The sequence below is a fragment of the Oribacterium asaccharolyticum ACB7 genome (genome assembly GCF_000238075.1).
GTDB lineage: Bacteria > Bacillota > Clostridia > Lachnospirales > Lachnospiraceae > Oribacterium > Oribacterium asaccharolyticum.
On record NZ_JH414506.1, the window covers coordinates 1 to 57,671 of the forward strand.

The 57,671-nt window shown below is 42.6% G+C and carries 54 protein-coding genes, 1 rRNA gene and 1 pseudogene (1 of these 56 running past the window's edge); 5 read left to right on the forward strand and 51 right to left on the reverse strand.

Annotation, left to right across the window (positions count from 1 at the left end):
• Nucleotides 1-374: ribosomal RNA gene (locus HMPREF9624_RS07855) — 16S ribosomal RNA — on the reverse strand; the annotation flags it as partial.
• Nucleotides 375-769: 395 nt separating this feature from the next.
• Nucleotides 770-979, reverse strand: a complete 210-nt coding sequence (locus HMPREF9624_RS07860; RefSeq protein ID WP_009537304.1) for a hypothetical protein — start codon at nt 977-979, stop codon at nt 770-772.
• A 314-nt stretch (nt 980-1,293) separates the two neighbouring features.
• Between HMPREF9624_RS07860 and msrA the strand changes: the two genes are divergently transcribed.
• On the forward strand, nt 1,294-2,235 hold the full coding sequence (msrA, locus tag HMPREF9624_RS07865) for a peptide-methionine (S)-S-oxide reductase MsrA (RefSeq protein ID WP_009537305.1): 942 nt from the start codon (nt 1,294-1,296) through the stop codon (nt 2,233-2,235).
• Between the two features lie 67 nt (nt 2,236-2,302).
• On the opposite strand, the gene HMPREF9624_RS07870 is transcribed toward msrA, so the two are convergent.
• The 21 genes from HMPREF9624_RS07870 to HMPREF9624_RS07970 all read right to left on the reverse strand — a co-directional run bounded on the left by HMPREF9624_RS07870 (nt 2,303) and on the right by HMPREF9624_RS07970 (nt 23,293).
• Complete coding sequence (locus HMPREF9624_RS07870) at nt 2,303-2,929, reverse strand: lactate utilization protein (RefSeq protein WP_009537306.1); 627 nt, start codon at nt 2,927-2,929, stop codon at nt 2,303-2,305.
• A gap of 31 nt (nt 2,930-2,960) precedes the next feature.
• Nucleotides 2,961-3,272, reverse strand: coding sequence for a hypothetical protein (locus HMPREF9624_RS07875; RefSeq protein ID WP_009537307.1), 312 nt, complete (start codon nt 3,270-3,272; stop codon nt 2,961-2,963).
• 183 nt (nt 3,273-3,455) lie between these two features.
• Nucleotides 3,456-4,421 (reverse strand): UbiA prenyltransferase family protein, encoded by a 966-nt coding sequence (locus HMPREF9624_RS07880; protein WP_009537308.1) that lies wholly within the window; start codon nt 4,419-4,421, stop codon nt 3,456-3,458.
• Complete coding sequence (locus HMPREF9624_RS07885; RefSeq protein ID WP_009537309.1) at nt 4,408-5,499, reverse strand: phosphatidylserine decarboxylase; 1,092 nt, start codon at nt 5,497-5,499, stop codon at nt 4,408-4,410. Before HMPREF9624_RS07885 ends, HMPREF9624_RS07880 begins: the two co-directional genes overlap by 14 nt.
• A gap of 12 nt (nt 5,500-5,511) precedes the next feature.
• Complete coding sequence (locus HMPREF9624_RS07890; RefSeq protein ID WP_009537310.1) at nt 5,512-6,114, reverse strand: CDP-alcohol phosphatidyltransferase family protein; 603 nt, start codon at nt 6,112-6,114, stop codon at nt 5,512-5,514.
• Nucleotides 6,111-6,701 (reverse strand): CDP-archaeol synthase, encoded by a 591-nt coding sequence (locus HMPREF9624_RS07895; RefSeq protein ID WP_009537311.1) that lies wholly within the window; start codon nt 6,699-6,701, stop codon nt 6,111-6,113. Before HMPREF9624_RS07895 ends, HMPREF9624_RS07890 begins: the two co-directional genes overlap by 4 nt.
• Nucleotides 6,702-6,837: 136 nt before the next feature.
• Nucleotides 6,838-7,197, reverse strand: coding sequence for a diacylglycerol kinase (locus HMPREF9624_RS07900; RefSeq protein WP_009537312.1), 360 nt, complete (start codon nt 7,195-7,197; stop codon nt 6,838-6,840).
• A 6-nt stretch (nt 7,198-7,203) separates the two neighbouring features.
• Nucleotides 7,204-8,286 carry a hypothetical protein gene (locus HMPREF9624_RS07905; RefSeq protein ID WP_009537313.1) on the reverse strand — a complete coding sequence of 361 codons (1,083 nt, stop codon included), beginning with the start codon at nt 8,284-8,286 and terminating at the stop codon, nt 7,204-7,206.
• 69 nt (nt 8,287-8,355) lie between these two features.
• Entirely contained in the window at nt 8,356-10,848 is a 2,493-nt protein-coding gene (locus tag HMPREF9624_RS07910; RefSeq protein WP_009537314.1) for a PEP/pyruvate-binding domain-containing protein, read from the reverse strand.
• A gap of 250 nt (nt 10,849-11,098) precedes the next feature.
• Nucleotides 11,099-11,557 (reverse strand): ribose 5-phosphate isomerase B, encoded by a 459-nt coding sequence (rpiB, locus tag HMPREF9624_RS07915; protein ID WP_009537315.1) that lies wholly within the window; start codon nt 11,555-11,557, stop codon nt 11,099-11,101.
• A gap of 79 nt (nt 11,558-11,636) precedes the next feature.
• Entirely contained in the window at nt 11,637-12,566 is a 930-nt protein-coding gene (gene alsK, locus HMPREF9624_RS07920; protein WP_009537316.1) for an allose kinase, read from the reverse strand.
• The gene (gene alsE, locus HMPREF9624_RS07925; RefSeq protein ID WP_009537317.1) at nt 12,559-13,275 is read right to left on the reverse strand and encodes a D-allulose 6-phosphate 3-epimerase; all 717 of its coding nucleotides are present in this window, start codon (nt 13,273-13,275) and stop codon (nt 12,559-12,561) included. Before alsE ends, alsK begins: the two co-directional genes overlap by 8 nt.
• 65 nt (nt 13,276-13,340) lie before the next feature.
• Nucleotides 13,341-14,303 (reverse strand): D-allose ABC transporter permease, encoded by a 963-nt coding sequence (gene alsC / locus HMPREF9624_RS07930; RefSeq protein ID WP_009537318.1) that lies wholly within the window; start codon nt 14,301-14,303, stop codon nt 13,341-13,343.
• A 4-nt stretch (nt 14,304-14,307) separates the two neighbouring features.
• Nucleotides 14,308-15,822: a sugar ABC transporter ATP-binding protein gene (locus HMPREF9624_RS07935; RefSeq protein WP_009537319.1), complete on the reverse strand. Its 1,515-nt coding sequence runs from the start codon at nt 15,820-15,822 to the stop codon at nt 14,308-14,310.
• A gap of 76 nt (nt 15,823-15,898) precedes the next feature.
• Nucleotides 15,899-16,957 (reverse strand): D-allose transporter substrate-binding protein, encoded by a 1,059-nt coding sequence (gene alsB, locus HMPREF9624_RS07940; RefSeq protein ID WP_009537320.1) that lies wholly within the window; start codon nt 16,955-16,957, stop codon nt 15,899-15,901.
• 285 nt (nt 16,958-17,242) lie between these two features.
• On the reverse strand, nt 17,243-18,247 hold the full coding sequence (locus tag HMPREF9624_RS07945; RefSeq protein WP_009537321.1) for a LacI family DNA-binding transcriptional regulator: 1,005 nt from the start codon (nt 18,245-18,247) through the stop codon (nt 17,243-17,245).
• Nucleotides 18,248-18,340: 93 nt separating this feature from the next.
• Nucleotides 18,341-19,087 carry a gamma-glutamyl-gamma-aminobutyrate hydrolase family protein gene (locus HMPREF9624_RS07950; RefSeq protein ID WP_009537322.1) on the reverse strand — a complete coding sequence of 249 codons (747 nt, stop codon included), beginning with the start codon at nt 19,085-19,087 and terminating at the stop codon, nt 18,341-18,343.
• A 137-nt stretch (nt 19,088-19,224) separates the two neighbouring features.
• Entirely contained in the window at nt 19,225-20,526 is a 1,302-nt protein-coding gene (locus tag HMPREF9624_RS07955) for a TRAP transporter large permease (protein ID WP_009537323.1), read from the reverse strand.
• Entirely contained in the window at nt 20,519-21,034 is a 516-nt protein-coding gene (locus HMPREF9624_RS07960) for a TRAP transporter small permease (protein ID WP_009537324.1), read from the reverse strand. The genes HMPREF9624_RS07955 and HMPREF9624_RS07960 overlap by 8 nt, the downstream gene beginning before the upstream one ends.
• A 43-nt stretch (nt 21,035-21,077) precedes the next feature.
• Nucleotides 21,078-22,193, reverse strand: coding sequence for a TRAP transporter substrate-binding protein (locus tag HMPREF9624_RS07965; protein ID WP_009537325.1), 1,116 nt, complete (start codon nt 22,191-22,193; stop codon nt 21,078-21,080).
• An 80-nt stretch (nt 22,194-22,273) separates the two neighbouring features.
• Nucleotides 22,274-23,293 carry a uroporphyrinogen decarboxylase family protein gene (locus HMPREF9624_RS07970; RefSeq protein WP_009537326.1) on the reverse strand — a complete coding sequence of 340 codons (1,020 nt, stop codon included), beginning with the start codon at nt 23,291-23,293 and terminating at the stop codon, nt 22,274-22,276.
• Between the two features lie 121 nt (nt 23,294-23,414).
• Between HMPREF9624_RS07970 and HMPREF9624_RS07975 the strand changes: the two genes are divergently transcribed.
• A complete protein-coding gene (locus HMPREF9624_RS07975; protein WP_009537327.1) occupies nt 23,415-24,146 on the forward strand; it encodes a GntR family transcriptional regulator in 732 nt (243 codons plus the stop codon).
• A 154-nt stretch (nt 24,147-24,300) separates the two neighbouring features.
• Here the strand turns inward: HMPREF9624_RS07975 and HMPREF9624_RS07980 are convergent, their stop codons facing one another.
• The 16 genes and pseudogenes from HMPREF9624_RS07980 to HMPREF9624_RS08055 form a co-directional block, all read right to left on the reverse strand.
• Nucleotides 24,301-25,605 (reverse strand): L-cysteine desulfidase family protein, encoded by a 1,305-nt coding sequence (locus HMPREF9624_RS07980; RefSeq protein ID WP_009537328.1) that lies wholly within the window; start codon nt 25,603-25,605, stop codon nt 24,301-24,303.
• 501 nt (nt 25,606-26,106) lie between these two features.
• Complete coding sequence (locus HMPREF9624_RS07985) at nt 26,107-27,987, reverse strand: PfkB family carbohydrate kinase (RefSeq protein ID WP_009429156.1); 1,881 nt, start codon at nt 27,985-27,987, stop codon at nt 26,107-26,109.
• Nucleotides 27,988-27,990: 3 nt separating this feature from the next.
• Nucleotides 27,991-28,998: a nucleoside hydrolase gene (locus HMPREF9624_RS07990; RefSeq protein ID WP_009429524.1), complete on the reverse strand. Its 1,008-nt coding sequence runs from the start codon at nt 28,996-28,998 to the stop codon at nt 27,991-27,993.
• Nucleotides 28,995-29,558, reverse strand: coding sequence for a YczE/YyaS/YitT family protein (locus HMPREF9624_RS07995; RefSeq protein WP_242822636.1), 564 nt, complete (start codon nt 29,556-29,558; stop codon nt 28,995-28,997). Before HMPREF9624_RS07995 ends, HMPREF9624_RS07990 begins: the two co-directional genes overlap by 4 nt.
• A 129-nt stretch (nt 29,559-29,687) precedes the next feature.
• The gene (locus HMPREF9624_RS08000; RefSeq protein ID WP_207635485.1) at nt 29,688-30,653 is read right to left on the reverse strand and encodes a nucleoside hydrolase; all 966 of its coding nucleotides are present in this window, start codon (nt 30,651-30,653) and stop codon (nt 29,688-29,690) included.
• 63 nt (nt 30,654-30,716) lie between these two features.
• Nucleotides 30,717-31,631, reverse strand: a complete 915-nt coding sequence (locus tag HMPREF9624_RS08005) for an ABC transporter permease (protein WP_009537331.1) — start codon at nt 31,629-31,631, stop codon at nt 30,717-30,719.
• The gene (locus tag HMPREF9624_RS08010) at nt 31,628-32,716 is read right to left on the reverse strand and encodes an ABC transporter permease (protein ID WP_009429181.1); all 1,089 of its coding nucleotides are present in this window, start codon (nt 32,714-32,716) and stop codon (nt 31,628-31,630) included. The genes HMPREF9624_RS08005 and HMPREF9624_RS08010 overlap by 4 nt, the downstream gene beginning before the upstream one ends.
• A complete protein-coding gene (locus tag HMPREF9624_RS08015; protein WP_009429848.1) occupies nt 32,707-34,269 on the reverse strand; it encodes an ABC transporter ATP-binding protein in 1,563 nt (520 codons plus the stop codon). Before HMPREF9624_RS08015 ends, HMPREF9624_RS08010 begins: the two co-directional genes overlap by 10 nt.
• Before the next feature lie 112 nt (nt 34,270-34,381).
• A complete protein-coding gene (locus HMPREF9624_RS08020) occupies nt 34,382-35,506 on the reverse strand; it encodes a BMP family lipoprotein (RefSeq protein ID WP_009537332.1) in 1,125 nt (374 codons plus the stop codon).
• Nucleotides 35,507-35,628: 122 nt separating this feature from the next.
• The gene (locus tag HMPREF9624_RS08025) at nt 35,629-36,558 is read right to left on the reverse strand and encodes a ribokinase (protein WP_009428780.1); all 930 of its coding nucleotides are present in this window, start codon (nt 36,556-36,558) and stop codon (nt 35,629-35,631) included.
• 230 nt (nt 36,559-36,788) lie between these two features.
• Nucleotides 36,789-37,158 (reverse strand): annotated as a pseudogene (locus HMPREF9624_RS08030) (IS256 family transposase); the annotation flags it as partial.
• Nucleotides 37,159-37,432: 274 nt separating this feature from the next.
• Nucleotides 37,433-38,068, reverse strand: a complete 636-nt coding sequence (gene pgmB / locus HMPREF9624_RS08035; RefSeq protein WP_009537334.1) for a beta-phosphoglucomutase — start codon at nt 38,066-38,068, stop codon at nt 37,433-37,435.
• Nucleotides 38,058-40,334, reverse strand: coding sequence for a glycoside hydrolase family 65 protein (locus HMPREF9624_RS08040; protein ID WP_009537335.1), 2,277 nt, complete (start codon nt 40,332-40,334; stop codon nt 38,058-38,060). Before HMPREF9624_RS08040 ends, pgmB begins: the two co-directional genes overlap by 11 nt.
• 64 nt (nt 40,335-40,398) lie before the next feature.
• Nucleotides 40,399-41,223 carry a carbohydrate ABC transporter permease gene (locus tag HMPREF9624_RS08045; RefSeq protein WP_009537336.1) on the reverse strand — a complete coding sequence of 275 codons (825 nt, stop codon included), beginning with the start codon at nt 41,221-41,223 and terminating at the stop codon, nt 40,399-40,401.
• Nucleotides 41,223-42,143, reverse strand: a complete 921-nt coding sequence (locus HMPREF9624_RS08050) for a carbohydrate ABC transporter permease (protein ID WP_009537337.1) — start codon at nt 42,141-42,143, stop codon at nt 41,223-41,225. The genes HMPREF9624_RS08045 and HMPREF9624_RS08050 overlap by 1 nt, the downstream gene beginning before the upstream one ends.
• A 43-nt stretch (nt 42,144-42,186) precedes the next feature.
• Nucleotides 42,187-43,410, reverse strand: a complete 1,224-nt coding sequence (locus HMPREF9624_RS08055) for an ABC transporter substrate-binding protein (protein WP_009537338.1) — start codon at nt 43,408-43,410, stop codon at nt 42,187-42,189.
• Between the two features lie 261 nt (nt 43,411-43,671).
• Here HMPREF9624_RS08055 and HMPREF9624_RS08060 point away from each other — a divergent pair, with 261 nt between their 5' ends.
• Complete coding sequence (locus HMPREF9624_RS08060; RefSeq protein WP_009537339.1) at nt 43,672-44,073, forward strand: ATP-binding protein; 402 nt, start codon at nt 43,672-43,674, stop codon at nt 44,071-44,073.
• 285 nt (nt 44,074-44,358) lie between these two features.
• On the opposite strand, the gene HMPREF9624_RS08065 is transcribed toward HMPREF9624_RS08060, so the two are convergent.
• The 5 genes from HMPREF9624_RS08065 to HMPREF9624_RS08080 all read right to left on the reverse strand — a co-directional run bounded on the left by HMPREF9624_RS08065 (nt 44,359) and on the right by HMPREF9624_RS08080 (nt 48,910).
• The gene (locus tag HMPREF9624_RS08065; protein WP_009537340.1) at nt 44,359-45,618 is read right to left on the reverse strand and encodes a hypothetical protein; all 1,260 of its coding nucleotides are present in this window, start codon (nt 45,616-45,618) and stop codon (nt 44,359-44,361) included.
• 721 nt (nt 45,619-46,339) lie between these two features.
• Nucleotides 46,340-46,480 (reverse strand): hypothetical protein, encoded by a 141-nt coding sequence (locus HMPREF9624_RS11865; protein WP_009429329.1) that lies wholly within the window; start codon nt 46,478-46,480, stop codon nt 46,340-46,342.
• Entirely contained in the window at nt 46,477-47,037 is a 561-nt protein-coding gene (locus tag HMPREF9624_RS08070) for a histidine phosphatase family protein (protein ID WP_036595029.1), read from the reverse strand. Before HMPREF9624_RS08070 ends, HMPREF9624_RS11865 begins: the two co-directional genes overlap by 4 nt.
• Nucleotides 47,038-47,129: 92 nt before the next feature.
• The gene (locus HMPREF9624_RS08075) at nt 47,130-48,173 is read right to left on the reverse strand and encodes a nucleotidyl transferase AbiEii/AbiGii toxin family protein (protein ID WP_009537341.1); all 1,044 of its coding nucleotides are present in this window, start codon (nt 48,171-48,173) and stop codon (nt 47,130-47,132) included.
• On the reverse strand, nt 48,170-48,910 hold the full coding sequence (locus tag HMPREF9624_RS08080; protein ID WP_009428265.1) for a DUF6577 family protein: 741 nt from the start codon (nt 48,908-48,910) through the stop codon (nt 48,170-48,172). The genes HMPREF9624_RS08075 and HMPREF9624_RS08080 overlap by 4 nt, the downstream gene beginning before the upstream one ends.
• Before the next feature lie 462 nt (nt 48,911-49,372).
• On the opposite strand from HMPREF9624_RS08080, the gene HMPREF9624_RS12390 reads away from it, so the two are divergent.
• Nucleotides 49,373-49,552 (forward strand): type I restriction endonuclease, encoded by a 180-nt coding sequence (locus HMPREF9624_RS12390; RefSeq protein ID WP_242822650.1) that lies wholly within the window; start codon nt 49,373-49,375, stop codon nt 49,550-49,552.
• Here HMPREF9624_RS12390 and HMPREF9624_RS08090 read toward each other — a convergent pair.
• The 7 genes from HMPREF9624_RS08090 to HMPREF9624_RS08120 form a co-directional block, all read right to left on the reverse strand.
• Nucleotides 49,534-50,736, reverse strand: coding sequence for an iron-containing alcohol dehydrogenase (locus HMPREF9624_RS08090; protein WP_009537343.1), 1,203 nt, complete (start codon nt 50,734-50,736; stop codon nt 49,534-49,536). The two genes, HMPREF9624_RS12390 and HMPREF9624_RS08090, sit on opposite strands and share 19 nt — an antisense overlap.
• Nucleotides 50,737-50,978: 242 nt before the next feature.
• Nucleotides 50,979-51,617, reverse strand: coding sequence for a GDSL-type esterase/lipase family protein (locus HMPREF9624_RS08095; RefSeq protein WP_009427991.1), 639 nt, complete (start codon nt 51,615-51,617; stop codon nt 50,979-50,981).
• A 214-nt stretch (nt 51,618-51,831) separates the two neighbouring features.
• On the reverse strand, nt 51,832-52,683 hold the full coding sequence (locus HMPREF9624_RS08100) for a PfkB family carbohydrate kinase (protein WP_009537344.1): 852 nt from the start codon (nt 52,681-52,683) through the stop codon (nt 51,832-51,834).
• 107 nt (nt 52,684-52,790) lie between these two features.
• Nucleotides 52,791-53,753: an SIS domain-containing protein gene (locus HMPREF9624_RS08105; protein ID WP_009429635.1), complete on the reverse strand. Its 963-nt coding sequence runs from the start codon at nt 53,751-53,753 to the stop codon at nt 52,791-52,793.
• A gap of 35 nt (nt 53,754-53,788) precedes the next feature.
• Complete coding sequence (locus tag HMPREF9624_RS08110; RefSeq protein ID WP_009537345.1) at nt 53,789-55,204, reverse strand: YfcC family protein; 1,416 nt, start codon at nt 55,202-55,204, stop codon at nt 53,789-53,791.
• Nucleotides 55,205-55,221: 17 nt separating this feature from the next.
• The gene (locus HMPREF9624_RS08115; protein WP_009537346.1) at nt 55,222-55,572 is read right to left on the reverse strand and encodes an apurinic/apyrimidinic endonuclease family protein; all 351 of its coding nucleotides are present in this window, start codon (nt 55,570-55,572) and stop codon (nt 55,222-55,224) included.
• A 33-nt stretch (nt 55,573-55,605) separates the two neighbouring features.
• Nucleotides 55,606-57,159 (reverse strand): amidohydrolase, encoded by a 1,554-nt coding sequence (locus HMPREF9624_RS08120; protein ID WP_009537347.1) that lies wholly within the window; start codon nt 57,157-57,159, stop codon nt 55,606-55,608.
• Between the two features lie 291 nt (nt 57,160-57,450).
• Here HMPREF9624_RS08120 and HMPREF9624_RS08125 point away from each other — a divergent pair, with 291 nt between their 5' ends.
• Nucleotides 57,451-57,671, forward strand: the 5' end (the start) of a protein-coding gene (locus HMPREF9624_RS08125; protein ID WP_009427862.1) for a GntR family transcriptional regulator. Its footprint extends 514 nt past the window's final position; only the first 221 of its 735 coding nucleotides appear in the window; its start codon is at nt 57,451-57,453; its stop codon lies beyond the right edge, outside the window.

Here is a 57,671-nt window from a genome sequence, read left to right on the forward strand (position 1 = left end):
CCCCACTGCTGCCTCCCGTAGGAGTTTGGGCCGTGTCTCAGTCCCAATGTGGCCGGTCATCCTCTCAGATCGGCTACTGATCGTTGCTTTGGTAGGCTTTTACCCTGCCAACTGGCTAATCAGACGCGGGTCCATCTTATGGCGATAAATCTTTTCACACTGTACCATGCGGTACTGTGTGCTTATGCGGTATTAGCAGTGATTTCTCTCTGTTATCCCCCTCCATAAGGCAGGTTACCCACGTGTTACTCACCCGTCCGCCACTAGATAACGCATCTTCCGGCCGAAGCTTTCCAATACGCATCTCGTTCGACTTGCATGTGTTAGGCACGCCGCCAGCGTTCATCCTGAGCCAGGATCGAACTCTCATAATAAGTTAAGAGATTGCTCTCTTTAAGTTCTTTCTCCGGTCAAAACTTAGCTTAGCTTCATTTTGTCCTTTTTTACTTTTGGTTTATTAAACCGTTCGTGTAAGTTTCGTTTGAAACATTACTGAAAATTCTTTAGAATCTTCAGGGTCTGTGTATTATTCGATCTTTGATTTTCAAGGTACTTGCCGCCTCTCGTTTGGAGCGACAGCTTGTGTATTCTAGCATTAGGAAAAATCTCTGTCAAGCAATTTTTTTCGTTTTTGTATGAATTTTTTTATATCTTCCGTTTCAGATAAGAATTCCATATTTTTTCTATATTATAATCTGAACTTATTTCTTCAACAAAATATTGATCAACGCATTTTCTGGATTTTAATACAAAAGTATAATGCCCTCTCTTAAAACCTCTGTCCCGTAATCATTGCATAGATAGAGAAAAAGAACAGGAGTATAAATACGATGATGCGAATCGGGTTGAATCGAAAAGCCCAACCGCGCTGTTTTGCAATATAAATCCAGCCAATCTGTCCTGCTACACACAAAAAAGATACCACACACATAATTTGCCATGGATACTGTCTAAAAAAATTTCCAAACTGTTCGCCCATATTTTCCTCCCATTAAGCCCGAATTGCTATAGCACGCTTTATTCTGCTATCACCTTATCGCAACCCTTGCAAGATAGCATTCCGGACAAGCCCTGTCAAGCGGATTTCCTTGGTTTTCACCCTCCTATTTCCTTGGCTTCCAGCTCTATTCCCTTGGCTTCCGGCTCTCCTATTTTTCCTTTACTCCGATCTCCCTCATTTCCTCTATAGACAGTCTTCCTGTTCCGTTTATAATAATGCAGTAGCGGAAGCAATTTATCGATATTCCGCTATGATTGGAAAATTATTCTATTTCCTATAGGAAAGGAGTTTTCATGTCTAAAATAATTTATCTTGCCGGAGGCTGCTTCTGGGGTGTAGAAGCCTATTTTCAAAGAATTCCCGGTGTGCTTTCTACAAAATGCGGCTATGCAAACGGAAATACGGAGCATCCTACCTATAAAGAGGTCTGTCAAAATAATACCGGGCACGCGGAAACTGTTGAGATTACTTATGACGAAGAGTGTTTACCCTTAAAAAATCTCCTGCGCTACTATCTTCGGATTATTGATCCGACAAGCCTCAATAAGCAGGGAAACGATAGAGGAACCCAGTATCGCACCGGCATTTATTATATTGAAGAAAAAGATAAAGCGACAATTGAAGCGGTCTTAAAAAAAGAGCAAGAGAAATATCAGGGGGCCATTGTCGTAGAAGTTCTTCCGTTAAAGCGCTTTGACTCCGCAGAAGAATATCATCAAAGCTACCTCAGCAAAAATCCGGACGGCTACTGTCATATTCCATTGGCTCTTGCGGATGAGCCTCTTCTTGACGAGGAGAAATATCAGGCTTTACCTGAGGAAGAATTACAAAAAAAGCTCACAAAGGAAGAGTATGAGGTACTGGTTCACTCCGCCACCGACCGCCCCTTCGAAAATGTATATTGGGACACAACGGAAAAAGGGCTCTATGTGGACAGAGCCACGGGAGAGCCCCTATTTTCCTCCAAAGATAAATTCCAGTCTGGTTGCGGATGGCCGAGCTTCTCGAAGCCTATTGCTCAAGAAGTGATTCGCTACCTGGATGACGACAGCCTCGGTCGCCACAGAGTGGAAGTTCGCTCACAGGGGGGCGATTACCACCTCGGACATGTCTTTACGGACGGCCCGAAGGAGCTTGGAGGACTGCGCTATTGTATCAACTCCTCTTCCGTACGCTTTATTCCCTATGAAGATATGGAAAAGGAAGGCTACGGAGAGTTAAAAAAGTATATTTAAAGAGATACTCTTAGCGTTCCTTTCAGAGAACGCTTGGTATTTCTTTCGTCTCTATTCCTTCCGCCCTTTATAATCCGAGACTTTCATTCACAAGAATCACATGAATACGATCCGTATGACGGGAATACCGTGTAATTAAGAACTGGCAACAAATCGTATCCGGAGATTTGCAATCGGAACATCTTCCTGTCAGCTTACAGGGGGTTTTGATATCAAATCTCTGGGCGTTTGCCGGTGCGGCTATATTTCTGGCACGTTTCATAGCACTATCCAAGTCTGAACAGATCTTGTTCATGCTCACAATAAAAATAACCTTCTTCGGTCCCTGTGCAATGCAGGAAACTCGATTGGAATTACCGTCTATATTGACAAGAATTCCGTCATCCGTCATCGCATTCGCGCTGGCAAGAAAAATATCCGCATCATATGCTGCGAGGAGTGCTTCTCTCGGCTCCATCTTACTTCTGTCAATAAAATGATAGTCGCTTTCCTTGAGGGCGGAAACAAGCCCGATTTCCTGCGCACTCATGCAACCTCCCATGGAAATGCTGCTGCCCTTCGGGATAAGTTCCAAGGCCGTCTTTAACGCTTCCTCTTTATTCTTTGCATAATAACCGCTCATATTACGGGACTGCAGCCCTTTTATGACATGCTCTGCCAATACTGCATTTCTTTTCTCCAAATGAATGTCCATAGCTCTCCTCTTTCTCAACTTTATTTCATCTTTACTTTATCTTATGCTTCTTCATCTTCTCTTCAAAGATATCTGTAATAATCTTTCGGAGCTCTTCTCTTTCCTTCTCCGGAAGCGCACCCTCCTGTTTTGCTACTGCATAGAGTTCCGGATATTCCTTGGCTATCCTTTCAATGGTCTTGGTAGTGGCATGGCCTCTTACAAAAAAGGGAATCCTTTTAATCCATTCTTCCGGCACCAAATCTAAAATTTTATTTCCCGCCTCCTTATCGCTGATGACCGCCTCCGATAAGCCTTGCTTTATTTGCTCCTGTTCCTTTTCCGTAAAATCCTGTAATTCCATAATTCCCCTCCTTTTTACTCTATAGCTTTTCTCTTTCCTGACTGTTTCTATTATACCCATAATTTAAAGAAAAGCTTTAAAAAAAGAAATCCCTTTCCGTAAAGAAAGAGATTCCTTTTCTAAAAGAAGCTTTGATACTTTATGGCAAAGAAGATAGGATAAAGCAAAAATGGAAAAATAGCTTTAAATTCTTCCGAAAATCAAAAATCCCACTATCGTTAAAATCATCAGGCTTTCCTGAATATAGGTGTATCTTTCCACTTTGGACACAATGCGATAACGCCCCGGACTTTTTGCATAGTCATAGAAGCAGTAGGAACACCATAGAGCATTTAAGAAAAGAGCCAAGACAGACAGTCTGTTCAGTCTCCACACCAGAATAAAGTTCGTGCAAATGTCTACCCAGGTCAAAATAAAGACAAAGCGGATACATTTTTTATAGCCGAAAAGCTTGGAATAGGTCACATACTCCGTTTCCTCCTCCGGTGCCCGAATCTTCCGGGAAATCTCCCAGATGAGAGCCGGAAAATACAAGGTCAGCACGGCCATAAAATTGGTAATATCAAAAACCGGCAATTTGTATTTCATAATGGTATAAGAAATCACGTAAAGATTTAAAAGAATCTGCACCGGATTATGGGTAACAAGAGCCAGAGGAAGGGACTTTGCAATCTTATGCTTTTGGAAAAACCACACCGCCATTAAGCTTCCATAGGTGTAAAGAATAAAGCAGAAGATAAAGTTCTTCATAAAAAGGAAGTTAATCAGCAGGGTAAAGGAAATGAGTATGGTGGCAAAAATTCGTAAATCCGTCTTTGTGACCCTTCCGGAGGGAAGAGGCCGAAAGGCAAAAAGCCGTTTGTCCAGCTCGTAGTCCTTAAAGTCATCCGCAATTCTCAGCCAAAGCAAGAAGCTAAAAACCGTAAAACTGCAAATCAGCATCCCCAAAATATCATGCTGCACAAAAAAGCTGTAAAATGCCGACTGCCCCTCCACCGGCTGAAACGAAAGAAGCGTCTCCTTTCCCACCCCATGATTTAAGAGCACAATAAAGTAGATTTCCAGAAAAATCATGCCCCCCAGTCCCAGTCTTGGCACGATGGGGTACATTTCCTTAAAGTAAATATTTAATCGTTTAAGCCTTTCCATAGCCTATCCTTTCTCCGATTTCCAGCTTGGTTTCCAAGCCTTTATTCGTACTCTCAAAAAGGTCCTCATCAATCATGATTTTATCATTGAGTAACTCCACAATAGTCGAGCCTCCCAGAGAAAAATAGCCCTTTTCCTCTCCTGCTTGAAAGCGAAAAGCTAAATGTTTTTTCCTACAAGGTTTATTTTCCTTTTCTCTAAGGCATCCTACCGCTTTATCGAAAGACGGTTTAAATCCCAAGTGGTTATGAATATGCCCTACCAGCATTGCCCCCACTTCCACATGGAGGATTTTTCCCATGCCTTCCAACTCCAAAAGACTGATTTCTCTTTTATTTTCGGAAAATGCTTTAAAGTGGGCGGCCTCTTTACGCACGCTATCCAGTCTTCCTTTGATTTTCTTTGTTCTTAAAAGTCTTCCCCTTGCCGGGAAAATGTAGCGATGATAATCCGGCAGGCTCAGGCGAAAAACCAATAATGTTCCCCCTTTCAAGAATTCCGGACAGGAGGCTTTCAAGATTTTTTCTATGGAATAGAAATTCCCCTTGATTTCCAAAGGGAGCAGATTGGATTCCCCATTGTTTTCACTGCCGAGGAAGATGATTTTTCCTTCTTGGTCTATTTTATAGGCCTGAAGCTTTCCGGAAGATGTGGCATAGAAAGGTCGCTTTCCTGCCTGTCCTTTTTCATGCCTTTTTTCCTGTATCTTACCTTTCCATGCCTCTCCATTTTCCTTTGTATTCTCTCTCCCGGCCTCCCGTAAATACACGGCTTCTTTTCTGGAAAAGAAAGCCCCAAAGCTCTGATAATTCTTCTTTAAAAGTTCTTTGGAAAGTCCGTATTTTTCCACAAAAGGCGCAATATCTTTTTTAGAAAGAAAGCTATTGTAATACAAGCCTCGAAGAAAAGAAAAATAGGGACGGGCAAAAATCATTTTGAGAAGAACTCTCCCAAGAAAATGATGGTACAAAAAATAAATGGCTTTCTGCCCATACTCCTCTTCTTGAATCAGCCTTCCTGTTTTTCGCTCGATAATGGAAGGGGCGTTTTGCTCTTTTTGTTTTTGCTCTTTACTCATAGTCCTCTCCTCCTAGAGCTTTCTCACCAGCAATATCACAAAGAGAATCGCCAAAAGTAAAAGACCGATTCGGATTTTCAAACTAGGCTTTTTCATCTTGAAGTTAAAGACGAAGAAAAAAGCCAGTAAAGCATACAAAAGCTCTCCCGGAAAAATTTTCTCTATGGAAAAATAGATGCTGAATAATCCATAAAGAGGAATAAAAAAGGAAGCGTAGGTCACCGCAAGGCCGGTAAAATAATCCTTCTTTTCTCCTCCACTGGCATTAAAATAGGCAAGTCTGGTCACTACGGAAAGAAGATATAGCACTGAAAGCAGAAAAGAAAAGACTCCGAACTTGGCAAAATACTGAAGGAAAATCTGCACCGGAAAAACACCAAAGGAAATGAGATCCGATAAAGAATCAATTTGCACCCCGAAGGCTTTTTCCAAATCATTTCTTTGAAACGCATTGGCCACCATACCGTCAAAGGTATCGCAAAGCCCTGCTAAAATCAGTAAAATCAAAGAAAAAGCCGGGCTTTTCGAAAAAAAGATTCCGTATAAAGAAAGGGAAAGCCCAAGATAGGTTAAAAGCACACTGGGATGATAGACCCCAAGAAAAATTTTTTTCATAGATATTTCCTCACCCTAAAAAGAATCAGTAGGCAGTTCACGAAAACATGGGTAAGTCCTCCCAGGAAAATCGCAAATACAGTTTGTGCCGGTGTCAGATGCGCCAGGATACCAAGACAAAGCATAATTCCGAACATGGAATCAATCTGATCCAAAATAAAGAAAAACAGCTTTAGCCCTATCCTTCTATCTCCCTGCTCCGCCGCAGAAACCGAAAGCCTCCTTTTGATAAAGCTATTGGGCAGTTCAAAGAGCATATACAAAAAGCCGAAAAGCATGCCAATCAGGAAATTAAAGACCGGAGTATTTTCAAAATACAGATACAAAAGACTCCAATTATTTTTTCCCAAGCCCTGCAAAAGAAAGCCCCAAAAAACTTCCAGTATACCCGCAAGAGCAGTCATTAAAAGAAATCCCAAAACACTTTTGCTGTCCCCGAAAATCCGTTTTCCGTCTGTCCAGTTTTTTCCGCCGTCAATAGGCCTGCAACGACTTTTCAAAAAAGGAATTTTCAGAAATAGCATGTTGAAAACGCCTGCCAGAATCACCGGAAACATGGTGATGTATAAAGACATAATCCACTGCAATATAGGCTATCCTCCTCTATGAAAAAGGCCTCGTTCTCTCCGTTTTTAAACTTTCTTTCCCCGGAATGCTTTCGTTATACTTAAATACACCTAAATATGCCCAAACATACCCAAATATACCAAAAGAACTTTTCTGCTAGCCACAAAAATATTTTCCGATGGCAATTCCTTGAATCAGAAAAAAAGCAATACCGAAGCAAAGTACCCCTGCTGCCGCCAAATCCTTGGTTGCCTTAATTTCCGGATGTTCCTCCTTCGTCGCAAAATCCGAAAGATGCTCCACCGCCGTATTGACACACTCCATACCGTAGACCCCGGCAGAGCTCAAAATCACGGCATACCAGGTAGACAAATCCACCTTCAAATAAAAGAAATCCAATAGAAAAAACACCAGGTTAATCCCCAGATAATATTTATAGTTTTTTTCCGTCTTTAATCCGAAATAAAGTCCCTTAATGGCGCATAGCACACTTTGTCGAAACGTGATGTTCTTCATCTAAGTTTATGAAAACTCCTTTGCTAACAATACATACTCTCTAGCGGAAACACATTTATCCTGAAAATAGCCTTCGCTGGCCTTCCCTTTTTGAATGAGTGCCGCAATGGACTTGGCCTTTTTTCTTTTCAGTACTTCGGTTGCCAGCTGGGAAAACGCCAGCCCCAGTCCCTCTGAACCTTTCTTCACTGCCAAATACAAAAGAATATAGCAGCTTGGCCTTCTTCTTTTGAAAAGGATTTGCAAAAGAAGAATCGGATTAAGAGGCTTTTGCAGAAGATTCCCATAGTCCGGAAGACAGAGGAAGAAACCCTTAAGCTCCTCCTTATCATAAGCCAAAAAGACCATTTCTTCATCTACAATATACTTTAAAGAGCTGTAAAGGCTTACAAAGTTTTCTCGGGAAATGTTTCGAAAGCCTTGAAAATCCTTATAACGCTCCATTAAAAGCGGATAAATTTCAGAAAGATATCGCTCAAAGTTCTCTTTTGTAGGGTGCAAAAATTGGTAGCCCTTTTCCTGAAAATGTTCCAAGCGTTTCTTGCCTTTTGCATTCTCATAGGACGGCTCCAAAGCATCATAAAAGTTGGAAACATAGCGATTACAAATCTGAAAACCCGCCTTTTCAAAAAGATAAGGATAATAAGCTTTGTTCGCAGGTTCCCCGGTATAGGGCGTTTTCTCTTCCAAAGCAAAGCGATACCTTCCGAAAAAAGAAAGATCAATGGGACCTTTCAAGCCTTTCTTCCCCGCTTTTTTGGCTTCCTCTTCACAAGCTTCTAAAAGTAAAAGAGCCACTTCCTCTTCCTCTATACTTTCATAGAAGCCTACAAAACCGTAGTCCTCATCTTCATACAGCGTTAAAGCAATCCGCCCTGCTACGCTTTCTTTTCCCTCAGAAACGCTTACGCAAAGAAAGGGCAGAAAACGAAGGTTTCCCTGCACTAAGATGTGCTTTCCCGCAAGTACCGCTTCCTCCATTTTCCTGTCCTGCATAAGCTGTGCCTTTTTATACAGCATAGCGGGAAGATTTAAAAACTGCTCCCTCTCTCCTTGACTCTTTACAGCTTTGATTTGATAATTCTTCATTTTCCCTTTCTATTTAATACAAGTGAGCGAATAAAGTCCCGGATTTCCTCCCTCACTTGTATTGCAATCCTATTTTTCCTTTTGCTTTATAACACTGCAAATGCCTAAATCCCCATCTATCTCCACAATGTCTCCGCTGTGCAGCCCCGCCATAATATTCGGAATATTGACCACTGCAGGCTTTTCCAGCTCTCTTGCGAGAATGGCACTGTGGGATAGCAGAGATCCTCTTTCTGTAATGAGTCCTCCTGCCATATTGAGATACGGAAACCAGCCCGGATCCGTAGAATAGCTTAAGAGGATTTTCCCCTTCGCATCCATTGCCCTTACCTCTTGTAAGCTGTTAATCTTTAAAATCTCTCCTCGGAAAATGCCCTTGGAAACACCTCTCCCAAAGAAAACCCTTGGGGTAGAGTCCATTTCTTCTCTTCCCGCTTTTCTATCGTGAGCTTCTCCTTCTTCTTTTCTTTCAAGATTCGTAGACTCCAAGGAGAAAATATCCTCTGACTTTCCACTTTTTTCTTCTCTACTGCCTTTTCCCTTAACAAATTTATAGTTTAAACCCCTAATCTCTCCTGCCAGAGGATCTCTGTCTACCTTTCCGAGAAGTTTAACCCGAGACAAAACCGGAAGCCTTTCATAGGCCTTCCGTAGTTCCTTTTCTCTCGCAATTTTCAAGGAGAAATCTTTGCCGGAAAATAGCAATTCCTTCAACTCATCAAGGCTCAAATAGTACACATCAAAGCCTATGATTTTCTCTCCGATTTTATCTACAATCCGCCGCATTAGACCAAAGCATCTTGTGCGATGAAGACGGGAAATCTCCCTATTGTTACAAGAGGACTCGGCAAGGCGATAGAGGAAGGACTTTCGCTGTTTTGGCCCGGAAGCCTTTTCCATACGGCTCGTCTCTTCGCAATCTTTCTCCGAGCAATCTATCTCTACGCTATCTGTCTCAAAACTGCCTTTCTTCCCATAAGCTTTTTGAATACTATGCTCCGCTTCCAAAAACTCCGGCCTTTCCGCATTTTCGGTCTCTAAAGAATCCAAAATCCACCGGTCCAGTAGTTCTTCATTGGTTCTGTAGGTTCTGGTTTCCAGCTTCAACTCTCCCTCTATTCGATCCCCATAGGTAGAAATATAGCTTTTCTTTTCCATGCGGTATTCTTCGCTGTCTAAGCCATTCTTTTCGGCTACCTCCTTTAATGCGGAAAGCGCTCTTACGGGCTTCATGGTTTCTAAGGAAAATGCCGTTTTCTTCCCATATAAATGAGTGCTGATAAAGGACACCATATCATTCATCAAAGTAATATCCCACTCCCGCAGTAGATCTTCCTTCATTTCTAAAAAAATCCGATAGAGTGCCTTAGCATCTTCCTCCGCATCCACCCTTTTGCCGTACTCGGCATAGCGCTCCTGGAAAAACTTGTCCAGCTCCTTCATTTTCCTTTGGGAAACAAAAAAATAATAGCAAAATAAAAAGGCGATTCTGCACTTTAAAAAGAAACCCGGCTTCTTCTTGGAAAAGGATATTTCTTCATTGGATACCCCCAGCATTCCCTGCCAAACCGGAATAATCTTTCCGGAAAAGGGAAGGAGGCGCAAAATATCATACCAGGAGGAGATTTCATAATACATTCTTCCGGAAAATCCTCCCACCATGCGTTGAAAAAGTGCCTCGTAGGAAGAGACTTTCTTTCCCAAAAAACGTCTTCCTAAAGAAGTAAAAATCCCGCTATACATTTCTCCGGCAAAGCTCTCCGTTAAAGGAAGGCAAACTCCAGGAAAGCTTTCGGAGATATTGCTGTTGTCTAAAATCCGAACGGGAAGATGCATGTCTAAGGTGGTGATTTCTCTGGCCTGTAAAATGTAAACTTTGTCCTTTTCTATGGCAAATTCTATATCCATGGGCTTTTGAAAAAGCTGCTCTATTTTTTCTCCAAGAGTAAACAAAGTTTTCAGCTCTTCCTCGTCCAAAGCTAGACCGGTACCCTGTCCCTCTTGGTACAGGCATTCCCCCGGAAAATAATGGTAGGTTAGTACATTTTCCTGATCCTCCACCACCTTATCCCCAAGACCTTGTCCCAAAACAACTACCATTTCGCTAAGGATACCCTTGGGGTTTTTCGTAAACAGAACACCGGATTTTTCCGGAAACAGCATTTCCTGAATGAGCACCGTTTCTACCAAGACTTCTGCTTTTTTCTGTTCTGTGCTCTCCTGCTTTTCTGCGTTCTCCTGCCGTCCTTCTTTACCCTGCTGTTTTAGAACCTGTTCCGCTTTCCCCCTATTCGCCTTTTCTTTATATTCCAAACTGCCGGCATAGGAGGCAAAGACCTCCTGCACCGCTTCCTGTACCTTCTCCCTTTTCACATTTAAGCGCGTCAAAAACTGACCGGCAAAGGAATGCCCCCCGCCATCTTCTGCAGAAAAATTGGAGCGAACGGCAAAGTATTCCTTCTCAGAAAAAGAAAGATCCACTTCTTCATTTTCCGAAACCAGGATAAACTTCGGAACCGAAAATCCTTTCTCTTGTAAAATTTCTAAATGCCTTGCCTTCATGTTCTCTCCCAATAATGATGCTATACCTTTATTTCATGCGTTTTCTTTGTTCTATGCCATATCCCTATCAGACTTTTTCTTTATTTCATACGTTTTCTTAAATTCATACTCATTCGTATATTTTCTATTTAATTTCACTATACAAAGCAAGGCAGTACAATGCAAGCCAAGCGTGCATAGTCTTACAAAAAACCGGATGCAGTTCCCGCATCCGGTTTTCCGATTCATCATTCAATTTCTTTTAGACAGACTAGCATTGTGTGATATCTTTTCCTTCTTCAATAGCGGCAATCATATCCACTCTGGTCTGATGTCTTCCACCCTCATACTCTGCAGAAAGCCACTCTTCCACAATCATCTTAGCCAAGTCCTCTCCTACGACACGCGCGCCGAAGGCAAGGATATTGCTGTTGTTGTGCATCTTGGAGAGCTTTGCGGTATAGGGCTCAGAGCATACACAGGCACGAATCCCCTTGATTTTATTTGCCGCGAGGGAAATTCCCACACCGGTTCCGCAAATCAAGATACCATAATCCACCTCTCCCGAGGCCACCATCTTTCCAACCTTGTAGCCGGAAATGGGATAGTTGAAACGCTCTTCCGAATCCGTCCCTACATTGATTACTTCGATTCCCTTTTCTTCCAAAAAAGCCATAATGCATTTTTTTAAAGCTACCGCTACATGGTCATTTCCAATCGCAATTTTCATTTTTTCTTCCTTCTTCATAGTAAGATGTCTCTCGTTTCAGACAGGACAGTCCTTATACGGCTTTTTCATGCAGAATCCTCTATAAGTATGAACTGTCTTCCAAACGCTTTTTCCCGTAAAGGCAGGCACCAAGAACACCATTCTTCTGATCCATCTTGGAATATACAATCTCCATATTTTGCTCGGGATAAGGCTTTCTGGTAAATTCATGCGCATACTTTTCCAGCCTCTCCTTCGGAAATCCGCTCATCATCGGAAGGCCGCCGCCAAGTAAAATATAGTCCGGATCGAAGAGATTTTCCTCCGTCGCAATGACCTTTGCCATGTTGCGTACGAATAAATCTACTTCCGGGTCGTCCTTTTCCTCTATAAATATATCATCTATCCGGATGTTTGGGAATTTTTCTTTTTGTAAAGCCTGTAAAGCGATGCCGGAAACAATTGTTTCCAGGCAGCCTACATTTCCACAGGAGCACTTCTTCTCATTTAAGAGTACCGGCAAATGTCCCAATTCGGAGGCGACGCCATTTTTCCCTAAAAGAATTCTCCCATTCAGGAAAACGGCATTTCCCACACCGGTACCGAAGTAAATTGCGGAAACACTGCTCTCCTCCGAGATTCCCAGTTGCTCCATATCGTAAAGCAAGAGGTTATTGACATCTCTGTTAATAAAGACGGGAAGGCCTATTTTCTCCTGCATCTGATCCGTAAAGGCAAAATTATCCGGGAAAAGCGGGATATTCGGTGTCTGTAAAATGACTTTTCGCCTGCGGTCTATGGTGGAAGGAAGTCCTACGGAGAGAGCCTGAATTTCTATTTCTTCACAGAACTCCTTCTTATAATTCTGAAAGAGTCCGGCAAAGACGGAGAAAATATCTTCTCCCGCTTTAAAGAATTCCTGCGTTCTTTCTTCCCGGTAATGACTTAATATTCCATTCTGATCCACAAAGCCGATACGAAAACGAGTGCCCCCAATATCCATTCCTAAAATCCCACTGCGTTTAGGCATGATTCGCACTCTCCCTTCCTTCTACCTTGCTTACAGCCTCTTGGAATTGTGCTTTACAGAGCTTACATGCTTCTCTTAAGTCCTCATGTAAGGAGAAGAGTCCCGAACCGCCCACAATAAAATCGTCCGCACCGGCTTCCAAGAGCATCTCATAGGTGTTTTTATTGCATGATCCGTCAATCAAAATCCGATAATGGTATCCCTTCTCTTCACGCAGAGCCTTCGCCTGTCGAATCTTATCCAACATTTCCGGAATGAATTTCTGTCCTGCGAAGCCGACATCTACCGTCATTATGGTCATAACATCGATTCGGTTCAGATAGTGCTCGATATAGGAAAGTGCGGTAGCAGGATTCAAGGTGATTCCCACCTTTTTCCCCGCTCCTGCAATATACTGCATGGTGCGATATGCATTTGTGTTGATGGTTTCCGCATGAGGACTAATCATATCCACACCTGCCTCAATACAGGGATCCAGCCAGTCACTCGGATTTGTAGTCATAAGATGTACGTCCATCGGCTTCTTCACTGCAGGACGAATTGCCTTGGCAAAGTCCGGGCTTAAGGTGATGTTCTTACAAAAATGGCCATCCATGATATCGATATGATAGCCGTCCATTTCCTCTTCCAAAATCTTCAACTGCTCCTTGATGTCCAGAAAATCCATACACATCAGGCTTACCAGGATATTATGCTTCTTTGTTTCCATTTTCTATCTCCTTATCACGCTTCGAAAGCATTACAGGCCCCCGAAGCTTTTCTATACAGCACTTCCTATTTACTTCTTCCGCCGAAGAAACGATCCAGAGTCACCGCTACAATCAGAAGAATTCCCATTGCAAGCTGCTGGTAAAAGCTGGAAACTCCCGCCATGTTCAGTCCGTTATTGATGGTGCCGATAATCAGACCGCCGATAATCACCTTCGGAATGATTCCTACTCCTCCGAAGAAAGATGCTCCTCCGATAATCACCGCCTCAATGGCATAGGTCTCATAGCCTGTACCCGCATTGGGTTCAGCCGCTGCAAGTCTTGCAATATTAACCATACCGGCAAGAGCCGCACAAAGACCGGACAGTGCAAAGGCAATTACGGTATGACGATTTACCGTGATTCCCGCATACCAAGCCGCCTGCGGATTACCGCCAATCGCATAAAGGTTACGACCGCACTGCGTTTTCCAGGTAAATAGGCTTAAAACCAGAGCCGTAAGTAGGGCTATCATGACCGGAACCGGGAAAAAAAGGAAATGTCCTCCAATGGTTGTTTGGAAAGAAGTCGGTAAACCGGAAACCGATCTTGCATTCGTCAGAATATACACTAAGGAACGAAGAATTGCCTGGGTACCCAGAGTAATGATAAAGGGTGGAAGTCCCGTTCCCGTCACAAGAATTCCGTTCAAAACGCCGATTCCGAGCCCGAATAATACCACTCCGACAAGAATGGCAAGCACCGGTGAAAAGCCGAAGTCAACCATCAGCTTCGCCGTTAAAGCACCGGATAAAGCCATAATGGAAGAAATACTTAAATCGATTCCCCCGAGTAAGATTGCAAAAAACTCTCCCAATCCAAGTAAGATGTAAATGGAACTTTGCTCAATAATCTTTACCAGGTTGGCAGGTGTTAAAAAGGACTTCGGTCTTAAAATACCGAATACCAAAATCATAATGCACAGGATGGACACCGTAGAATATCTGTCCCAAAACTGCGCAAACTTATTTGTTTTCCCCTGACTCATTGTTCTATCCTCCATTTCCGGTGGCCAGCATCGCCAGCTTTTCTTCGGTGGCTTCGGTAATGTCAAATTCTCCTCTGACCTTTCCCTCAGCCATTACCATGATACGATCACAGACTGCCAGAAGTTCCGGCATCTCACTGGAAACCACAATCACGATGATTCCGTTTTCTGCAAGTCTTCGCATCATCTTATAGATTTCACTCTTTGTTCCGACATCAATTCCCTTGGTAGGCTCATCAAATATAAGAACCTTTACTCCTGCCGAAATCCATTTTCCAAGAATCACCTTCTGCTGGTTTCCTCCGGAAAGATTCTTTGTCAACTGCGCATCGCCGGCCCATTTAATCTGCAAATCCAGCTTAGCCTTCTCGGCCATCTCTTTCTCATTTTTCTCCTGTATCAGACCGCAGACACCGCCAAACTTCGATTTTTTCAGTAAGCTCGCAATGGAGATATTTCGTTTATTGGAAAAGTTTTGGAAAAATCCGGTTTCTCTTCGATTCTCCGTAACCAAACCGATTCCGTTCTTTAAAGCATCATAGGGAGTATGAATCGTTAAGCGTTTCCCTTCCAGAAGAATTTCACCGGAAGTTTTGGGCACCGCTCCGAAAATCGCTTCCATCGCTTCCGAGCGTCCTGCACCGACAAGGCCGGAAAGGCCGACGATTTCGCCCTTTCTTACCTGCATATGGAAGTCCCTTACCTTCCCGTCCTTTCTACTTAAATTCTTAACCTCAAATACCACTTCTCCAAATGAACCATGGCCTTCCTGGTAGGATTTTTCCAACTCTCTTCCCACCATAAGGCGAACCATGTCTTCTTCTGATAAGTCGGAAACATTCCAGGTTCCGACGTAATTTCCATCCTTTAATATACTGATTCTATCCCCGATTTCTTTGATTTCCGAAAGCTTATGGGAGATAAAAACAATTCCGATTCCCTTACTTTTTAAATCGCGAATAATTTCAAAAAGCTTCTTTACTTCACTCTCCGTAAGAGAGGACGTCGGCTCATCCATTACAATGCATTTTGCATCAAAGGAGATGGCCTTCGCAATTTCCAGCATCTGCTTCTCACTGATGCTGAGCTCCGAGGCCATTTTGTTCGGTTCATACTTATCCAGATTAACCTGTTTCAATAATTTTTTGGTATCCTGATTTAATTTTGCGTAATCAATGGTGGATACGGGCCCCAATTTTTTACTCTGCATCCTGCCCATAAAGATATTTTCACGAATGTCCAGCCAATTTACAACACTCAGTTCCTGGTAGATAATACTGATTCCGCCCTCCCTGGATAGGCGAGGGTTCAGTTTACTGTGTTCGACCCCATTTAGGACAATACTGCCGCTGTCCGGGTGATAAACCCCCGATAACACTTTCATCAGCGTAGACTTGCCTGCTCCATTTTCCCCTAAAAGAACGTGTACTTCTCCTGGTTTTACGGAAAAAGAAATATTGGATAGTGCTTTTACACCGGGAAAGCTTTTATTAATATTTCTCATTTCTACAATATTCATTTCTTTTCCCTCTTTCTAGACAGGGTTATGAAGAAGCAAAACGTTTCCCCATAACCCTGTGATTGATTCGATACTATTAATTTAAGTAGGACTTTGCATTGTCTTTGTTAATCAGAATGGCTTCGATGCCGTAGGTCTTGAATTCCTTCCCTACTTCCGGCTTCTCACCGTTCTTAACAGCTTCTACGAGTAAGTCTAAGGACTTTGCGCCGATAGCCTTCGGATCCTGTGCAACGGTTGCAGTCATCTCGCCCTTATCTACAGCGGAAATGGCTTCCTTGTCTCCGTCTGTTCCGCAAACCAGGATGTCTTTTCCCGCCTTCTTTACCGCTTCCGCAATACCGAGTGCCATAGTATCGTTACAAGCATAGAAAGCCTTTAAATCCGGATGTGCATTCATCATGTTGGTTGCTACGTCAAATGCCTTTGTTCTGTCCCAGTCAGCAGGCTGGCTGTCAACCAACTTCATGCCTGCCTCTTCGAATGCGGCCTTGGCACCGTCTCTTCTCTGCTCACCGGAGATGGCTCCTGCCTTACCTTCGATGATGGCTACTTCACTGCCCTTTTCCAGCTGCTTTGTCAGCTCTTCACCGGCCATCTTTCCTACAGCCTGGTTATCTGTAGCTACATAAGCGGATAAAGCGCCGCCAAGCTTGCCAAGAGCATCCGCATTGATCTTCTCGTCAATATCCACTACTACGATTCCGGCCTTGGTTGCCTGTGCAATCGCGTTGTTCAGGTTTACATCGGAAATAGGAGCAACACCGATTGCCTTATACTTTCCGGAGGAAATGAAGTTCTCTAAAATGGTAACCTGTCCCTCAACATCATCCTCCGTATTTCCGGACTGAATGTCTACCGTAACGTTGAGCTTCTTTGCCTCATCCTCAATGCCGGCCTTCATGTCCTGCCAGAACTGGCTGGATTGTGTCTTCAAAACAATAGCATAAGCTTCGTCTCCGGATGCTGCTTCCCCAGCCTTCTCTGTCTCTCCGGCCTTCTCGCTTGCCTCTGCTGCTGCCTTTGTCTCTCCTGCAGCAGCTGTGGTCTCTGCAGTCTTCGCAGCACCGGCACCGCAAGCGCTCAGTGCCATAGCGGCAGCTGCAACTAAAGCTACAATTTTACCTTTTCTCATAAATATCCTCCTTTTTGAGAAATCGTTTACTCTACAACGTAAAAAAAATAATATGTAGTCGTTTCTCCACCTTTTTACGTAATACACTGTATAATCTTTTCTCCGAATGATGTCAATCCTGTACAAAGATTTTCTCTTTTATGTTGAGTAATCGTTTGCGCAATTTAGGCAAAATTACAAAAGCGGATAACGCCCGCCTTTGGAGCGATATCCGCTTTTCCATTTTTAACGAGAATGGCTCACTTTCATAATGAGTATCGCCCGTTGCGCGTACGGGTATCCTGTTTAGTCGGTTGATGCTCTGACCGACAAATATACGGGGAGATAAAAATGCGTACTCGATAGGGGCTCTCCCGTTAAGCGTCTGACCAGTGCGTCTACGGCAAGCTCCGCCATTTTCCCTACATCCTGGTGGACGCTGGTAAGCCCCGGGCCGGTAGTAAATGCCAAATCACAATCGTCGAAGCCTACAATCTTGACCTCTTCGGGAACCTTTATATTTCCCTCTCTCAAAGCAGTGTAGACTCCTGTTGCCAAAGTATCCGTAGTACAAAACAAACCGTCATAGAGAAAGCCGTTTCGCATCTCCTCTCGAATGCGGGAGTAAGCACTCTGAATCAAAGCATCTCCGATATCCAGCACATCGACCTTTTCTTCCGGAATGCCCGCTTCCGAAAGGGCCTTCAGAAAGCCTTCTTTACGGGAATCCTGGTTGCAATCATTGCTATTTGTTCTAATGATGGCCAGCCTTTTACAGGAAGCAATTCCGAGTTGCTTTCCGGCAAGATAGCCCCCTTTATAATTATCCGACTCTATCGTAATATCCTCTTTCTCTCCGCCCCTTGCCGGTCGATCCAAATAAACCGTCGGAAAACGGCGGAGGCTTTGATGATAACGCTTTGTTGAAATCATAATAAAGCCGCAGACATGCTGTGCTTTTAAAGAGTGCACATGCTCTTCTTCCAACGACAGGTTTTCATTGGTATTTCCTATTATGGAGGAATAACCGCGCTGAAACAGACTGGTTTGAATGTTTAAAACCAGCTTTGCAAAATGAGGATTGGTAATATCCGGCACAATGATTCCCACGGTTTCCAGATATTTCTTTCGGAGTCCTTTCGCCGTCTGATCTATCACATAGTTATTTTCTTCGATCAGTTTCTTGACGCGGCTCTCTGTCTCCTTGGAATAGCGCCCATTATGGTTTAGGATTCTTGAAACCGTCGCCGTAGAAACTCCGGCCATTTTTGCGATATCTTTCATTGTCAAGGGGCGTTTTACACCGTTCATCTTCTGCTTCCTTTTTTGTATTGGTGATTTCCATGTTCCTTTTTTGTTTTATCTTTTTTTCATTTCCCGGTATATGCCGCTTCTTTCCGTACTCTACTGCCTGTTCTTTCCGTATTCCCTTGCTGCATCTACCAATGCGCGGAAAAGCTTTTTCATATCTTCATCCTTCTCCTGAAGCATCTCCGGATGAAACTGTACTCCGATGCCGAAAGGATAATCCTTCAGCTCTATGGCTTCCACTACATCATCAAGGGCTCTCCCGGACACTTCCGCGGTATCGGGAATCCTTTTTAAGGCCTGATGATGGAAGCTGTTTACCTTGATTTCCTCTCTTCCGAGAATCCGGCTAAGCCTGGATTCCGGGGATAGCTTGACACTGTGTGTCGGAATACTCGGTCCATGTCCCTGAGAATGCTTCAGACTTTCCGTAGTTTTCTGAGACAAATCCTGATACAGGCTTCCTCCCTCTGCCACATTCATTAACTGGCAACCGCGGCAAATTCCCAGAACCGGAAGAGAACGCTCCTTCACCAGCCGATAAAGAGTAAAATCAAACTGATCTCTTTCCGGGCAAATTTCTTCGAGCTTGGCGTGGGGCTCCTCCTGATAACGGAATGGAGAAACATCATGTCCTCCGGAGAAGATTACGCCGTCTACCAAGTCCAGACTCTCCTTCAAATTTTCTTCCGAATCCTCCAAGGGAAGCATCAGCGGAACAGCCCCCGCTGCAATAACGGACTGAATATAATCCCGATTTACATAGATCCTTTCATATCCCGCAAAGTCTCCTTCCCGATCCACCATGATGCTGGTAGAAATTCCGATAACAGGTTTCTTCATTTTTTCTTTCCTTTCCATTGACCGGCCTTACCGACCACTCTACAACCAGAACATTATGCCATAGCGAAATGAATTTTAAAAGGAGCTTTGCACCGCAGAAAGTGATGCAAAGCTCCTTTGTTCCTGATTTTTCTTCCTTATGACGGGAACGCCATAGGCACAACCATTCTCGGAAGGAAGAGGAAAAGCTCCGGGAAAATGACACCGATTAAGATGATTCCCACCGTAAGACCTATGATGGGAAGAACGCTCTTAAACGCTGACGGAATGGAGATTTCTCCTATCTGTGAAGTAATCATCAGGCAAGATCCGTAAGGCGGGGTTACCATTCCCAAGGAAAGGGTAAGTACTACAACAAGTCCAAGATGGACATCATTTATATTGACCACTTTTCCAAGCTGCTGAATAATCGGCAGGAAAATAATGATAGCCGTAATCGGACTTAAGAAAGTACCGATGAAAAGCAGGAAGAGAATCAGCAATACATAAACTCCGATATAGGAGTTGGTAATGGACAAGATGGCATTCGCAATCATTTGCGGCGCATTCAAATACGCAATCAACCATCCCGTGATTCCCGCTGCGGAAACCGCAAACATACTTAAAGAGAAATCCAGCGCAGTCTTCACGAAGATATTCGGCAATTCCTTAACGCTGTAAGTTTTATATACACCAAACATTAAAATTAACGCATAGAAACAGGAAATCGCTGCCGATTCCGTTGCGGTAAAAAATCCGCTGCTGGTTCCTCCGAGGATGATTACCGGCAGTAAAATAACGGGGATACCGCCATAAAGTGCCTTTGCTCTCTGCTTCCAGGTATGCTTTGCTCCGCGGGGATAGTTGTACTTCACCGCTCTATAATAAGTATAAATACACTGTGCAATGGCAATCATAAAGCCGGGAACAAAACCGGCGATAAACAACGCACCGATGGAGGTTCCACTCATTGCACCATACACTACGAGCAGTACGCTCGGCGGGATGATTACGCCCAGTGTAGAGGAACAAGCTGTAATGGCAACGGAGAATCCCGGATCGTATCCGGCCTTCTTCATTGCGGGAATCAGCATGGATCCGATTCCTGCCGCATCCGCCTGTGCGGATCCGGAAAGGTGTCCGAAAAGCAAGCTGATTAAAACGTTTACATGACCCAGTCCTCCACGGATATGCCCCACGAAGGCATCGCAGATTTCAAAAAGCTTGTCCGTGATACCACCCTTGTCCATAAGCTGAGCAAGGAACATGAAGAGCGGTACCGCAAGAAGCGAGAAATTATTCACGGAACTGTACATGTTGTTAATCGCACTGGTTAAAGGAATTTTCAGCATTACCATGACAATCATGGAAGAAAGACCAAGAGCATAGGCAATGGGAATCTTGATCATTACCATAACCGTAAAGCTGAGCAAAAGGACGATCAGCAAGTTGTTATCCATGTATTGCCTCCTTCTTTCCGAAAAGACTCGACATATGGCGGAAGTCTTCCGCTAAATTCAAAATCGTATACCACATCATAAAACATCCTGAAAGAGGAATGCAGGCGAAAAAGTAAGCCTGTGGAATATTCATGGACGGAGAAAGTCTCACGAGTCCCATAATGGTGTACTGATACCCGTAACGAATTAAAATGTAGAAAAATATAACGCCGGAAATGTCTCCTACAATATCCAAAAAACAGTTTGTTTTCGCAAATTTCTCCGGAAGAAATTCCAAGACATAGTGTTTTCTATAACGAACCGCAATGGCACTTCCGAAAAATACAGCCCAGACAAAGAAAACCACGCTTAAATCATTTGCCCATACCATAGGTACTTTTAGGATATTTCTTCCTACAACCTGAAGGGAAATAATGACTACAAACACTGCTACAGACACTCCTCCGATGATTCTGGAAATCTTCTCCAGAAGGTCGGAGAACATCTTTATACCCTTAGATAGATTCATCCTTTTTCCTTTCCAGTAAGCTTCGATACTTCTAAAGCCACTATTACTTCTTCATTTCCTTCTGTACCAGCTCCAGTAAATCTTCACCCTTGCAGCCCTTTGCAATTTCAGGATAAAGCGGCTCTACCACTGCCTTAAACTCGCTTCTGTCCGGCTCACAAATCTTAACGCCGTTTTCCTTGGTAAGCTTATCGAGAAGAGTATCGTCAGCCTCATCGGCTACCTTTGTTCCCAGTTCTGCAGCTTCCTTGGAAACCTCAAAGAGAAGTGTCTGGTATTCAGCCGGAAGCTTGTTCCAGGTGATCTCACTGCAAGTAATATGAGACGGTGTGAACTGGTGCGCAGTCTTAACATGGTAAGGAGCAACCTCATAAAGTGCATTGGAGTTGTAAGCTGCGAGCGTACACTCGAAAGCATTTACCGTATTGGTCTGCACGCCGGAATAAATATCGTTGAAGCTCATGGATGTCGGAATGGTTCCCAGGGCGGACCATACCATAGACTCCGTAGCGGAGGAAGTAACCCTCATCTTCAAGTTCTTTAAGTCTGCGAGCTTGTTGATTTCCTTATTGGTGTGTAAATCTCTCTGTCCACCGTTGGAAAGGCCGAGAAGCTTTAAGCCCAAGCTGTCATACTTTCCCTGAACATACTTGAATACTTCACCGTCCTGAGCAAGAATGCTCTCAAACTGATCTCTACTGTCAAAAAGGTACGGCATAGCCAGAATCTGATACTGAGAAACGAACGGAGCAGCATTCTGTGTTCCTCCTATTACCATATCCAAGGTTCCCAGTCTCATATCATCGAACATAGCCTCATCATTTCCAAGCTGTGCACCGGGCGCCACGGAAACTTCGATTGCTCCGTTGGAACGGTCGTTTAATTCCTTCGCCATGAAGTCTGCCATCTTTACCCAAGCATGGTCACCGGATACTACAGTACCGATTTTTAACTGGTACTCACCCTTTGCATGAGCCTTGGTCTCTGCTGCCGCGGTGGTCTCTTCCTTCTTCTCGCCATCCTTCTCTTCTGCAGCCTTCGTCTCTGCGGACTTAGTCTCTGCGGCCTTAGTCTCCGCAGCTTTCTGCTGATTTCCGCAACCTGTAGCTGCAACCAGCATGCTTGCCGCCATTGTCACAAGTAAAGCTTTTCTAATCATCTTTTTCCCTCCTGAAAATGTTCTATCATTCAATGCCGCCACTATGGCAGGACACTAAATTTCTACTTGTTTTTTCGTTTTTAATCTTTCTCCACCGCAGCTCTTACTGCCTTTAAAAGTTCCTCGGGGGATCTTGGATCCGCTACACAACCGGGTGCCACAATCAGGCCCTTTCCTCCTGCCATCTCAATGGCCTCGTGAATATGCTTCTTGATATTCTCTACTGTCATCCCCTCTGTAGACATAATGCTGTCATACTGAAGCGCTGTTCCCACAATCGCAGGACCTTCCTTTAATCCACCCATGAATACCTTGTTTGTCTTCTCACGGGCAGTCTTGAAATCCGGCTCAGTCTGTCTGTCATGCCAGTTCAAAATAGGAAGCGGATACTTTTCAAGAGTATCAAACATGATGTTCTTCCCGTGAATATGTACAACATTGAACCAGGTTTCCTTGTTGTAGGAAGAAATCACACGTAAATCGTAGGGCTTACAGAACTCGGCATATAAGGTATCGCTCAGCATATCGTAGTTTGCCAGCTGTGTTGCAAAGAAGAATCCGCTGACACCGGCCTCAATATTTGCCTTGACAAAATTAATGGTCGTCTCGGTAATTACCTCCAAAGCATGGTGAACCTTGTCCGGGTGCTCCAGCATGTCGGAGAGCAGTCTTGCGCCGGCGAGCTTCTTTAAACTGGTTGCCGGGCTAAAAATCGTCTGCATATACGGTGTGTTCGGCTTGATCAACTTGGAAGTCCACTGCGCAATCTGTAAGGTTCTTCCCCAGCTTCCATGAGTCGGAGCCAATACTTCCAGCTTCTCATAGTCTTCCGGACAGGTAATCGCAGGCTCAATGATCTCAACCTCTTTGTAAGGGTCACAGAAAATCTTCAGCTTAGCTCCCCAGTCCGGTGTCATGTAAGCTCCGAACGGCATCATTTTAATGAAATCATAGTCATACTTTTCATTAAATGCCACCATAGCTTCAGCTAAAGATCTGGAATCCTGGTCATACTCGGACATGTGCATCCAAACGCTCACAGGGACTCTGTCCGGCTGCTTTCCTTCCAAAACTGCACGTATTCTTTCCTCTCTGTTCATACCTTTTTTCCTCCTACAATCTATTCTCTTCTGTGAAAAACTTGATATTTATAGCAAATGTGTATACAATATGTATATACATTTAGCTTGTAAATATATATTTAACTCGGGAGCATCCGACATGAAAAAACATCAAAACTTTAAACCGAACTATATGCAGATACAGGATTATATCCTCTATAAGATAGAGAGCGGGGAGTATCCCGTCGGCAGTAAAATTCCTTCCGAAGTAGAGCTTGCGGAGATGTTTTCCGTATCAAGAATCACCGCCAACAAAGCAATCAAGGAACTCTCCATAATGGGAATCTTGGAACGAACCAGAGGTCGCGGTACCTTCGTTAAAGATTTTTCCGAAGAAAAAAACAATTCCAAGGCTTTCGTATCTGCCGTCAAGTTGGAGTTGAATGCGAAAAGACAACACCAGCTTCTGCAGTTTAAACTCATCAGCCCCTATCCCGAGCTTAGAGAAAGCTTCGGTTCAGACCAGGGCGATTCCTTCTACGAAATTATCCTTGCCAACAAGAGTGCTTCCGGCATTGAGTCTATCGATTACAGCTACATCCCCTGTTCCCTTGTTCCGGATATCCTTCCCAACCTGGATTCACTCTGCAACCATTTTATATTTAATTTTTTAAAAGAACAACCCATCGAACCGCCGAAATATTTAAAAATATTTGTTAATATTCCGGAGTATAGTTTTTTGGAGAGCGCCAAATCCTTTCTCGGAACCGAGCAAAACATCAACATCTGGAAAACCAATGTTTATGACCAAAACATGAAGATTCAGTCCTGTATTTACACCGCCTGTCCGGATTCTTCCGCAGAAACACCGCTCTTTACCTTCTTACTTTAATTGCACAGTTTTCCCATTGAACCGAAGCAATTTCCATTGAATCGAAGCAATTTCCGCGAAAAGAAACTGCTTCGGTTTTTTCATCTTAACGAATATTGCTCGTGAAGTATGCAGTATGAGATTCCCCGCTTTTAAAAAATGGCAGCTCGGCTCTTTAATTGTCCAGCATGATTTTTAAGATTTCCTTATCCGTCTCGCGCATTCCTTCTCTTCCAAGTCTTCCTACGCTGGCAATCATGTTCTCAACACCTGTTTTGACAATACCGTCTCCGCCGACAAACTGCTGTCCTTGACAGTACATCTCATATCCCATGATTCCGTTTTCTACGGCAAGTCCGATTTTAGCCGCACAGGAAGCCTTCGCTCCGTCACAAATCACTCCGGAAGCAATTGCCAGGCTGTTTACAAGGGTGTGCTCAATCTCATCCAAACGGCCGCCCTTCAAGTAGGTAATTCCGCAACCTGCCCCAACACCGGCATTGACCACACCGCAGTAGGCGCTAAGTCTTCCGATAGGCGTCTTCTGATGGATAGCCAGTAAGTTGGAAAGCACCAAGGCTCTGTACATCTTTTCCTTATCTATACCCAACTCTCTTGCGTAAACCACAACCGGTACGGATGCCGTAATTCCCTGATTTCCACTTCCGGAATTGATAATAACCGGTAATTCACAGCCATTCATTCTCGCATCACTTCCCGCAGCCGCCATAGCCCTTGCTTTCAGCTTAATGGCCGCTTCTCCGCCCTGTTCCAAAACGGACTTGTTGGAAGCGAGAAGTACACTGCCGATATTTGCACCGTAACTGTTCTTCAGTCCCTCTTCCGCAATCGCCATATTGTACTCAATCTGACGGGAAATCAAATGCTCAATATCCGCAATTTCTACGGAATCCGCAAAGTCCAGAATCCCCTCAACACTCATGAAGGATCTATCCGTAATGTTATTTGCCTTATTGTCTTTACTAATTTCCTTGGAAAGAATGACATCCTCTCCCTTTTGAATCAAAACGATATTGGTATGATTGTCCACGATTCTGACTCTGGCAGAGTCATTTCCCTTATATACGGTAATGTCGATATCAAAAATCAAGCCGGAATCCGCAAGATCCACCTTGATTTCCGTCGTCTTCATGTATTCCTTAATCTTCTCAATCTCTTCCGGTGTAACGGAAGCAATGACCTCGAGCTGCTTATCCGCCTTTCCGGCAACAATTCCTGCTGCAACAGCTGCATAAATTCCTCTCATATGGCCGGTATTCGGCACTACAACACTCTTTACATTCTTAATAATATTGCCGCTTGCCGCAAGGAAAACTCTCTCCGGAACATCCCCCAGCACTTCTCTTGCTTTTGCAGCCGCATAAGCAATGGCAATCGGCTCCGTACACCCCATTGCAGGGAGCAATTCCTCTTCCAGAACGCTCACATATTTCTGATACACATCATCTGTCCGAACCATATCCTTCTCCTTTACATAAACAGCCTGAATCATTCAGCTTTTTTGTCACTTTTATTTGTATTAAATTATATATACATATTTATATTGTGTCAATCATTCACAAGAGACAGTGCCATGATTTTTCTGACTTGTTATTTTTACCAAAAAAAGCGTCAATAATCGATAAGCTGTTATCCTTTTTCTCTCCACAAAAATCGAAATAATCGCGAAAAGTTCAAAGGCAAACCAACTAAAGCCTTACAAATACTTTGCATATCTACTAAAGAAACTCCTCAAATATCCAAGAGAAAATATTCCTGAGGAAGAATTGAAAAAACGATGCCTTCGTCGGAGGTATTACCGGATAGCTGTAGGAAGATTAAAAGCAGATAAGAAAAACCTGCCAGTCTGAGAGCCGGCAGATTTCGTTGGACAGACAGGTTATTTACCATTTACAAAAAACAGGGTAAGTGAGTTTGATTTTCATAAAACTCCAACGCCCTGTTTTTTAGCGAAAATCATTTAAAGTAAATCAAAGATTTCCGGTTTAAACTTCATAATAAAATTTTCCAGCGTATCCTTATCTGCCAAAGATGAGGCTCCTTGTTGTGTTGAAGAATAGGCTCCTGCACAGTTCGCAATCTCCAGTGCAAAATCAAGACTATAGCCTTTTAAGAGATATGCCACAAAGGCACTAATAAATGCATCCCCTGCTCCCGTGCTGTCCACAGAAGATACTGAAATTCCTTGAATGCTTTTTTCTCTATCCTTATTTACAAAATAACAGCCCAGCATACCCAAGGTGACTATCACGTTTTTCACTCCCTTTTTCAGGAAATATTGAGCCGCCTCCTTATAGTCTTTTGCTTCAGGAACTAATTCCATAATTTCACTTTTATTCGGTACAAGACAGTCTAATAGTGGCAATACTTCATCTGGAAAAGAGGAGCAGGCACTAGGCTTTAAAATAGTCTGTATTTTCCTCTTTTTGCACAAAAGACAGGCTTCAAATAAAGCTTCCGTTGAGACCTCTGTTTGCATAAGACAGTACTGAGCCTCTGCAAACAAAGCCTTATTTTTCTGAATATAAGCAGCATCTAGCAAAGCATTTGCACCTGATGCCACAGAAATCATAGAATCTCCATCTTTCTGAACAAAGATATAGGCTCTTCCTGTCTGGACATTTTTATCTCTTTCAATTCCACTACAGTCAATATGTTCTTTATGCAGTGTGGAATAAATCAGGTTCGAATCCGCATCTTCGCCCACTATGCCGATTGGAAGAGGTGTAATCCCCAGTCTTTTTAACCCAATAGACTGATTCAAGCATTTTCCTCCGGGATACTGTGAAGAATATCTTGTCGTAACGGTCTTCCCGCTTTCCGGCAAAGACGGGAAAATAAGATAATGATCTACGTTGATACTGCCTACAAGAACTACTTTCTGCGAATCCTCATTTACAGGGGCACCCATAGTATCCTGTTTTAATATAGAAAAATCATAAGAAAACTTCTCCTTTACAGATTCTCCATTTTCCACTCTACTAATCAGCTTCTGCATACAATATGAAGAAAAACGACGATGCGGAATTATATAGGCCGAGAGGTACGGGTTACGGTTTTCTCCCTCCTCGTCCCCTCGCAGACTAAGGAGTGATATTCGCTCGGGAATAGAATAAGAATGCTCTTCGCAAATTTTTTGTACTTCTTCTCCTTTTTTTGCAGAAATAGAAACAATCCCCGTAAATGCTAAGTCCTGCAAGAATTGTTTTTCCATTTCTTCTTTTGTGAAAGAGGAAAATTCCGTTTTGATTTTTAGCTCATGTTCTACCAAGGCTCTACAATAGCCATTATGAAATTTATGTCCATTCCTGCTCTCTTCTGTATAGCAGGCGATATGCCGATGTCCCAAGCCAATCAGCTCATTTGTGATAAAGTAAGCCATTTTCTCATAATCGAGCGGTTTAATATCCTGGCTACTCTCGACTATAAAAAAAGGAATTTTACTCTCTTCCAAAAGCTTCTTACTATCTTCATTGAGTGGAAGAATTGGTTCCCATAAAATACCATCTAATTTTCTTGCAATCAGTAAATTGATTTGACGCCTTTCTTCCTCATACGAAGAAAAGGAGCTTAAGACAAGACTGTGGTAGCCTTGTCTTTCTCCTTCTTCCAAATAGCCGATGACTTGCATAGGGTGGTCAAAACTTCTGAGTAGTACTGCCACCTGCAGACTTCGGCTTTCCAGTTCATCGACTTGCAAGGGCAAAAATCCGCATTCTTTTGCTAAATTTAAAATTCTCTCTTTCGTGGCAGGATTGATATTCTCATCTTTATGATGCATGATTTTAGAAATGGTGGATGAAGACACCCCCGCCAAACGAGCGAAATCTTTAACTTTCAAGCTTTATTCTCCATTTATAATCGTACGTATAAAGAGATCCATAAATCTCTTTCCGTCTACTGTTTTCGCTATCCTTACATTTTTCATTTTTCGATCCGGATAGTCGTAAATCTGTACCCCATTAAAAGCAATGGTCTGGCCTCTTGTTAATCTTCCTTCCAGAGCGACTTCTACATGGCAGCGTTCACTATATGTGCAAAGCTTCTCCTCCACAGCAACTGCCGCCGTAATCACATCATCCATCGGAAATCCCACGAGATGAAAATAGCTTCTCCACACATCTATGTAAATCGGGAATTTCTTCAATATATAATCCGACACGGAAGACTTACCGTTACTTGTTATATCAAAAAGTGAGTCTCTTGTAAGCATGGAATCGGCAAAAAGATTATTTTCACAAATATCCAAAGGCACCAATGTCACGGGTACACCGCTTGTTAAAACAAGTTGAGCCGCCTCCGGATCCGCAAAAATATTGTATTCCGACACCGGCGTAATATTACCCGGAATATGGAAAGCTCCTCCCAGGACATATATTTCACCTAGAAGAGGTACGATGGATGGATCTTTTTGGATGGCCATGGCCAGATTCGTGGTTGGTCCAGTACACACCAGGGATAAGTTTTCTTTGTACTGATGCGCCATGCGGATGATAAAGTCTACCGCAGATTCTTTTTCTTCCACAAGCTTGGTTTCTTCGGACTTATTCATTTCCACTAAACGATCCCCGAATTTTTCTTCAAGAGAAGCAAAAAAATTCACCGGATCCCCTAGGAGATTCTTCTGTTCTTTCACCAGGGGACCTTCCGCTCCACGGTAGACCGGAATTTGTTTTCCTGTAACTTCTACCGTATGAAGTGCCACCCGAGTGGCCTGCTCAATACTCCCCGCAGCTCCACTCACTGTGCTAACAGCCAATAAATCAAAATCCGGATGGAGGGCCGCAAAGAAAAGTGCCAGTATATCATCTCCTACTGAATCAATATCTAAAATAATCTTTCGATTATTCATAGTGCCTCCTCTTTTCCTTTCAAAAAAATATCTAAAATCCTCTCAATACTGGGGCGAACAAGCTGTACTGTCGGCCCGGTCAGGAAGGCAGCCACCACGGTACCCACACCCACAGTGCCTCCAAGAATATAGCCAATTACCACAAAAGCGGTATCTCCTATAACTCTGACCAAACGATACTGTACCTTGGTTTTCCTGCTGATAATCTCAGAAATCAAATCAATTGCTCCAACCCCTAAATCCGCCTTAATATAGGTCGCAATTCCACAGGACATAATAAAGAGTCCTACAAGAATCAAAACCAGCTTTAGTAAAAGATGAATTTCTCCCTGTACAAGAATTGTTAAAATCTTCCGTACAAAATCTGCTGTATAGCCGATTCCGAAAATGGCAATAACAGAAGAAATATTAATGAAACTCTTGTCTATAAAAAATACGATAAGAAGAATAATCACGTTAATCAGTGCAGAGGATGTACCATAGGAAATACCAAATACTCTTCCTATTCCCAGCTCAAATACACTGGCTGGATCTACTCCCATGCCGGAATACAAAAACATAGCTACACCTATTCCACAAAGAATAAGTCCTACTAAGGATATTATAATTCTTTTCCACATTTGATTCTTCATTTTTCAACCCTTTATTCATTCTTCCGTTAAAATCTTTACTTTATTTCCAAATTTTCTTTAGCCAAGTCTTTTCATCGCTTCAAAAAAAGTTTTTACAAATTCTTCTCTGTGTACGCCTGTTAAAAACTTGGTATTCCGAACAACCTTCTTACCAAAAAGCTTCTTTTGGTAGTCTACCGTATCCACCACCGTCATTCCTCTTGTTAATTCTCCTGTGACTTCCACATCTACGTTACATTGTACACTCTCAAAAAGTTCAGGATGTACTAATGCTGCGATAGCACAAGGATCATGCAAGGTACAACCGGGAAATCCCTCTACTTCATAGTGGTATCGACTGAAATAATCAATCAGTTCTGCGACAAAAATAGACATTTCATTCCCCTGCGCACGCAATATTTCATTTTCTTCTCTCGTAATATATGCTTTCTGTGTCACATCAAGACCTGCCATAACGATAGGTAATTCACTGTTAAAAACCACCTTAGCCGCTTCCGGATCTGCAAAAATATTGTATTCCGCAGCCGGAGTCCAGTTTCCAATGGTTCCGCCACCCATGATATAGATTTCCTCAATTTTCTGCTTTAGTTCCGGTCTGGTAATAAGGAGCTGTGCAATATTGGTTAAGGGGCCTATTCCCACAAGTGTAATTTTCTCTTCGGATTCTTCCAGAATCTTTTCCATAAGCTTAAGTGCGGATATCTCTACCGGAGCAAATCCATTTTCCGGAAGTACCGGTCCTTCCAGACCGGATTCCCCGTGTACCAGCTCTCCGCCGATGACCAGTTTCCTGATAAGGGGCTCTTTAGCTCCCACGGCAACCGGAATATGCAGCTGTTTCGCTTTCGTTAGAACACGAATGGCATTATTTGTCACCTTTTCAATGGTCTGATTCCCCGCCACAGTGGTGACTGCCTTAATTTCCAAATTCGAAGAAGCCAATGCCCATAAAATCGCCATTGCGTCATCATGTCCCGGGTCACAATCTATTATGATTCCTCTTTTTCTATTCTCCTGCATCATAGTTTCCTTTCTCTGCTTTATTCCACTTTTTTCTACAGCGTTTATCCTGCGCTGATACATCACTTACTTTGCTTTATCTGCATTCCTTTTAATCGAGTACAAAATCAATCCTACTATCGTCGCCATATACGGAAGCATCTGTACGAGCTCCGGAGGGAACGTCGTTACCTGTAAGCCGTAAGAAAGCGCCTCCGCTACTGCAAATAAAAGAGAAGCCATGGTCGCACCGATGGGAGTAGAATTCCCCATAGCATCAGCCGCAAGAGCAATAAAACCTCTTCCTGCCGTCATGTTTTTCGAGAACCAGGTTACATATCCCATTGACATAAATGCTCCTGCTATACCTCCCAAAACGCCACTGATAGCCAAGGCGATGTAACGAGTTTTTAATAAACTGACTCCCACTGAAGATAAAGCCTTCGGATCTTTTCCCGCAGAACGAATACGTAAGCCTAGCGGTGTTTTATACAAGAGAATATAAACCACAAAAACCATAAAGAATGAAACATAGGAAAGAATATTGTGGTTCGACAATATTTTCCCAAGCACCGGTATTTCCTCAATAATAGGAATGGGGATACTGGGTAATTTTCCAGAGTCCAAAGCCAAGGTTGTTCCTTTATCCTTGACTACCGCATACATGAAATAAACGGTTCCCCCTACTGCCATAGTATTAAAAGCAATACAAGTCAGTACGCTGTCTGCTTTCAAGCTCATGGATACATATCCAATTAAGAGAGAACAAATTACTCCCACCAAAATAGCCACCAAAAGACCAACCCACGGTCCACCTAAAAAGGCACTGGCAAATACTCCCGCTAGAGCAGAAATGAGCATGATTCCTTCTATTCCAATATTGGTTATTCCAGCATTAGATGTAATCACTGCCCCCAGCGAAGCCAAAACGAGTGGTGTCGCCACACGAATTAAAGAGTAAAAAAACGAACTGGTAAAAATCACTTTCACTAAAGTTTTCATTCCTTTCCTCCTTTATCCCCTGCTGTCACACGTGTAATCACCTTATGATGATATTTCTCCAAAAAGGCATTGGCTGCCACAAGTACAATCACTAGAGCTTCAATAATGGCAACAATCTCCGAAGCCACATCCGACTTCTTATACATATAGTCTGCACCAATTCTTAAGTACGCTACCGCAAAGGCCGCAATCGGAATATAGGCAGGATTTTCTTTCGCTAAAATATTTAATACCACACCATCAAATCCATAACCCGGAAGAGCAGACCATTGGAAACGGGAGTACATTCCGAGCATCTCCGCACCACCACCTACCCCGGCAATAAAACCGCCAAGCAATTGAGACATCATAATAATCCCGGTTGTGCCAATTCCTACATATTTTCCAAATTTAAGATTCTCACCGACAATTCTTAACTTCATTCCCCACTTAGTCTTATAAATAAACTGCCAGGTGAAGACCACAAATACTGCAACTAAAAAGATACCATAATGCAACCTGGTCTTAGGAATAAGATTTCCTAAATTCACTCCCTCCCTAAACGGGAAAGAAGCACTGTATGCCGAACTTGGATCTTTTGCTACTTGGTTAAAAATAAAGGTACCAATATAGAGTGCTACATAATTCAGCATAAGCGAAAGCACTAATTCACTACTGTTCCACTTCACCTTGCATATACCAGGAATTCCGCAAACCAAAGAACCGACGATGCCTGCCAAAAACAAAGCAAGAATAATCGAAAGCACAGGGGGAAGAGGCATATAAATGGCAACAATCGCCGAAGTTAAAGCTCCCAGAAAAAAACCACCCTCCGATGCTAGATTAAACTGTCTTGCCTTAAACATAACACAAACAGACAGACCTGCAAAAGTCAGCGGAATCGCTGTTTCCAATACCGTACTGAAACGTCTTAATGTTGTGAACGGCCCAATAAAGAGATTTAATAGAGCAGAGAACGGATGCTCTGTAGAAAATGCCATAATCACAAAAGAAATAAAAAATGCGATAAAAACCGCTACCACAAATCGAATAATAGAAAAATAACGATTATAACGATCCACTTTTGCATTCATATTCATCGCCATATTTTTTCCACCTCCTCTTTGCTCTGGTTCTTTACGCCCAGCATGTAGTATCCCAACTCTTCTTCCGTGAGCTCCGCAGTATCTTCAAAGTACGCGTTTATTTTTCCATTCCACATCACTACACATTTATCACTCAGTTCAAAAACTTCATTCAAATCAGCAGAAATAAGTAAAACAGCTGCTCCAGCATCTCTAAACTCAATTAATTTTCTTCTAATCAATTCCGATGTGCCTGCATCAATTCCTCTGGTGGGTTGCTCCGCGATGATGATTTTAAAATCCTCCGTCAATTCTCTTGCTGCAACCACCTTCTGGATATTTCCACCCGAAAGCATATTCACCTTCTGCTTGGACGAAAAACAAAGTACCTGGAAATCTTCTATCCATTTTTTTGCATCCTTTTCCATCCTGCTTTCATCCAAAAAAACATTTTTTTTCAAATATTGATCAACCTTGCAAGCAAAAATATTATCCCGAATACTCATTCGTTCTGCAGATCCCACCGACATTCTGTCTTCCGGAATATAAACCACGCCCTTTTCTCGAAAGGCCTTGGGCGAATAGTCCTGCATTCTTTTATTTTCAATGAGAATTTCTCCCTCATTCTTTTCTTTCATACCAGACAGGATCTCTGCAAGCTCAGACTGCCCATTTCCTTCTACTCCGGCTACACTCACGATTTCTCCGGCATACAACTTAAAGGAAACATGATCCAACATCATTTTCCCAAGCTTATTGGTATAACACAGGTCTTTTGCCTCTAAACAAAGCTCTCCTTTTTTTGCCGGTAGCTTATCGATGTGAAGCACGACATCTCTTCCTACCATCTTACTAGAGATTTCTGCCGGGCTAGTGTCCTTAACTTCTTTTGTTTCTACTGTTACACCATGTCGCATAATGGTCACTCTATCGCAGATCTCCATGATTTCATTCAACTTATGAGAGATGAAAATAATAGTGTGCCCCTGCTTCTTTAAATTCCTCAACTCTTCAAATAAATTTTTTGTCTCCTGCGGTGTCAAAACTGCGGTAGGCTCATCCAAAATGAGAATTTTAGCTCCTCTTACTAGGGCTTTTAAAATTTCTGTTTCCTGCTTTACACCCACACTGACATTTTCAATTTTTTCCTCCACATTTATGGAAAAGTTATACTTTTCCGCCACTTCGGAAGAAATCTTCAACATCTCTCTTCTATCCAAAAAGAACCCATTTTTCTTAGGTTCTTTACCGAGGACAATATTCTCGGCAATGGTCAGAGATTCGACTAACATAAAATGCTGGTGAACCATCCCTATCCCTAAATTTATGGCTTTTTTCGGACTATCCAAGGTAACTTCCTGCCCATTCAGATAGATTTTCCCCTTTTCAGGTTGCTCCATACCGAAAAGAATCTTCATCAGGGTGGATTTTCCCGCACCGTTTTCACCTATTAAAGCATGGATTTCTCCGGCAACAATTTCCAGATTGACATCTTTATTGGCCACCACACCGTTGGGATAGACCTTTACGATTCCTTCTGCTTTTAAAACTACTTTGCTATTCATATCGCCCATGGTTTGAACCTCCAAACTAGGAACCCAAGAGTAAAGAAGAGCCGCGCGCTTACGCACGGCTCTTATCACAAACAAGCCACCCTACGTGATACACGCGGCACATTATCCTTTACTACGGTTTTACTGCATTTCTAATTTTATCCAATTCTTCTGTAGACATACCGATTGCGGAGCTAACCTTAATCTTACCATCTACTACTTCCTGCTGAATTTCTTCAATCTTTGCTTTTTGCTCGTCTGTGAAAGAGGCATTATAAATGTCATTCTTTGCAAGTCCCACGCCCTCTTCCGCGATACCAAGGCTTTCTGCAGCTCCCCATTTCAGCTCGCCCTTTAAGTCCTTATCAATAGCACGGAAAATTGCATCTCCGACATTCTTTATCATGGAGGTCACAATATGTTCTGCCGTCTTCTTATCCCCCTTATTTTCATAGGCGGTAGACTGGTCAGAATCCACACCGATAATCTTCTTATCCTGTTCTGTAGCAGCCTCAATGGAACCAAGCCCTGCAGGACCAGCAGCAGCAAAAACAACTCCCACTCCCTGATTAAACTGTACAATGGCATGCTCTTTTCCCTTTGCAGGATCATAGTAGTCACCAGTATAGGTGCTAATCACTTTCACGCCTGAATTTACACTCTGTGCTCCCTCAATGTATCCTACAAGGAAGTCATTGATTGGCGGAATGTCCATTCCGCCGATAAAGCCGATTGTTCCACCCTCCTCTACAGAAAGCCCTGCTGCAGCACCTGCAAGGAAAGATCCCTCGTTTTGCTTGAAGGTAGCACAATATACATTGGAAAGATTAGCAGCCTGGAAATCTACCACATTATCGATAAGGATGAACTTCTTCTCAGGATAATCCGGTGCCAACTTCTGCACCGGCTCTACCATAGAAGGAGAAACAGCGATAACATAGTCAACAGGCTCATCCGCAGCATCCGCCAGTGCAGGCTCCCACTTCGCCTCATCATCACCAGTTTCAACCACCTTAACATCCATACCAAGTTCATTTTTCAGTCTTTTCATCCCTCTGTTGGCAGAGTCAAAAAAGCCTAAATCTCCAAGATTACCGTTGATAACCAGAATAGCTTTCTTTCCAGAAGCCGCTTCATCTTTTACAGCATCCCCGGCAGCTTCTGTCTTGTTCGAATTGTCAGTCTGTACCTTAGCACCCCCACAAGCCACAATAGCCATGCTCATCAGAAGCATCGTTGCAATACTACGTTTTTTCATTTTTTCCTCCTCATAGAATATAATTCTCACACCTTTTCAGGCAACTTCTTGTAGCTTATACTCAGTATTTTTACTTTTAGTTCCTCTATGATTCATTCTACTATTTTTAATTTTTTATATTCTTACTTATGGTTTTCGACATGCAACATTGCTTCTTCCCAAAGGGGAATACTAGCCGCTGCTCCGGGCTTGGAAACAGAGATGGATGCCGCTGCACTAGCTAATTCTAAACAGTCTTTCACCAAAAGCCCCTTCGTAAGTCCTGCGAGGAAATATCCGCAAAAGGTATCTCCAGCCCCTGTAGTATCCACTACCTTAGTTGGAAAAATATCCTGTTCTACACGAGTATTCTCGTCAAAGTACACAGAACCCTTTTCACCTAATGTTATTACAAAAGCAGCTTTGGGAAAGGCTTTTCGCAGATCTTCTTCCCTAATTCCATGCTGGTCAACCCAGCTTTCCTCCTGCCCAATATTTAAATGCTCTCCTCTTAAAATTTCCACAGCTTCTATCTCATTCATAATGAATAAGTCGACATCTTTAAGAGGATACCCTAGTATCTTTTTATCTAAAGGAGAGGGATTGAAGGCAATCGTTAGCCCTCTCCTCTTAGCTTCCTCTATCGCAAATGCGACATTGCTTATCTCATTTTGTAACAGCAGAATATCTCCCTTAAGGAAATTCCCTAAAACTTTCTCGATAAACTGCTTGTCTAACTCCTCATTTGCACCGCCACTTATGATGATATTATTCTGCCCCGCCTCATCTATCTGAATAATGGCGTGCCCGCTGACTTGCTTTCCCTTTTCCAGGTAAGTCAAATTTACCCCCGAATCTTCTAAGGCCTTCCTGAGGATAGCACCATCCTCTCCCACCTTTCCGGCATGGTAAACTTCCGCACCAGCTCGGGATAGAGCAATGGACTGATTAAGTCCTTTTCCACCACAATACTCCCGATAGGACTTAGCCTTAATGGTTTCTCCGGGTCTCGCAAAATGTTCCACAGAATAAGTCTTATCAATATTGAGCGAGCCAAGATTTACAATTTTCACTCTTCACCTCTGTTCTTCACTTCCACTCACTTCAGAATACCGTGATATTGCCTCAGAAATTATTTCCGAAATATGTTTCCTTATACACTTTTACTATTTTTGAATCGTATTGTCAATAGAAATTCTATATTTTAACGAAAAAATCTTGCTATTCTTTTCATTTTTTAAAGAATGAGTTATAGAACAAAATGTGTTGATGGCTAATCCCAATTAGCAAATGTATTATCTATTCAATGAAGGTCGCTCCACACAATAGTATCATCCCAGATGTATAGGCTTTTTTCTAATTTTTGCTTCTCATTCACATTTTTATATAGTCTGGCAATACTTTTATCTGTAGGCATTACATTTAATATTTCAGACGAAGAAAGCGGCTCCGGAGAGTGCATATAGCATCCAGTAGACCGCTTTTATTCGTCTTTCTATAGATAAGCCTCTATGGTTTCTTAGCATTTCCATAAGTCGGGAGTTAATACCACCTTCTATTCGGTTATTCGTTGATGACGCGATAAAATCTGTAGATAATTCATTATAAGGTATGTTAAAAATATTTTCTTGTATAAGTCTTAGCAATGAGCACTCTGCCTTTAGTATTCTTTTTGCATGCTTTACAAAGCCAGCGGTGAGATCCTGCTTTGGTTTTCCCAATTTAACAGATTAATTTCCACAAACAGGACATTTTACTTGATTCATTTAATCTTCCTCCAATGAGTATAGTTTTTAGGGAATATCCCCCCACAACCCGTTATTACACAAGGAGTTACAGCATTTTCATCAACACGTTTTTTCCTATATGCCTTTGCATGCTCTCCCATTTTTCAATCCAAATTCTTCCCAAAAGAAAAATCCGCCAAAAAGAAGGCGGATTTTTCTGCTATACAATTTTCAGAATTTCCCCGAAGCACTTTACCTTATAGTCGGAAAGCCCCTCAGGTACAGCATCTCCTATCGCGATACTTTTCATTCCTCCCGCCCTTGCTGCTTCAATTCCGGACTTTGCATCCTCCATGACGATGCAGTCGGAAGGATTTAACCCCAACATTTCCGCAGCCTTTAAAAAGACTTCCGGATCCGGTTTGGTTCTTGTAATATTCGTCCCGTCGGAAATGGCGTCGAAATACTCCATTGCTTTAAGACGCTCTAAGATATGCTTTGCATTTCTACTGGAAGAGCCGATAGCAAGCTGATAGCCCCTTCTCCTAAGTTCCGACAGAGTATTTTTCACCTCTTCCTGAAAGTCCCCTTCCGTCATTTCTTCCAGATAAGAACGGTAGAGTTTGTTTTTTTGATCAAGGTAGCGCTCCGTTTCCTCGCTACTCAGCTTTCCGTCATATTTTTCCAGAATAATCTGAAAACTCTCGGCCCTGCTTACCCCTCTTAATCTTTGGTTGATGTTCTCATCAAAATAAATCCCCAGATCATCCGCTATCTTTTTCCACGCAAGATAATGAAACCGGTCCGTGCTGCAGATTACCCCGTCCAAATCAAAAATTACCGCTTTATACTTCATTTGCTTCCCGCTTTCTTATGGTATAGGAATTGTCCCCTTTAATCGTAATTTCCGTAGCTTCTCCTCTATGCATAATACTGAATTGCAATTCCTCCCATTCTTTGGGCATGTGAGGTTGTAAATGAAGCTCTCCGTTTTCATCAAGGGAGAGACCTGCAAAACCGAAAACCACGGTCTGCCAAACTCCACCGGTATTTGCCGCATGGATTCCTTCACGGGTATTTCCCTGAATATTCCATAGGTCCAGGAGTGCCGCCCGCCTTAAATAGCGATAAGCTTTAGAGGAGTCCCCTATTTTCAAGCCCATAATAGCATAAATGCTGGGGCTTAAGGAAGAGCCGTGCAAAGTCCGCTTCTCATAGTAATTGTAGTTTTCCCGAATTGTCTCTTCGTCAAATTCCTGTCCGAGCAAATGCATGAGCATAACCACATCCGCCTGCTTAATGAGCTGCGTTTCCGTCACACTCATTGTCTTTAAGATTTCGGGTCTGATTGGCCAGTCATTCTTGTCATACTTCTCTATCAGAACTTCGTAAAGGTCGAAATATCCCTCGAATTGCTCGAAAATCTTCGTGCCTTCTTTCTTCGGGATATAAATTTTATCACTGATTTCCTTCCAAGTTTCCGCTTCTTCCTCCATGAAATGAAGCTTCTCACAAAGGCTTCGATACTCCGCCTCCCGTGAATCTTTCATTTCCGTTATTAAGGAGCTTACAAATCGAAGACACCATTTCACCAGATAGTTTGTGTAAACATTGTTATTCACCGGTTCATGCCACTCATCCGGTCCGGTCACTTCACGGATTTCATACAGCTTTAGCGTCTCATTGTAAAGTACTCTGCTTGCCCAAAATCTTGCCGTCTCCACAAAGATTTCCGCTGCTTCCTTATAGAGGAAGTCCGTATCTCCGGTCGTTTCCGCATATTTGTACGCACCGTACATCACAGCAGCCGTAACATGGTGCTCATATTTAGCCACATAGCAACGGTAGCAGGAACCGTCCGGTTCAATCGTCCAGTCCGGACACTGCTCTGTTCCGTCATCAGCGGACTCCCAGGGATACTGTGCACCTTGATATCCGTTTTTCCGCGCATTTTTTCTCGCCGCATCAAGAAGTCTGTAACGATAGCATTCCAGTCTCTTTGCTTTTTCCGGGAAAACAAAGGAAAAGAAAGGAAGCATGAAGAGTTCCGTATCCCAGAAGGCATGACCCCCGTATTCCTCTCCGCTTAGAAGCTTTGCGCCGACATTGACTCTGTCATCATACTCACTTGCGGTACTCATCAGGTGGAAAATGTTGAAACGAACCGCGCGGTCCAGCTCAAAATCACCTTTAATTCGAACATTCGCGCGCTTCCACATCGTATCATAAACCTTTTTATGCGCTCTGTGCTCTTCCGTGAAGCCCCTATCTCGGAAACTCTCCAGTTCTTTAAAAACGGAGGGGCGAATTGCCGCTCTTTCACAGTCCTTCTCTGTAAATACGGAAACATATTTTAGAATTTCTACCGTCTTTCCCTCTTTCACCTTGCAATCCGCAAATTCCAAAGCTACTTCTCCGAAAGCGCTGCATCTGCGATTCCGAAGCACTTCTTCCCCGTTTTCATAGGCATGAAGACTCGCTCCCGTCCCGATATGAAGCAGGTCATCCCTTGTCTCCACCTCAAGATAAATATTGTCTTCCTTTGCACTGTTTTCCGTGACCACGCTATGCTTTACCTTAAACCTCGGTGCATCACAGAAGTTTAGGATAGATCCGTTAATGCTGCTTTCTATTTCCAAAATACCGTCATAATTTAAGGGGGTAAAATACACTTTCATGCCCATTCGATGAACATTTTCCCTGCTTAAGAAACGCACGGACTCAATCAGACTTTCTCTACCTGATTCATCTCTTAAAAGGACATGTTTGTAGAGCGTCGCCGTCTTTAAGTCCAGCGCTCTCCTATACTCCAGAATTTCACAGCGCTCTACAGAAAGCAATTGCTTCTCTACATAGAACTTTAATTCACTCCAGTTGGGTAAGGTGACGAGTTCCCGCATAAAGGTTTCCGACTTATCAAAGATTCCGTTTATATACACATAAGGAAGGGAGGGGTGATTCCCCTCCTCCTGTACACCTCGTATTCCCATATAGCCGTTCGATAAGGCAAAGAGGCTTTCAAACTGCAGATTCTTCTTTGCATCATATTGATCCTCGGAAATCAGCCAAGAATCCTCCGACATTGCCTCTCTCAATATTTTCGAAAAATTGTCTCTAATCATCGTTCCCCCTCATCTTGCATTTTTATGACTTAATGGCGCCCCTGATTCCTTTTGACGGCACATTTTATGACTTAATAGCACCGCCGGTTCCCTCCACGATATATTTCTGCGCAAGGATAAAAGCCAAAATTGGCGGAATAATCATAATCACAGTGATACACAGCATGGGAATAATCTTTGTTCCATGCACTCCTTTAAAGGCCGCCAGTCCCAGCGCCAAGGTGTATTTCGATCGATCCTGTAAGAATACCAAAGGACCGAGATAATCATTCCAAACGGAAATCATATTCAGTACCGCAACCAGAATGAGGGACGGCTTCAAAATCGGCATGAAAATCATCCAGTAAATCTGAAAGACATTGGCGCCGTCGAGTCTTGCCGCCTCTTCAAAATCTTTCGGCACGCCCAAGAGGAACTGTCTCATCAAAAAGATATAGTATGCCGAACCGAACCAAGCCGGAATAATGAGAGGTTTTAAGGTGTTGATCCAGCCAAAAATTTTAAACTCCATATACAAGGGAATCATCGTAACATCCCAGGGAATCATCATGGTGGAAAGCAGTACCATGAACAAGAAGTTTTTCCCCTTGAATTCGAATCTGGCAAAGCCGTAAGCCACCAAAGAGCAGGACACAAGCTGTCCCAAAGTGGTTAAGACGGTAACCAGAACCGTATTGAGAAGAAAGGTGTTGAAGGGCTGTGAATTCCAAGCCTCAATGTAATTGGAAAATCTCCACACCTCCGGGAAAAGCTTCGGAGGATAGGCAATGGCTTCCGTTTCCGTTTTCAAAGAGGAAAAGAACATATAGATAAACGGAGAAATAAAATAAATCGCAATAATTACCAGTAATATCTCTATTACAAGATTGGTTTTCTTATCGGTCTTCATTATTTTTTCCCTCCCTTCCCTTTTTTCTTTTCCGTTGTTTCACTTTGATAGAATACCCAAGCCGATGAAGAGCGGAATACCACTGCGGTCAAGAGTAAAATAATGATGAACATCACCCATGCATTGGCACTGGCATAGCCCAACTTATGATGCTTAAAGGCATTGTTATAGGTATACAGACCGTAAAAATAAGTGGATTTCAGAGGCCCGCCGCCTGTTAAGAGCATAACCAGGGTTACCTGCTGGAAAGATCCGATTATGGAAGTAATCAAGTTAAATAAAATGGTAGGGGAAATTAAGGGAAGGGTAATCGAGAAAAAGCTGCCCACCTTGCCTGCACCGTCTAAAGCTGCCGCCTCATAGAGATCCGTCGGGATTCCCTTGATATCGGTATAGAAAATCAGCATCATACTGCCCACACCGAAGGCGCTCGCAAGAATCACGGCAAAGAGCGCCCAGGCGGGGTCTACCAGCCATCTTGGCCCTTTAATGCCAAGGAGCGAGAGCAGGTAGTTTAAAACACCGTAGTCTCCGTTCAAAATCCAGCCCCAGATAATGGACACTGCAACACCGGAAATCACGGTCGGAATGTAAAAAAGAGTTCTGAAGAACTTCACCCCTCGAACATTCTGGGTAATCAGCATGGCAAGAAATAGGGCTATACAAATATTTAAAGGGACAAATATCGCCGCATACTTGATGCTGATCAAGAGAGATTTCCAAAATTGTGCATCTTTGGTAAACATCTCTTTGTAATTCCCGAACCCCTTGAAAACAGGGGTTCCGGCAAGAGACCAATCAAAGAAGCTCATCACCAAAGATAAAATCAAGGGCCCTATGGTGAAGACAAGAAATCCTATGATCCATGGCATAATAAAGAGGTAAGGTGTTAACCCTTTCAGTTTTTTCTTAAACTCCATTTTACCCGCTCCTTGAACAGCATAAGTTTAGAACATGAACGCATTAATTTAAAACGGATGCAATGGCTTCTTTTACATCCATGAGAGAACTCGGATTGTACATTTCTTCGAAAGCAAGCTCCAACTTCTCGGAAACCTCGGACCATTTATCCATGATAAAGCTTGCAGGAGTATACTCTCCACTCTGATCCAGCATCTCATAGAAGGGTGCGTATTCCGGCTTCTCCAGAATCTTCTCGCTTTCTACAACGGACATCAGAACGGGGAACTCTGTTCCGATACGAGTCTTGTTGCTTTCTTCACTTGTCCAAAACTTTACAAATTCCCAAGCCGCTTCCTTGTTTTTACTGCTCTTTGCAATGGCTACTCCGGAAGAACTTAAAATACTTGCCGACTTTTCCGAACCGAAAGAGGGAAGTTTAGCCAATCCGAAATTCACACCTTCTTCCGTATACTTCTTTACAGCCCATGCCCCGTAAACAAACATACCGGTCTGTCCCGCCTGAAATTCATCTCCTCCGGACTTCTCTGTAGCTACAGCATAGCCGTCTTTTTCCATATCCTGGAACATCTTATAGGTTTCGAGTGCCTTATCGGAATCCACATAGCCTTCCATCTTTCCGTCTTTGCCGCAATAAGCGGTTCCGTTGCTCCAAAGATACATTTCATAATCATAGGGATCCGGCTTCATGGAGAAAGAAAAGCCCTTTACCCCGGTCTTCTCATAAATCACCTTTGCCTTTTCCTTTAAATCTTCCCAAGTCCAATCACCCTTCGGAGCTTCCACTCCGGCCTGTTCAAACAAATCCTTGTTATAGTATACGCAGTGTGTCGTAAACCCTACCGGTAAACCGTAGATCTGTCCGTCATAAGAGTTGTAATTCCAGAGTGTACTATAGAAATTCTTCTTGTAGTCCTCTCCCTCTTTTTCAATATAGCTGTCAAGCGGTTCCAGCCCTTCATGATATGCAGGATAGTTCCACATATACATCACATCCGGTGCGTCTCCCGATCCCATGGATGCACTGATTTTTGTGTCAAAATCCGAACCATAGGCTTCCAACACAACCTGAATATCGGGATGCTCTTCATTAAACTTGTCAACGAGCTTCTGCTGTGCATCGACGTCATCCGCTGTATCCCAAGAAGCAAAACGGATTGTGGTCTTCCCTCCTTTAGACGTTGCTTCCTGCTTATTTCCGCAGGCAGTCAGCCCGAAAAGTACGGCTGTCATTCCAATCATAGCTAATTTGATTTTTTTCTTCATTTGAGAATCCTCCTTGTTTTAGTAATTTTATTTTAATTATTTACCTAGTAAAAGTAAAGAAATTTTTACTAATAAATTTTATTTATTCCATTCCCAAATAGACATTCTAGACAAAAAAAGACTCCCCATTTTCTTGAGGAGTCCCTTCGCAGGACTAAAGAAGACCGGACGATTATTTTCTCATCAATTCTTTCTTAGTTAAGTGATAAAAAATCATTGCATAGATCAAACAAACAAAAATGAAAAATTCTCATTGATATTATGAATCGGGAATTTGAGCAGAAATATAAATTTGATTTTGAAATTGAAGAAGATGCTTCAAATATTATCCTTAAGGTAAATGAAAGTCTATATCAAAGGGTTATAGAGAATATTATTAATAATTCCATCCATCATAATCCAAATGGTTGTAGTATTAAAATAAAGATCAGCAAATCTATTCACCGTTCACATAAGCTTACCATCGAATTTTCAGATGATGGTATTGGAGTGTCTGCAGAACAATTAAAAAAACTTAACACAGCTGTTTTAAACAACTTAGAAAATGCTCAAGAACACGGAATAGGTCTTAGGATCGTTAAACAAATTGCTCGTTATTATAAGTGGAGCGTTCAATTTAGTACTTCAGAAGCCGGTGGAATGAAGGTTGTTATAGAAGCATAAAAAGTAAGTTTAAGAGAGACAGCTACTTCGCAAGCAAGGCATAGGTGCTACCTATGCGTTTTTCTACCTAAAGAAATGATGGAACATGAAAAAACCTCGGAAACCATTGATTTTCCGAGGTTTTTTGAGTCTTCCAAGTCTCGATTAACGCTTGCTGAACTGTACGAGCGATGAGTAAGATGCCCTTTGGCATCTTACCGCGTAGAAGTCTGCATAATTAATACCCAAAAGAATCCCCTTATCCAGTACCTCCGGCTCACCCTTTTCTACTGTGAAAGGGACTTCCTAATCGTCTTTTACCTCTATCGTAATGACATGGAATGGATGTTCGCCCCCTGCCATAATAGAGATTTCATAGGTTTTACTTTCCTTGAATAGGCTCTTAGGAAGAGTCAGAATCTGCTTTTCCCGATCCAAGGAGTAGCTTGGTTCGTTCTCTTGATAAGACTTCGATAAAACCGGCTGAAAATTGACGGCAGCAAATTCGATGTTATCCATAATGTCCTTAGGCAGATAAAGCTTCACATCCTGATTAAGCTTGGCTTCTCCCACCAGCTTAATAACATTCTTTTCCTCCGGTGTCTCAGGACTTGGCTTCTCTTCAGGCTTTCCGCTTTCTCCGGTGCCGGGCTTCTCTTCTGTATTGCCATTTTCTCCGCTGCCCGGCTTTTCTTCAGACTTTCCCTCCTCTTCCTTTGAAAGATTAGAGGAAGAAGCCGGGGTTTCGGATTTCCCATTGTTCTCGGTATTTCCTTCATTCTCCGCTGTATTTCCGGTATTGCCCGTATTGTCTGTAGTGGTCCCGGTATTATTACCGGCGTTAGCAGCTGTGTTTTCTGAATTTCCGGTGGAGGTGCTTCCGCTTGTGGCGCTACCGGAACCGCTTCCGCTTGTGGATCCGCCGGAAGATCTACCTCCGGAACGACTTACTCCCGCTACCTGCCCTACATTTCCGGAGGGAATACTACGGCTTACACCTGCCACCTGTCGCTCTGATAAAGATGCACTGAGTCCCTTGCCGCTAATATACACCGGTTCCCCACCGGCCTCATTGAGCCAACGGCCATTGGCATCCACATAGTAGCCGTCCTTGGTTCTTCCACCGGTGAACAAAACACCGTAGTCTGCCTGATCCGCCTCTTCAAAATAATAGCAATCGCCATCAATCCATTGCCAACCTGTAAGCACATGCCCAAGGGTAGAGCCATTCTCCGTACTGAGAAAATAGGTCTTTCCCTGTAAATTTAACCAGCCGGTTTCCATGAGTTCCTCCACAGGACTTTGGTAATACCAATCCTTCTCATAGACCAGCCAGCCCTTCTCCGGAGTGCCATACTCTCTAAGAAATTGCCACTTCTCCCCTTGCTTCCGCCAAGTTCCCGGCGTGTTCACTCTATTGGTTTTCGCCAAAGATGTCATGGGGCTAGCCACGGTCAGTAAAACTGTTCCCAGCACAAGTGTTCGTCCAAAACTTCCCATTTTCTTTCCCTCTAGCTTCTTCATCCTACTCTCCTTTCCGAAATACCATTTATTTAACTTTTCCATACTACTCCTATTTCTCCGGCTTGAAAAGAAATTTTTCTTAAATTTCAAGAAATTTTGTATAAATATAAGAATATTGTCGAAGGATACTAAGCATAAGCTGCTCTCAAAAAAAATAGGGTATGTAAAAAATGCCCAAAAGAAAAACCAAAAGAAAAAGTAGCTCAAACCGAGCACTTTTAATCGGCAGCATCTTGACATACATTTGCTTCATCATGACAATCATCTATGATGCATCGGTAAAATTGGAATCAGATAAAACTTTTTGAATGTAACCTTTTTATTTTTTGAAAACATTTTTATTTTGACCTCGGAGCGGGTTCAAGCGATTGTAGTTGCTACTCCCACAGCAGTGAAACATAAAGAAGAAGGCTTTCGGCAGAACATCGAAATCTGCTGAAAGCCTTTGTTTTAAGCACTTTTCTACACTCCCGTGCGGTGGATATTATATCAAGATGCGATTTTACATATCCCTGCGCAATTCTTGATTCCAATTCTCCCACCCCGCCTCGCGGACATATTCATCCCAAAAGAGCAAATAATGGCATTCCGTGACATAGGGGTGCGCACCCTCACGAAGCTCCGACTCCGTGAGTACGGATACTTCAATTCCCTTCGCAGGCCCCTCCTCACTGAGTGCTCGTATCTCCTCTACAAAGTGAATGTGCTCGGCTTAGGTGAGGCACTCCGAAACCACCGCGAGCGCATCCACATCGGAGCGCTCCTAGCGAAAAGCATTCTGTGCCACCGAACCGTGGATATAGATGCTGATGAGCTTAGCTCCCAGAATGCATCTAAGTTTATGTTGAAACAGCTTCAAAAATTCGGTGAGTTTTTCATTCTGTTTCGAAATTTCACTGCTCATGCTTGTCCCTCTCTTGGCGTCGGAAGACACAGTGCGATTCCTTGCCCGTTTTGATAATACGCTCTACGCTGCTTTGTTTTGAACCCCGCTTTTTGAAACTCTTTTACCAAGGTATGCATATAAAATCCATGCGTGACAAGAATGCAGTCTTCACCCGCGGCGCATACTTTTCCGACCAGTTTTCTCGCTCGGCGCTCTGTAAGACGCCTGGACTCTGCTTGCCTCGGATGATTCAAAAACCACTGGATTCTCCCCGTCAGATTCCAAAACCAGAGGGGCAGCCGTAATTCCGTATCAAAACTTGATCTAAGAGGAACCTCATCCAATAGCTCCGTCTGTTTGAGTGCCGCTTTGCCATAGAAGCAAAGCGCGGTGCTTTTGCTTCGCTCTAAGCGACTGATGTAAACCACGCCCTCCGCCGTCTGATCTACAGACAGCTCTGCGGCTTCAATCGGAGCCCTGTCGTACTCTCGACACGCCCGATCAAATTCTTCCGAGCTGTAGAAGCTGCGCCAGTCATATTTTACTTTGCAATGTCTGATGAGAATAACTTTTATATTGCACCTCCTTGCCTTCCGTCACTCTTTTCTCGGAAGCGAACAAGCTTTCGCGCTGCCGCGCCATAGACGCAAATACCGTAGAGCTTCTTTTAAACGCCTTCGAGCATCCTTGTGGCCTCCACAAGATAGCCATAAGCTTCAAGATTTCTTTTCCGGATATACGCGAGGCGCTTATACTGGTCGCCTGCAAGGCGTTCCTTCGCATATCCCGCTGCATCGGCAACCTTTGGATAATCGGTCTGCGTTAAAGCACCGGCGGCAAGGCACATCACTGAGCATGCTTTCTCGGCTGCGATCTCCGGCGTGAATTTATTCCCCAGAATATGATCCGTCAAGGAGCGGACACCCTTCAGATATTCTACATAGTCCTCTTTGTCATATTCGCCCCGGCTGATAATACTGATGCAGGCCCGGATGGTATCCTTCAGAACTTCTTCTTTTCTCAATTCCAATCCGCGGAAAGCCAGCTCTTCTACAACGGCTCTGTCGTAGGTCGCACGGAACTGCTTATGATCCTGCATCCGCTCTGCCAGGGTGGCTACATCAAACATCTGCTTGGCGATCTCCAGTTCCTTGTTCTTTGCTAGCGGAACGCCGGTTGTATGCGGAGCAAAAGCAGTCAGCTTGTCACCCAGAATGCATTCCAGCGTCGGCATGGTTACAACAAGGTCTTCCGGAGCAGTGACAAGCAGATCATTACGGATGGGCTTTGTCACTATCTGATCATACGGAGATTCCATGAAAACAATATCCAGCAATATGTAAAACTCTTTCTGCCGGACAGGGGAATAGTAGATAAATTTGAAATGGCGTTTTTCTATATTGTTCCGCCCCTTACGGATATCCTCTTCCTTTCGCAAAAAGGGAAAGATGGTTCCCGCCTGCTCAATATAACTCTCCACATCTGTCCCCGGATCAACAATGATATCAATGTCTGTGGACAGCCTGATCGGATGATCCAGCAAGAGCATCAGGCTTGTGCCGCCCTTAAAGGTAAACTTCATCCCCACCTTAACGAGTGCCTCAAGAAGGCCAAATGCGTAAAGCACCCTCTCCAGCAGGCCCGGATCCGTCTTATATCTCGCTTGCAATTCACGAATATAGTCAAGGTCATAGACTTTCTTATCAATCATGTCCATTCCTCCGATCTCAGCTCTATATTTGTTTCATCCTCAATAAACTTTCGGATGTCGGATTTAAGATGACGCCTTCCGGCATAGCGGAAGAGTGCCAATTCATTGATCGTATATTTGCCAAAAGCATCTTCATAGATCTGTCGATACTCAGCCCGCTCGATCAGCTGACCTGTCAGCTTCCGGCTGAAAATGTCCACCAGCATCTTTTCAAGGGAAGCCTGTTTCGTTCCCGGCTGTGGTGCCGGGGCTCCTGATACCAGTTTCTGGACGATAATCATATCGTCCGCACGATACCGGTAATACTCCTCCATGCCAGGATTCAGCAGCACCCGAGGATATATTTCCAGCAACATATCAAAGACCGTTGTCTCCAGCCCGTTTTCAACTTCGATAAAGAAAGCATTATGCGCCAGCTGATGGTTTACGAACTCATTCCACTGATAAAGCTCCCAGGTCTGGTATGTGATCAGCGGGTACTCTTGATCAATCATGCCAACCAGCTCATCCATCAGGGCGGATGCTTTGAAATGATAAGGCGCTTTCATGGAAGCTTTTAAATAATGCCCACGTCCAACCTTCATGATCTGCCCGCCATCCTGAAGATCCTGCAGCATACGGTATGCTTTCCGATCCGAATAAACCGTCCCAGATTCTTTGACCATCCCGACAAAATCCTTTGTGGTGAAAGACGGGTTTTCTTTCAGAAAGTTTGTGATTCGATTTTGTTCAATCATCTCCGCCACCTCCTTCAGCACATTGCAGTTTTGTCACTTTTCTCAAAAAATGACGTAACTGTATCTATACTATACAGCATGGCATGTCCAGTTTCAAGTGCAGTTTTGTCACTTTTGAGTTATTGTGACAAAACTGTACAGTGAAGCAGCATTATCTTGCATCCCTATTGGAGCTACAACTCATACACATGGGAGGAGTATCCATTATGGCATCGAATTTGACTCTTAAACAGGTAAAAAATATGCTTGCAAAGGCAGGACTGAGTATTTCAGAGGAAAAACGCACGGGAAATAATCTCGGCACAACGTTGAAATTAACCAACGGCTGTATTGTAAACTGCTGGGATAAGGGAACCGCAAACTGTCAAGGTAAGAACAAAGAGGTGGCTGAGAGCATATTGACTGATGTAAAGCTTGCTAATAATCAGAATCTTAAAGAAGTGTTTGTGGTTTATGGTCACGATGGTAACGCCCGGACACAGCACTTTCTATGTGGTGAACCAATTCACGTTTCTGGAGAACAGAAACAACCGCCGCCCGGACATTATCCTGTTCATCAACGGCCTGCCGCTGGTGTTAATGAAACTGAAAAGCCTCTTCTCTCCTAAAGCCTTCTTATTATACTACCTTGCCGCCATATAGATATTGTACATATCATTATAGTCAAGTGATTTGAAACTTCCCATACTTCTTGATTTATTATAAGAACAGTTTATTGCCAAGTCTTCACAATCTTTTTCGCTTACCTCTCTGTTAAGAAGTTCATGTAAGCTTACAGGCATACCGACAGATTTGAAATATTCTACGGTTCTTTCAATCCCTATATCCGCCGCCTTTTTATCATCAGCTTCGGCCACTCCATATACCTTTCTTGCAAATCCGGCAAATCTTGATATATTCTCATCTTTTACATAGTTTGCCCAAGATGCCCAAATCGCACTGAGGGTTGCACCATGTGTGGAGTCAAAAAGCGATGAAAGAGCCATTCCAAGCTGATGACATGACCAGTCACCGTCTCTTGGAGTATCACCTTTTGATCCAAGACCTGTAAGTCCTACATGTGATACACTTCCGCACCACATAACTTCACTCATAGCTTCATAGTCGGTCGGATTTTTGACAGCCTTCGGTCCAAATTTTATAATATCTCTAAAAAGCCCCTCAGCCAACTCATCAGTCAAATGATTGCCTAAAATATTTGTAAAATATCTCTCAGATGTATGCATAAAGATATCAGCTGCACCTGCACCTATCTGATACTTAGGTAAAGAATATGTAAGCTCGGGATCCATTATCGCAAACCTGCATCTGTTAAAGTCTGTGTTAATTCCTTTCTTTATACAGCTTCCGGTTACATCATCTGTAAGAACTGCTGAGTCGCTTGTTTCAGATCCTGCCGCAGCAATAGTCAAAATCGAACCTGTCGGAAGAGATCTTTCCACCTTCTTTCTTTGAAAGAAAAACTCTTCTATATCCGTATCAGGATTTGCCACACCTATTGCAACAAACTTCGCGGTATCTATTACACTTCCGCCGCCTACCGCAAGTACAAACTCAGCACCGAACTTGACGGACTCCTTTGTCATCTCCTTTGCCTTACTTAAAAGTGGATTCGGCACCACTCCTCCAAGTAAGAGTACATCTATACCCTCAGACTTTAAATTCTCTTCCACCAAATCAAGCAGACCGCTTTTCTTTGCACTGCTTCCACCGAAAATAACGGCAACCTTCTTTACTCCGAACTCTTTGATTAAACTTCCAATATCATTCCTTGTTCCTGCACCGAAAACAATCCTTGTAGGCGAATAATAATTAAACTTTTGCATATACTACCTCACTTTTTATTTATTTTATCAAATGTCACCTTTGAATGGCACCATAAACTTGACCATATTCCAAGGCCACAGGCTCCGCCCCAAGCATCCTCACCATATCATTGTGCGGCGGGATAATCCTTCGGATGTTTCTCGGCATAGGTAAAGACATACTCTGCAGACATGTTCTTTCTTACACATGATGTATTGAGTATAACCAAACATACCACAACAATAAGTAAAATATATTGAACCTACCTGTGTCTTTCGTTATTCCTAATTATAAACGCTACTGCTTCCGCAAGTTTTCTATGTCCCGCTTCCGTAAAATGGATTCCGTCACACCCAATACACTCTGCCCCAAGCACCTCTCGTGCGCTCAGAAATTCTGCATGATGAAGTGCGGCAATACTCCTATATTCTTCTGTCAGCCCGCCTGCCTTTTGTGCAGACTCTGCTGCAAATTCTATCCAGTCTTTTTTAGGATATAAATTTGCTGGTGCGATAACTATTTTTTCAGGAGTTTGACATTTCCGTCTGCATGTTTCCTCTATCTTCAGCAGTACTTCATCCAATCCATATCCAATCTCTACTGTATTCACTCCATAGCGTGTCTTTGTATCATTTGTTCCTAACATAACAATGATATAATCCAAAGGAAATTGTGAAATCAGACATGGATACAGATAATCCAGGGCAGATGTTCCAGGTTCAATTTTATCTGTAAATGCAGTTGTCCTTCCATTCATTCCTTCTTCAATCACTTCATAGTTTTCCCCAAGTATCTGTGCAAGCTTTCCCGCCCAGCGCACATTTTTTTCATATCGTTCCCCACTTCCTGGTATATATCCCCAGGTATTTGAATCTCCAATACAAAGTATTCTTTTTCCCATTCCGATCATTCCTTCTTCGATAACCCAAATATTTTAATATCATTCTTTCTATCATGCATTTCATCACCACCGGTAAACACACAGTCTTCCCATTCTTAAACTCTATGTATCTGCATGGTTCGGATAAAGATTAAAAAACTGCGAAACTCACGTCTGAATCAATCATTTATAACGCTTTGTGTTCCGCAGTTTCTTTTTCATATCTCTTTATTGTTTATTCATATTTTTTGCCATATCCAAAAGCACCATTCATTCCACATACTTTGGAAGCAAATTCAGCTGCTGCTGCCAGACTTTCTCTGATGGCAGTTTCTCCCATAATTCCCTTTTTCAGGTAATCTGTATAAGCAACCATAAACGATGTGATCAGAGAATCTCCTGCACCCATGGTGTCAACAACTTCCTTGATCGGTACCGCTTTCTGCACATAGTATTCCTGTCCATCATATAAAATACAGCCATCTGCACCTCTGGATGCAACAGCAAGCTTTGGTCCATAGGAAACAATCTTTTTCAAATGTTCTCTGGCTTCTTCATCTGTTCCGTCAAAAGAGCAGAATGCATAATCAACCGTAGGTGCTACTTCTGCATAATAGTAATCCTCTGAGTCATCTGAAAAATCAAATGAAATCGGCACGCCCGCTTCATGGATTTTTGGAAGTTCTTTCTCCATGAAACAATAATTTCCAGAATGTACAAAATCAAACTGTCTGATATACTCAAGATCAAATCGATCTAATACATATGGTGTTTTTCCGCGGATACCACCTTCATTAGATCCTAAGAACACTCTGTCTCCATCCACTAAAGTTGCACGCGCACAACCATTTTCTCCTTCTAACTGTTTGCACTTTACTGTCTCAATCTCAATATCATCTAACGCATACATAACATGTTCTGCTTCAGCATCATTGCCAAAGTATCCCATATATGCACTTCTTTTTGCACCAAACATTTTAGCATATACCGCAAAGTTTACACAGTTTCCACCAGGATACATTGTTTTAATATGCTCATATTTATCTACAACATTATCACCAAAACCTAATACACTTACATCATACATTTTCTCATTCTCCTTTTTGCCTACCCATAAATTTCAGGTCATTGCGAAATTCCCATTTTCCGATCTCTTATTGCATTTTAGAATTCCGCAATGATCTATCTCTGTGATTAATATTCAACAACACCCATGTATCTTCTCATGTCTGTCGGATGACATCTCTTATCCTGAAGAGCGTTTCTGTATGCAACACTCATTGCATAAAAGACCATTGCATTAAAGTACTCTACGCAGCTGTCGTCAATTGCGTCAAGTCCAAGGTCATTTGCATCGATCACTTCATATTTCTTTGCATATTTGTTCAGGAATACTTCTGCTCTTTCGTCCATAACGCGGTTTCTTCCGCGGCTCTTTAATAAAATATAGAGATGATCTTCATCTGTTACTTCAAATGGTCCATGGAAGTATTCTGCTGAATTTAAGTAGCAGCAATCGATCCACTGCATCTCCTGAAGTGAGCAGATAGCAAATCCATATACAGCTGCATAAGCAGCTCCGGAACCCATGATATATAAGAACGGTTCTTTTGCATATTTTTCAGCAAAAAGCCATGTTCTGTTTTTTACGCTCTTGACAGCAGCTCTTACGATACCATCTGCTTTTTCAAGTCCGTCTGCCACTGCATCGTATAATTTATAGTCTGGCTCCTGAGCTTTCATTAACTCATTCAAAATGTTTAATACAATACCCTGTGGTTTATCCTTTTCATTTGTATCATCTTCCCAGGAATATACAATTGGATTTAATGAACTGTCATCACAGGCTGATCCAGGTGTATGTGTCATTGCTACAACTGCTGCGCCAAGATCTTTTGCTAAATGTGCTGCTTCTACGGTCTCTTTTGTATTTCCACCATGAGAGCAGATAAATACAAGACTTGTTTTTCCAAGGTGTGCCGGAGGTGTTACAACAAATTCTTTACTTGTGATCCAGTCAGCATGCATTGTCCTGGATTCGGTACGTACGAAATAATATCCTGGATAAAGATCTACTAAAGATCCTCCGCATGCCACAAAATATACATCTTCGATTTTTTCTCTCCCGTTTAAAATTTGGGTTACTAATTCTTTCATTGTCTTATTCTCCTTCTATTATAAAAGTTTTATGTTTAAAGCATTGCTGAAATCGTACAGAATACCAATGCCATTGCTGTTACTAAAATAAAGAACTTCCAAATTGTCTTCCACCACTGACCAAAGCTAATCTTACATACAGCAAGTCCTGCAACGGTCATACCTGCTGTCGGGCTTAACATATTGGTCAACTGATTTGCAAATTGAAGTACTGTTACACTTGCTTCCGGATTCACACCCTGTAAATCACATAATGGAGCCATAATTGGCATTGTCAGAGATGCCAGTGCAGAAGATGACGGAACAAGAAGTGTCAACAATGACTGAACCAGATACATTACTGCAACAAATGCTACACTTCCTACACCTGCAAGTGCTCTTGATAAATAATTCAGGATCGTATCAATGATCATTCCGCTTTCTGCAACAACCAGAATGCCTCGGCATACACCAATTACAACTGCTGCAAACGCAAGATCTTTTACACCGATCACGAACTGTTCTGCAATCTCTTTCTCAGAAAGTCCGCCAACAATACCCATTAAAATACCCATTAAAAGGAATACACCAGAAATCTCATCCATATACCATCCATGTGAAAGAATACCATACACGATAATTCCCATTCCTACTGCAAATACAAGTAATACCAATTTATCTCTTAAAGTAAATCCTGTATCCTTTTCATCCATCATAAATTCCTGTTTTTTCAGAAGGTCATCCTGATAAGTGATGGATCCTGTTGGATTTTTCTTTACTTTCATTGCATATCGCATAACATAAACGATGGTAACAGTCATCATAATTGCCCACCAGATATATCTATATACAAGCTGTGGGTTACCATGGATTCCGGCAACGCCCTGTGCGATCAGAACGTTGAACGGGTTCGTTGTAGATGCTGCATAACCAATCTGTGGTCCTAAGAATACGATCATGAAGGTCGTCATGGAGTCATATCCCATTGCGAAGAAAATAGGGATCAGCATAACATAGAATGGAATAACCTCCTCCGACATACCAAATGTCGTTCCACCAATTCCTAACAGAATCATCAGAATCGGTATCAGTAAAACTTCTTTTCCTTTTAACTTTAAAATAACCTTCCGAATTCCGCGATTCATTGCATTTGTCTTTGTTAAAATCTGGAAGGTACCGCCGATCAGCAAAACGAATGCAACAACATCTGCAGCTGCCTGAATGCCTCTTGTAGGTGCCATTAAAATCTCATGCAGCCCCTGTCTCAAATCTCCGGATTCACTCACTTTATCTACCATATGATAGGTTCCAGCCACAGCAACTTCACGTTCACCTGCTGCAGTATCAACTAATTGTCTGTCAAACTGTCCACTTGGCAAAATCCATGTCAAGATTGCAAATACTATAATCAATATAAATGCCAGCGTATATACATGCGGCAATTGAAGTTTAAATTTTTTCTTATTTTCCATTTTCAAATCCCCCGTAATCAGCCTATTAAGTAAGGCTTATAAGCTTCCATATTCCGTTTGTCATGTGATGCCGGATCTTCAAAATAAGCAAAATCTGTAATTTCCTGACCGAAGTATCCTTTGTATCCTCGTCTGACAACCGTATCAATCCATTCTCCAAGTGGATGATTGCCATCTCCCCAGATCAGATGTCCGTATGGATTTCCATCTATGAAATGCATATGAATAATCTCATCGCCAAATGTATCAAACCATTCGTCAATCGTCTTCACACCCAGCTTCTGCTGTGTATCCAGAAAATACGGGAGTGAATAATATAAATAATGAATGTTCATTCCTGCAATTCTGTCTGTGTTAATCTGTGCCATGTTTCTTCCCCTTTCTATCATCATAATTTTTTATTATTCTTTTATATATACCGGTTTTCCATTTACCATTGTCATAGAAACTTTTACATCTCTCATCTCGCTCATCGGTACTTCAAAGACATTCCGATCAAGAACTGCTATATCCGCCAGTTTTCCTGCTTCTAACGTTCCTAGCTTATCTTCCATTCCTATGTTATAAGCTCCACCATACGTCCATGCCTTTAACATTTCAGCGATTGTAATCGTGTTCTGTACATTGTACTGTTCTTTTCCATCTGGGAAATATCCACCACAACCATGGAAAATTGCTTCCGGAATGTCTGTGATCATCAGTGGCAAGTCCGTTGCTCCTGATAATGTCATTCCTCCGTCAAGCATACCTCTTCGATTCCAGAAATACTTACCTCTCTCTGTTCCGATCGTCTCTTCAATCGATTTTTTCACGTCATCCGCTGGATCCAATGACATAATCTGGAAATAGATTTCTCCAGTCACACCAATTTCACCCATCTTTTTCAAATCCGCCGGATTAGAAAATTCCATATCTGTCACTGCATGACGGTTCACAAGCTTTCCATCTTTCTTCTGACATTTATCAAAAATACCCACCACTTTATGTACTGCTCCATCTCCCTGTGCATGCAGGGAATAACGGAATCCATTTTCATCAGCAATCTGCACTTCTTTTTCAATCATCGGATAATCAACCTGAATACTGCAATGCATATTCGTTCCTTCATAAGGTTCTAACAGATCACCCTTTGTACTTGCCACAGTTCCGTCTGTCATTCGGTTATATCCGGAGAACCGGATGAAATCACCCTGGAACTTCTCTCTCATTCTTTTTCCATGTTCAATGTTGATTCCTTCACCAACCGGCTGCGACATAAAAAATGTTCGAAGTGACAATTCCTTCTTTTCTTCTTTTTCTTTCAGAAATGAGTCAAATCCATAAAAATCATCAAATCCCATTTCTTTTACCGTTGTAACTCCACGGCTGTTCATCAATTTCATATAATCTTTAAATTCCGGTTCTATGAAATCCCGATCATTTAAATACTCCGGCATAATCTTGTGGTAGGCTTCCGGATAACATTCTTTCGGGTTAAATCCATATGTCTCTTCCGCTTTCTGATTCATCATGCATGTGCTTCGATCTGCTGCAAATACGATAACTGACCGATTTGGATATGCTTCATTCAACTTTTCCTCCAAACCTTCTGTCTCAAATCCATCCGGATTCCATCCATGTCCAAATACAGTTGCAGATTCTTTCTCTTTTTCAACCTCTTCTTTTATCTTCTGTAAAAAATCTTCCTGTGATGTTATGCCAGACATATCAATTCCAATATGGAAAATTGCATAACCTGTAAAAAAAGTATGTACATCAATAAATCCCGGTGTCACCAACTGATTTCCTAATTCCAAAATCTTTGTCTGTTCGTCAATCCAATCACTTCCATCATCTGTTCCAACCGCCAGAATATTCTGTCCACTTACTGCAACATATCCTGCAAATGGGTTCTCAACAGTAGATGTAAAAACATGATCTGATTTCAACAGATAATCTGCTTTTTGCTTTCCCATGTTCTCCCTCCATTTTTATTGCTTCATTTGATGATTGTGTTATATCATATTATAACGTTATATACGAACGTTATATAACGTTATATGTTCATGTTCTATGTTTTTACCAAACTTAATCTTTTTTTTTGTATTATTTGCACAATATCTTTGCCAGCCATATGATTTATCTTTTACTTTTTTCGTTACGAAATGGATGGATTTTGTTGTTATTTAAGTCTGTTTCCGTTATAATATATTTGTGAATCGTATATCTATAACTAATAAACGTTGTATATATAAAGGAGAATTATAATGAATCTTGATATGAATGCAGAAACTCCATTATATATGCAGCTAAAAGAAGCGATCAATGCTGCAATCAAAGATGGCACTTATCCGGCCAACGAAAAAATACCTACTGAAATAGAATTAAGCGAACATTACAAAGTCAGCCGCATCACCGTAAGACGTGCTGTTGAAGAATTATGTCAGGAAAATTATCTTGTAAAATGTCAGGGAAAAGGAACTTTTGT

Coding starts and splice junctions, on each gene's coding strand:
- HMPREF9624_RS07860 (WP_009537304.1), bottom strand. CDS start 979: ATGGGCGAACAGTTTGGAAATTTTTTTAGACAGTATCCATGGCAAATT.
- msrA (WP_009537305.1), top strand. CDS start 1,294: ATGTCTAAAATAATTTATCTTGCCGGAGGCTGCTTCTGGGGTGTAGAA.
- HMPREF9624_RS07870 (WP_009537306.1), bottom strand. CDS start 2,929: ATGGACATTCATTTGGAGAAAAGAAATGCAGTATTGGCAGAGCATGTC.
- HMPREF9624_RS07875 (WP_009537307.1), bottom strand. CDS start 3,272: ATGGAATTACAGGATTTTACGGAAAAGGAACAGGAGCAAATAAAGCAA.
- HMPREF9624_RS07880 (WP_009537308.1), bottom strand. CDS start 4,421: ATGGAAAGGCTTAAACGATTAAATATTTACTTTAAGGAAATGTACCCC.
- HMPREF9624_RS07885 (WP_009537309.1), bottom strand. CDS start 5,499: ATGAGTAAAGAGCAAAAACAAAAAGAGCAAAACGCCCCTTCCATTATC.
- HMPREF9624_RS07890 (WP_009537310.1), bottom strand. CDS start 6,114: ATGAAAAAAATTTTTCTTGGGGTCTATCATCCCAGTGTGCTTTTAACC.
- HMPREF9624_RS07900 (WP_009537312.1), bottom strand. CDS start 7,197: ATGAAGAACATCACGTTTCGACAAAGTGTGCTATGCGCCATTAAGGGA.
- HMPREF9624_RS07905 (WP_009537313.1), bottom strand. CDS start 8,286: ATGAAGAATTATCAAATCAAAGCTGTAAAGAGTCAAGGAGAGAGGGAG.
- HMPREF9624_RS07910 (WP_009537314.1), bottom strand. CDS start 10,848: ATGAAGGCAAGGCATTTAGAAATTTTACAAGAGAAAGGATTTTCGGTT.
- rpiB (WP_009537315.1), bottom strand. CDS start 11,557: ATGAAAATTGCGATTGGAAATGACCATGTAGCGGTAGCTTTAAAAAAA.
- alsK (WP_009537316.1), bottom strand. CDS start 12,566: ATGCCTAAACGCAGTGGGATTTTAGGAATGGATATTGGGGGCACTCGT.
- alsE (WP_009537317.1), bottom strand. CDS start 13,275: ATGGAAACAAAGAAGCATAATATCCTGGTAAGCCTGATGTGTATGGAT.
- alsC (WP_009537318.1), bottom strand. CDS start 14,303: ATGAGTCAGGGGAAAACAAATAAGTTTGCGCAGTTTTGGGACAGATAT.
- HMPREF9624_RS07935 (WP_009537319.1), bottom strand. CDS start 15,822: ATGAATATTGTAGAAATGAGAAATATTAATAAAAGCTTTCCCGGTGTA.
- alsB (WP_009537320.1), bottom strand. CDS start 16,957: ATGAGAAAAGGTAAAATTGTAGCTTTAGTTGCAGCTGCCGCTATGGCA.
- HMPREF9624_RS07945 (WP_009537321.1), bottom strand. CDS start 18,247: ATGAACGGTGTAAAACGCCCCTTGACAATGAAAGATATCGCAAAAATG.
- HMPREF9624_RS07950 (WP_009537322.1), bottom strand. CDS start 19,087: ATGAAGAAACCTGTTATCGGAATTTCTACCAGCATCATGGTGGATCGG.
- HMPREF9624_RS07955 (WP_009537323.1), bottom strand. CDS start 20,526: ATGGATAACAACTTGCTGATCGTCCTTTTGCTCAGCTTTACGGTTATG.
- HMPREF9624_RS07960 (WP_009537324.1), bottom strand. CDS start 21,034: ATGAATCTATCTAAGGGTATAAAGATGTTCTCCGACCTTCTGGAGAAG.
- HMPREF9624_RS07965 (WP_009537325.1), bottom strand. CDS start 22,193: ATGATTAGAAAAGCTTTACTTGTGACAATGGCGGCAAGCATGCTGGTT.
- HMPREF9624_RS07970 (WP_009537326.1), bottom strand. CDS start 23,293: ATGAACAGAGAGGAAAGAATACGTGCAGTTTTGGAAGGAAAGCAGCCG.
- HMPREF9624_RS07975 (WP_009537327.1), top strand. CDS start 23,415: ATGAAAAAACATCAAAACTTTAAACCGAACTATATGCAGATACAGGAT.
- HMPREF9624_RS07980 (WP_009537328.1), bottom strand. CDS start 25,605: ATGGTTCGGACAGATGATGTGTATCAGAAATATGTGAGCGTTCTGGAA.
- HMPREF9624_RS07990 (WP_009429524.1), bottom strand. CDS start 28,998: ATGAATAATCGAAAGATTATTTTAGATATTGATTCAGTAGGAGATGAT.
- HMPREF9624_RS07995 (WP_242822636.1), bottom strand. CDS start 29,558: ATGTTTTTGTATTCCGGCATGGGAGTAGATCCAGCCAGTGTATTTGAG.
- HMPREF9624_RS08000 (WP_207635485.1), bottom strand. CDS start 30,653: ATGATGCAGGAGAATAGAAAAAGAGGAATCATAATAGATTGTGACCCG.
- HMPREF9624_RS08005 (WP_009537331.1), bottom strand. CDS start 31,631: ATGAAAACTTTAGTGAAAGTGATTTTTACCAGTTCGTTTTTTTACTCT.
- HMPREF9624_RS08010 (WP_009429181.1), bottom strand. CDS start 32,716: ATGGCGATGAATATGAATGCAAAAGTGGATCGTTATAATCGTTATTTT.
- HMPREF9624_RS08015 (WP_009429848.1), bottom strand. CDS start 34,269: ATGGGCGATATGAATAGCAAAGTAGTTTTAAAAGCAGAAGGAATCGTA.
- HMPREF9624_RS08020 (WP_009537332.1), bottom strand. CDS start 35,506: ATGAAAAAACGTAGTATTGCAACGATGCTTCTGATGAGCATGGCTATT.
- pgmB (WP_009537334.1), bottom strand. CDS start 38,068: ATGAAGTATAAAGCGGTAATTTTTGATTTGGACGGGGTAATCTGCAGC.
- HMPREF9624_RS08040 (WP_009537335.1), bottom strand. CDS start 40,334: ATGATTAGAGACAATTTTTCGAAAATATTGAGAGAGGCAATGTCGGAG.
- HMPREF9624_RS08045 (WP_009537336.1), bottom strand. CDS start 41,223: ATGAAGACCGATAAGAAAACCAATCTTGTAATAGAGATATTACTGGTA.
- HMPREF9624_RS08050 (WP_009537337.1), bottom strand. CDS start 42,143: ATGGAGTTTAAGAAAAAACTGAAAGGGTTAACACCTTACCTCTTTATT.
- HMPREF9624_RS08055 (WP_009537338.1), bottom strand. CDS start 43,410: ATGAAGAAAAAAATCAAATTAGCTATGATTGGAATGACAGCCGTACTT.
- HMPREF9624_RS08060 (WP_009537339.1), top strand. CDS start 43,672: ATGAATCGGGAATTTGAGCAGAAATATAAATTTGATTTTGAAATTGAA.
- HMPREF9624_RS08065 (WP_009537340.1), bottom strand. CDS start 45,618: ATGGAAAAGTTAAATAAATGGTATTTCGGAAAGGAGAGTAGGATGAAG.
- HMPREF9624_RS11865 (WP_009429329.1), bottom strand. CDS start 46,480: ATGAGCAGTGAAATTTCGAAACAGAATGAAAAACTCACCGAATTTTTG.
- HMPREF9624_RS08075 (WP_009537341.1), bottom strand. CDS start 48,173: ATGATTGATAAGAAAGTCTATGACCTTGACTATATTCGTGAATTGCAA.
- HMPREF9624_RS08080 (WP_009428265.1), bottom strand. CDS start 48,910: ATGATTGAACAAAATCGAATCACAAACTTTCTGAAAGAAAACCCGTCT.
- HMPREF9624_RS12390 (WP_242822650.1), top strand. CDS start 49,373: ATGGTAACGCCCGGACACAGCACTTTCTATGTGGTGAACCAATTCACG.
- HMPREF9624_RS08090 (WP_009537343.1), bottom strand. CDS start 50,736: ATGCAAAAGTTTAATTATTATTCGCCTACAAGGATTGTTTTCGGTGCA.
- HMPREF9624_RS08095 (WP_009427991.1), bottom strand. CDS start 51,617: ATGGGAAAAAGAATACTTTGTATTGGAGATTCAAATACCTGGGGATAT.
- HMPREF9624_RS08100 (WP_009537344.1), bottom strand. CDS start 52,683: ATGTATGATGTAAGTGTATTAGGTTTTGGTGATAATGTTGTAGATAAA.
- HMPREF9624_RS08105 (WP_009429635.1), bottom strand. CDS start 53,753: ATGAAAGAATTAGTAACCCAAATTTTAAACGGGAGAGAAAAAATCGAA.
- HMPREF9624_RS08110 (WP_009537345.1), bottom strand. CDS start 55,204: ATGGAAAATAAGAAAAAATTTAAACTTCAATTGCCGCATGTATATACG.
- HMPREF9624_RS08115 (WP_009537346.1), bottom strand. CDS start 55,572: ATGGCACAGATTAACACAGACAGAATTGCAGGAATGAACATTCATTAT.
- HMPREF9624_RS08120 (WP_009537347.1), bottom strand. CDS start 57,159: ATGGGAAAGCAAAAAGCAGATTATCTGTTGAAATCAGATCATGTTTTT.